Below are 43,326 nucleotides of genomic sequence, written 5' to 3' on the forward strand. Positions count from 1 at the left end.
GCATCTGCGATGTTTGCGGCGCACGCCACTTCCCGCGGGTGGACCCGGTCGTGATCATGCTCGTCATTGACGGTGAACGATGCTTACTTGGGCGCCAGCGCCATTTCGCCCCGGGGATGTATTCGGCGCTTGCCGGGTTCGTCGAACCGGGGGAAACCACGGAAGACGCCGTGCGGCGCGAAGTCATGGAGGAGGCTCGCGTGAGGTGCGCACAGGTTGTCTATTTCGCGTCACAGCCGTGGCCATTCCCTTCGTCGCTGATGATCGGCTGCTTTGCGCAGGCGAGCGATACCGAGATCGTGGTCGATACAGAGGAACTCGAAGACGCCCGCTGGTTTTCGCGCTCAGAGGTCGCGGCGATGCTCGCGGGTACGAGCGCGAGCGGGCTGTCGGCGCCGAAGCCGTTCGCTATTGCCCATCATCTGCTGCAGGCGTATGCGGATAAGGGTGCTGCGGTGTTGGGCGGTTGCGGGTAACCGTATCATCCGATGAGCTCAACACTCAGGAGGGGTAACAACGTGCCACTGTCCGAACTCCGGGTCAAACAGTCCGACCCCGTCACAAGTTGAGTTGTCGGCCACAACCATGATCGGGTCCCGAAACAGGCTGCCGTCGGTTTGCGCGGCGGCCATGACGTGATACGCCTGCCCTGGCTGCGCGAAGCGCGCGGCATCGTGAACGAGAACCCAAGCTGGCGGTGCAACGAAAAACGGCATCGCGTCCGGGTGCCGTGATTTTCTCTCAATCATTCGTTCACGCTTCGCGGGTTGGTCCGCCATCCTCGCGGGACATCACGATCCATGTGACCGGTCCTTCGATACGGTCGCGACCAATGCCTTCGGGGAACACGTCGCCCTCCTTGAACATGCGCTCCTGCACGAACGCGCCCGGCGATTCGAGCACGCCCCAGCGGCCTGCGTGCGGGCAGCGCTCGCCGGTTCGACGCGAGATGTGTGGTTTCGGCGTGTCGGCGCCCCGGGCTGCGGCCTGCTGCTGGCGCGCAAAATCCACAAGATCCTTTGGATACACTAGATTGTCGCGATAGCTGCTGTCGTCAATGTCCCACAGCACCGTCACCAGCGCGGCTTCCAGACACCAGTAACCGAAGTACAGGCCGTCCGTATGCGCGCCGTGCCAGTAGGTCGATGTCATGCCCTTGTACCAACTCTCGACAAATTCCTTGACGAAAGCGGCCCGCTCTTCGGGCGGCGAGACTGTCGCGCGAGCAAGCGGGCGATAGGGTTCTGGATGGAGCAACACGCGCGGTGTTTCGAGGCGCGTACCTGTAAGCATCATGACCACGTTCTCAAACAGGCCATCACGCCCCCGGTTGAACTCGCGGGTTTTGTCCACCCAGCGCATCACCGTCGGAACCAATTCCAAGTGGTCTAGTAGCCTGCAAAGTGCTAGCAGCCAGAGAACATAAACGTAAGCGTCAAACTGGGTAATTTCCAGCGTATCAGCAACGTTCTCGGGCGGGTTCTTGCTGCGAGGCGATACCTCATTGACAATATAGACATCGAAACGCCGGATGACTTCTGGGAACTGCAACTTCAGTTCTTCGATGGGACTACCTGCGGTGTAGTTGAGAAGAAGAAGTTGAAGGCTATCGGACGCGATCGACCAGCGATGACTTGACTCGGCTCCTGGAGCCTTGACCTTTTCGGACGAAAGCGATTCATACGAAAGCTCAATACCGTATTCAAATCCTCGCTTGGCTTGAAGAAATTCCTTTTCGCCGAGAAATTTTTGCCGCCGACTTTTATTGAAATCCACGTTCCGAACTCCTAGAAAGTATTCTCGGCAGGCTGTGACGGAGCCGGTTTCGACGCATTTTCCAGCTGCATTCCAGATGCCACTATGTCAATCAGTACAAACAGCTTGGAAGAGGACCCAGTTGCGCCGGGTAGGCAGATAAAAATCCAGCGGGCATAACGAGAAGTTTGAATAGCCTTTTGCTTTTTGACCTTTTCATCTACGGTCATACCGCCGGCCCGTACGCTTCGATCAAGTGCCTTGGGAATCCGTTCTTCAGTCCACGGTTCACTCATCTGCGTGCCATCGCACGTTTCCCCGAGACGACGCTTCGCCTCCTTGTTGATACTGTCGGTATCGTCAGGATCGAAACCTTTCGATATGTGCTTGGCCTCAAACACCACGAACAGCGGATACGCTACCGGACTTGTCGCCTCCGGGTTGAGCGCCTTGTACTTGAGTGTCGGCGGCTTCATCGTGTCGGGAATGAACACGAGCTTGCCCCCTGGCGGCGGCTCGCTCACGATCTGCGGCATAGGGTTGGGTGCGCTCATGTCCCATTGCTTCTCGAACAGACCGTCGAGACCTCGACCCCTTGGCGGATCAACAAGCCGCTTGTAGCCTAGCGACTTCTCCATCAGGGTATAGCCATCGTTCTCGCACTTCGCGCCGTTCTTTTGGTTGTTCTCGATCTGCAGCTTGCATTCGTTGGTCAAGGTATCGGCTTTGACTTCAGTCTTGACCTCCGGAGCGGGAATCGCAATTTGCTTCTTGCGCGCATATCCCGCCTGCCATTTCCGCAAATCCTCATCTTCGGTGTAGTGCTCAAAGGCATTGGATGGCATCACCACGATAGCAATCGTGAACAGCACCATCCCTCCGAGTCGAAGCAAGTACGGCGCGAGACGACTACCGACAGCCTCGCCAATGCTCTCGCCGACGGTGGGCGCCTCGACCGGCGGCACGACCCTCAGCGACGGCGGTGGTTTCGGAAAGAATGGATCATTCGCCGGGACGTCGGTGATCGGCGCATCGGGCGCGGGAAGTGCCTGTGCCAGCATGACCGTGCCCCCGAGCGCCGCTGCCTGCAGCTTCCGATCTTCCTCCTTCAGCACGCCCAGCCATGCCTTGGCTTCGGCCTGTGCTTTCTTCCCGCCTCCCGACCAGTCGAACGATTCGACGTAACGTTTCGCATTGCCGTATGCCTGGCTGTGCATGAACGCTCGCACATCCAGCCAGTTTCCACCGTCATTCACAATGCCAAGGAACGTGCGCGCGGTTCCGTAGCTCGGCATGAATCCCGAGAAGAAGAAAGCGAGCTGGTCAGAAGCCAACGAACGCTCGCCGCCACTGAGTATCCACGACAGGAAATCGCGCACCAGATACAGGAAGTCGTCATCGTCGTGAAATCCCTTCACACGTGAGAGCCACTGTCCGGCAATCGCCAGCGCGGACTGCTGCTGGCGAATCACGTCGATGGGATAAAACATGGCGAGAAACCGTTCGATTTCCGCCACGGACATACGTACTGCGTCCTTCAGGTCTGGCTCCACCTGGGTGATGGGCAATACCCTTGCGATCATGAAAGGAACTTCCTCACGAGGTTGATACCGGACTGCGCATCGGCGGCTACGCCGCAAACGGTGTTGGGGTGCGTCGGCTCGCCCGTCCACTGCCGTGCGTCCTCGCTCAACTCGACAGTCCCCTTACCGGGCGGTACGCCATCGAGGCGCGCAAAGCCCTTGTCATCGAGCGTGCCGGACAGTGTGGTGCCATTGCGCAGATGCAACTTGTAGGGCGCATTCCTGACCGGCTCAAGGTCCTCATAGTGATGACTGATTTCGAAGAAGTGCGGCAGATCGCCCACCTTGCCGGACGGCAAAACCGGGAGGTCCGGTCCCTGTGATGCCTTGCCCTGTTTCTGGATCGTAATGGTCTTGAAGAACAGGTCGAACGGACCGCCAAGCGTGATGCTGCCGTCCTTCATGTGGATGAAGGCGCCGCCGCATTCGAGGATGATTTCCTTGGCAGCTGCAAGATTGACCTTGCCGTTGACACTGGCCAGATTAACGTCCTTGTCGGAAATGAACGACATCGGGCCGCCTTGCGCCTGAATATCAACGGGGCCTTTCACGGCGAAAATCTTGATGCCAAGTTTCTGCGCGAATAGCGAAATCTTCTCGCCTGCCGCTACCGTCCAGCGTCTCAGCACACTCCAGTCAGCGTTCTTGCCGGCCACAGCGTTGATGTTTTCCCGCGCCGAGAACTGGACGCCGCCACCAGCGACGAGTGCCGCCGATGCAGGCGTGCTCATCAGCAGGCCCGGCTTCTTCAGGCCGTCCAGGTCGTTTTTCATCTGCTGCTGGGCGTCTGTGTCTGCGGGCTCGGCCTTCGCGCTCGCGGCGGAAACGGCCAGCGCCTTCGCGATCACCAGCGCACTTTCAAGCTGCGCGATGGTTTCCTGCATGTCCAGTTGCTGGCCGGTCGCGCCAGGACGGTCATAGGTCGTGACCATCATTCCCTTGCCCGCGCGGTTCACGCCGTAACCCGAAGTGCGAAGCTCATAGCCTTCGCCCCTGTATTCCAGCTTGTTATTGACCAGGTAGCCGAGATTCAGCTGCGACTTGCCCGAATGTTCCGTGCTCAGCTTGGCCCCTTCCTGGCCCGACCAGTCTTCGAAACGCAGCTTGTTATTCTTCTGCGTGCGGATCATGTTGCGCGAGAGCCAGCGCCGGTCGCTCGTCACCAGGTCGCGCGCCTGGCTATGGTGGTGGAACGCGCTGATTTCGGGCTTATCGGGATCGCCATCACGGCAGGTAATCACCGCTTCGGCATCGTCCAGCGCGGGGAAGTGCATGCCGGTTCGCCCCTTGCCCGCGAACGGTTTTGCCAGGCGTAGCGGTACGCTCTCGCCGCCATTGGGCCACGTCTCGAAGTCTGAATCGAAACGAACGATATAGCGCCCGTCTGCGTTGATGTACGAATAGGTGTAGCTGTCCGGACTGCAAATTCGCCCCGACAGGGTGCCGCTCACTTTGGCCCACGTCTGCGGCTTCAGTTCAAGCCTGAAGCGCCGGTCGGCAGGAATCGCCCTGAAGGTGTTGGAATAAGCCTTGTCACGCGCGCCGCTGTGCGTAATCTCGATGATGACCATGCCCTTTGGCGCATCGACCAGGACCGCATCGGTTTCCAGCACACGGCCGCACTGCAACGCAAGCACGTTGCTCTCGCCTTCGTAGACAACCTGGCGGGCGATGGCCGCTTCGTGGCGAAGTTGTGCCTCCCACTGCGCGCCCGCCTGGTCAAGATGGTGCGTGCCATAGACATAGGCCTGGCCATAGGTCGTGTCGTCCTGCGGCGCGATGTTGGCTTCGTCCCTGAAGCGCTCCCAAGCCGCATCCGGGTTGTAGTCCGCGACCATGAACGACCTCGGCACTGTCGAGGTATGCGTACTGATCGACGTGACCGCCTCGATGCCGCCCGCTTCAAGTCCGGCTGCCTCGCGGTACGGCACGATCAATTGTGGGTCGTAGATATAGTGGTCGATGTCGTCGCCATAGACCGTCTGGTCGCCGTATTCCGTTTCGACGATATAGCTGTAGATACCCGCCTTTTCCATCAGCATATGGGCGTAGGCCGCGTCCGACATTCCGTACTGCATGCGGAACGCGTGCTGGGGATACTGCCTGCGCAAGCGAAACGACATCTGCTCGGGCCGCATGCCGTGACCCTGCGCGATGGCCTTCAGGATGTCCGGCGCCGTGCCGTGCTGGAAAATCCTGTTGCGCGTGACGGCCTCAAGCCGCGCGATATGCGATCTGAGCACGATTTCGTACGCGACGAAATCCTTCGTGATTTGCAACCTCGAAAAGCGCGCGATGAACCCGGAGAACCTGCGTATGGTCCCGTCGTCTGCCTCGATTGAAAGCGACGCGTCGCGGTTCAGGTAGTCAGCACGCGCAAGCTGCAACGGATGGGTCAACATGACACGCACCTCATTGGGTGCGCCCATTTTTTCGGTCGCGGTGAACGACACGACCGACAGCACCACCGCGCTATCTGCGCCCGGCACGGTGAGGTGATACGCCTGTCTGCCTGGTATGGCTTGCAGCGCGTCTTGCAAGTCCGCCATAGGCTGCCCTCCTCGATGATTGTTTTTAGAGGCGCGGCCTGCGGTGCATCAGGACTGCTTAGATTGGTAGGCCGCGATGCGAGGCCAGTTCAACCCCTGAAGGTTTTTACCGCGCAATCCGTCCCGATTCTACGAGTCAGAGGCACGGAATTTGTCATTTGTTGTCAAGGCACAATCACTAAGCGCTGTCCAACAGCGGACGAGCCTGGATGGCCAATCTTGAGGAGGCTTTGGGCGGTCTCGCAAGAATCGTCTGCTCACCACCGCTTGCTCGTTTCGGCCTCCCTCGTCGCGCACCGGACATAGCCGGATTCTGGAGGAGAGTGACGAATGAGAGACGGGCGTCAAACGCCGAGTGGCATCATTGGCCAGCCGTGAAACACTGCCCGATGATGTGCCATTTGATGGGCCAGAAAAAACAAAAACCCTGTAAGCCATTGAACTTACAGGGTTTTGATGTTCCATTCTGGCGGAGAGACGGGGATTCGAACCCCGGATAGGTTATTAACCTATACACGCTTTCCAGGCGTGCGACTTAAACCGCTCATCCATCTCTCCGGCGGGAGCCGAATTATAGCAAAATCCGGAGCCCGCGCCACCCCTGTCCTGAAACGGACCTCGAACACCCCTCAAACGCCCGCCAGAGGCCGATCCAGCCGCCTTACGGATGCCGGATATAGTCCACCAGCGCCCGCGTATAAGCGTCCGGTTTCCGATCCACGAGACTCACCAGAATCGCCACCAGAAACCCCGCCGGCACGCCAAACACGCCCGAACTGATCGGCTCGATCCCAAACCACCGCGCCCCGACGAACCCCGTCATCTGCGTGAAAAACGGATATGTCGAAACGATGTAGTAAATGCACACCACCAGCCCCGCCACCATCCCCGCCACCGCCCCAAGCCGGGTCGTACGCTTCCAGAACACCCCAAGCACCAGCACCGGAAACAGGCTCGACGCCGCCAGCGAAAACGCCGCCCCCACCAGAAACAGAATATTCCCCGTATTCAGCGACGCCACGTACGACGCAAACAGCGCCACCCCCAGCAGCAAAATCTTCGAGATCGTCACGCGCCGTTGGCTCGATGCCGCCGGATCGACCATGTGATAGTAGACATCGTGCGAGAGCGCATTCGCAATCGTCAGCAGCAGTCCATCCGCCGTCGAAAGCGCGGCCGCCAGCGCCCCCGCCGCGATCAAGCCCGACATCACATACGGCAACCCCGCAATCTCCGGCGCCGCCAGCACCACCATATCCGGCTGCATCTGGATCTCGCTCCACTGCACGAGGCCATCGTGATTCGTATCGGCGACGCTGATCAGGTTCGGTTCGATCCTCAGCCACTGCGTCAACCACTGCGGCAAATCGGCAAACGGATGATTCACGAGATTCGCGAGGATCTCGTACTTGATCAGCACCGATAGCACCGGCACGGTCAGATAAAACAGCGCGACAAAGAACAGCGTCCAACCGACCGAGCGTCGCGCCGAGGCCACTGACGTGGTCGTGTTATAGCGCGTCAGGATATGCGGCAAGCTCGCCGTCCCCAGCGACAGACACAGCAGCAGCGACAAAAAATTGCGCTCATGCGTCTGCCGGTCTTCGGCGCTGATCGCCGGAAACGGCTCGGCCATCGGCACCGGCGACGACGCGCGCATCAGCAACGCCTCACGCTGTTGCGTCCACACGATCCTCGCCGCGTCAGCGTCGCGCGGGAACAGTTCAAGCGCCCGCTCGCCGGTGTTGATGTCGCGCAACGGACCGTTATGCCGGCGCAAGTCAGCCACCTGCTGCGTCAGTTGCTGCTTCGCGTCCGTGAACGATTGCGGTAGCCTGTCGATCCGCGTCTGCAACTGCGCCGCCTGCATCCGGTAGTTCTCGCGTACGTTCTGGTCCAGCGGCGAGTCGCGCACCTGGCGCTCCAGAATCTCGACACGCGACATGAGTCGTCCGTAGTTAAATTGCGGCACCCAGCCGAGGCCATCCTTATGCGCGATCATCGATACAGGAATCAGGATCGCAAAGATCAGGATGACGTACTGTGCCACCTGGGTCCACGTCACCGCGCGCATGCCGCCGAGGAACGAGCACACCAGAATGCCCGCCAGTCCGCAGAAAATCCCCACCGCAAAATCGACCCCGATAAAGCGCGTCGCAATCAGCCCCACGCCCTGTATCTGCGCCACCAGATAGACGAACGAGCACAGGATCGCGGATAGCGCAGCGAGTCCGCGCACTGCGTTGCTCGAGAAGCGCGTGCCGAGAAAGTCGGGAATCGTGTAGCGCGCCAGCTTGCGAACATACGGCGCGAGCAGGAACGCGGTCAGGCAATAGCCGCCGGTCCAGCCCATCAGATACGCGAGACCGTCGTAGCCAGTCGCGTAGATCGAACCCGCGAGACCGATGAACGACGCCGCCGACAACCAGTCCGCCGCCGTCGCCATACCGTTGAAAGCGGACGGCACGCGCCGTCCCGCGACGTAGTACTCCACCAGATCGGAGGTGCGCGACAGCAGACCGATGACTGCATACACAGCGATCGGCACGAACAGGAACACATAGCCGATCCACACGCCCGGCCCCGTCACGTTCTCGATGCGCCACATCACGTAGATGAAGGCCAGAAACCCTAGCGTGTAGAACGCGTACGAGCGGATGAGCCGATGCGTGAGCGTCATCGGCTCAGTTTCCTCGCGCTGTGGTGGGGCTGGCCGGCGTCGTGCCAGGGTCGACGTTTGCGTCCGCATCGAACGCGCGTTGCAGCGTACGATCGGCGCGCTGCATCAGCACGATATAGACGACGATCAACGCCACGTAGATCAGGATCGCCCCTTGAGCGCCGACATAAAACGGCAGGCTGAAACCGGCGAAACGGACCTTCGACAATGCAGGCGCGGCCAGCGGCACCACGAACGAAACGAGAAAGCCGAGGGCCATCAATACGCCGATCGACAGCAGGTTGAAACGCCAGTAGCGTCGATGCGCGCGCGCCATCGCCGCCGAGACCGGAGGCGGTTCGGGAGGCGGATGAAGCGCGGATTGAGAGGGGGGATGCGGCGCGGCCATGCGCCTATGTATCAAAAAGGAACCGCGCAGGCAATCGGGGTTGTCCGCGCGGTGTCCTCAGAAGCTCACACTACACTCACAGCGACTCGCCAAGCTGATCGAGAATTGCCGGGTTCTCCAGCGTCGATACGTCCTGCGTAATCTCCTCGCCCTTGGCCAGCGAGCGCAGCAGGCGGCGCATGATCTTGCCCGAGCGCGTCTTCGGCAGGTTGTCGCCGAAGCGGATGTCCTTCGGCTTGGCGATCGGTCCAATCTCCTTGCCGACCCACGCACGCAGGTCGTTGGCAATCTTCACCGCTTCCTCGCCTTCCGGACGCGAGCGCTTCAGCACCACGAAGGCACACACGGCTTCGCCGGTCGTATCGTCCGGACGCCCCACCACCGCCGCTTCCGCGACGATCGGATTGGACACCAGCGCCGACTCGATCTCCATCGTGCCGAGCCGGTGGCCCGACACGTTGAGGACGTCGTCGATACGGCCCATGATCGTGAAGTAGCCGGTTTCCTTGTCGCGCACTGCGCCGTCGCCGGCGAGGTACAGCTTGCCGCCGAGCTCTTCCGGGAAATAGCTCTTCTTGTAGCGCTCCGGGTCACCCCACACGTTACGCAGCATGGAAGGCCACGGACGTTTGACCACCAGAATCCCGCCCTGCCCGTTCGGCACATCCTGGCCGGTCTCGTCGACCACCGCCGCCATGATGCCTGGCAGCGGCAGCGTGCACGAACCCGGCACCAGCGGCGTCGCGCCCGGCAGCGGCGTGATCATGTGACCGCCTGTCTCCGTCTGCCACCATGTATCGACAATCGGGCAACGGCCGCCACCGACGTTCTCGTGGTACCACATCCACGCTTCCGGATTGATCGGCTCGCCGACCGTGCCGATCACGCGCAGCGACGACAGGTCGTAGCTCTTCGGATGCACCTTCGCATCGGCTTCAGCGTATTTGATCAGCGAACGGATCGCGGTAGGCGCCGTATAGAACAGCGAGACCTTGTGCTTCGCGATCATGTCCCAGAAGCGGCCCGCATTCGGATAAGTCGGCACGCCTTCGAGCACCACCTGGGTGCCGCCGAGCGCCAGCGGACCATATGCGATGTAGCTGTGGCCGGTGATCCAGCCGATGTCCGCGGTACACCAGAACACATCCGTGGGCTTCCAGTCGAAGGTCCACTTCAGCGTCTGCGTGGCCCACAGCAGATAGCCGCCGGTGCTGTGCTGCACGCCCTTCGGCTTGCCGGTCGAACCCGAGGTGTAGAGGATAAAGAGCGGATGCTCGGCGCTGACCCACTCCGGCGCGCATTGGTCGGACTCGGCCTCGGTCAGCTCATGCATCCACAGGTCGCGGCCTTCGTTCCACGCAATCTTGCCGCCGGTGCGCCTGTAGACGATCACGCTCTTGACCGCTTCGCAGCCGCCCATCGCAAGCGCTTCATCGGCGATGTTCTTCAGCGGCAATGCCTTGCCGCCGCGCATCTGTTCGTCAGACGTCACCAGCGCCACGGCGCCTACGTCGACGAGGCGCTCATTCAGCGACTTCGACGAGAAGCCACCGAACACCACCGAGTGCGTCGCGCCGATCCGCGCGCAAGCCTGCATGGCGACGATGCCTTCGACCGACATCGGCATATAGATCACCACGCGGTCGCCCTTCTTCACGCCGCGCTTTTTCAGCGCATTGGCGAAGCGGCTCACGCGCTGCAGCAGGTCCTGATAGGTGACGTTGGTGACGGTGCCGTCGTCGGCCTCGAAGACGATCGCGACGCGCCCGCCGTTACCGGCTTCGACGTGGCGGTCCAGGCTGTTGTACGACGCGTTCAGTTCGCCGTCCTCGAACCACGTATAGAACGGCGCTTTCGACTCGTCGAGCACCTTGGTGAAGGGCTTGTTCCAGCTCAACGTCTCTTTCGCGAGACGCCCCCAGAAGCCTTCGTAATCGCGTTCCGCTTCGGCGGCGAGCGCCCGGTACGCGTCCATGCCGGAGATCGTCGCGCCCGCCATGGCTTCGGCGGAGGGTGGAAAAACGCGGCGTTCCTGAAGAACCGATTCAATCGCAGACATCGACTACCCCTTGGTGAAGATAAAACGAAAATCCTGTGCTGACGCGCCGGTGACGCGTCATGTCATGGTGGCGCCGCATAGCCTTTGCCCGCGACACCTGTCTCCAACCCTCGCGCGGACCCTTCACTGTCCGCGCAGCCGAACGGCGAAACCGCGTGCGGCACTGCAATATGCCGCAGTCTGAAGATCGACCCGTTCATCGCTCAAGATAAACGTTGCAACTTACCGGCCACTTACGCAAGCCTCATACAGCGGGATGCTACCCGCTTAAGCCTTGATATGGTGCCGTTGTGGGCTCGCCACCTGACGCGGCCCAAACCCTGGGAGCAAACGCCAGACCTTGGCGCTTATGTTTCAAAGGCACTTCTTCGGCCACGCCACCCGGAGGCCCGCTGGACGAGCGCCGGGCGCCTCGTACGCGCCCCTTTTACAATGCTAACTGAACTCCCCGTTCCAGTTCCACCTTGAAGCCAGACCTGCGCGTTTGCAGGACTCCACCAGGTAAACCCGGGTGTCGCTGTACAATAGCGCGCCTGCCGTGAGCTTGTTCGCCTGCTTTTCCGCGAGCGTCTCCGTGGGTTTGTCCGCGGTTTTGTGCGAAATGCCACGCCATTTCGCGCCGCCCACATTCATCGCCCTGAGCCACGATCCTTGCCCATGTCCGCTCCGCGCCCCGACTCCGCTGGTAAAACGCGCCGCCCAATGCGCCCGCTGCCCGCCATCATCTTCATGAGCCGCTGGCTGCAGGTGCCGCTTTACCTCGGTCTGATCATTGCGCAAGGCGTCTACGTCGTCCTGTTCATCAAGGAAGTCTGGCATCTGGTCACGGCCTCGATGACGCTCGACGAAACCAACGTCATGCTGGTCGTCCTCAGCCTGATCGACGTGGTGATGATCTCGAACCTGCTGATCATGGTGATCATCGGCGGGTATGAAACCTTCGTGTCGCGCCTCGGCGTAGAGGGTCATCCGGATGAGCCCGAGTGGCTCGATCACGTGAACGCCGGCGTGCTGAAGGTGAAGCTCTCCATGGCACTGATCAGCATTTCGTCGATTCACCTTCTGAAGACCTTTATCAGCCCGGACCAGAATACGACGCACACCATCATGTGGCAGGTGATCATTCACCTGGCGTTCCTGTTGTCCGCGGTAGTGATGGCCTTCGTCGACCGTCTGACCACGCATACGCACCCGGCGCATTTTTACGAGCCGCAGCGCGAGCAACCAGTTTCCCCTCCCCTGAAGGCGCAAGACTGATCGCGCAGCCCTTGCGATCCGTATAACAAGCGCCATTGTCCCCACAGAGCTAGCCATGACCGTCATCAAACAGGAAGATCTGATTCAGAGCATTGCTGATTCGCTTCAGTACATCAGCTACTACCACCCGCTCGATTACATCCAGGCCCTCGGCCGCGCCTACGAGCTCGAAGAGAGCCCCGCCGCGAAGGATGCGATTGCGCAGATCCTCACCAACAGCCGCATGTGTGCCGAAGGCAAGCGTCCGATCTGCCAGGACACCGGCATCGTCACGGTGTTCGTGAAGGTGGGTATGGATGTGCGTTGGGACGATGCGACGATGGGCGTCACCGACATGATCAACGAAGGCGTGCGCCGCGGTTATCTGAATCCGGACAACGTGCTGCGCGCGTCGATCGTGAGCCCGCCGGAAGGTGCGCGCAAGAACACCAAGGACAACACACCGGCCGTGATCCACTACGAGATCGTGCCAGGCGACAAGGTCGATGTGCAGGTCGCGGCCAAGGGCGGCGGCTCGGAGAACAAGTCGAAGTTTGCGATGCTGAACCCGTCGGATTCGATCGTCGACTGGATCATCAAGACCGTGCCGACGATGGGCGCCGGCTGGTGTCCGCCGGGCATGCTCGGCATCGGCATCGGTGGCACGGCTGAAAAGGCGATGCTGATGGCGAAGGAATCGCTGATGGATCCGATCGACATCCAGGACGTCATCGCGCGTGGTCCGAAAGACTGGATCGAAGAACTGCGTGTTGAACTGCATGAGAAGGTCAATGCACTGGGGATCGGCGCACAAGGTCTCGGCGGTCTCGCCACCGTACTCGACGTCAAGATCATGGCTGCGCCCACGCACGCTGCGAGCAAGCCGATCGCGATCATCCCGAACTGCGCGGCCACCCGTCATGCACACTTCACACTGGATGGCTCGGGCGTCGCGAAGCTCGAAGCGCCGTCGCTCGACGCATGGCCCAAAGTGCAATGGGAACCGGACACGCAAAAGAGCAAGCGCGTCGATCTGAACACGCTCACGCCAGCCGAAGTCGCTTCGTGGACGCCGGGCCAGACGCTCTTGCTGTCGGGCAAGATGTTGACGGGTCGCGACGCTGCGCACAAGCGCATCGCCGACATGCTCGCCAAGGGTGAAAAGCTGCCGGTGGACTTCACCAATCGCGTGATCTATTACGTCGGCCCGGTCGATCCGGTGCGCGACGAAGCGGTCGGCCCGGCGGGTCCCACTACTTCCACGCGGATGGACAAGTTCACCGAGACGATGCTGTCGCAAACAGGTCTCATTTCGATGATCGGCAAGGCCGAACGCGGTCCGGTTGCAATCGAATCCATCAAGAAGCACAAGGCGGCGTATCTGATGGCGGTGGGTGGTGCTGCGTATCTCGTGTCGAAAGCGATCCGCAGCGCCAAGGTGCTCGCGTTCGAAGACCTCGGCATGGAAGCCATCTACGAATTCGACGTGCAGGATATGCCGGTCACGGTAGCGGTCGATTCGAATGGCACGTCGGTACATCAGACCGGCCCGAAGGAATGGCAAGCAAAGATCGGTAAGATTCCGGTCGCAACGGTTTAAAACCCACTTCAGTGCCTGCCAATCTGGCAATGCAAAGCCGGGGCTCACGGTCCCGGCTTTTTCATTGAGCAGACCACAGCAACATCACCAACCCGTGACTCGCAACGGGTAAGCATCAAAAAATGCTTCGCTCCTTGGCTTTTTTGGGTCGGGCGTTTATTGTTGTTGAAAAATCGTATTTCAGAGTCCCACAAGGAAAAAATCATGCAAGGCGACAAGAAGGTTATCGAATATCTGAACTCGCAGTTGAAGAACGAACTCACTGCGATCAACCAGTACTTCCTGCACGCCCGGATGTACAAGCATTGGGGCCTCGATAAGCTCGGCAAGCATGAATACGATGAATCGATCGGCGAAATGAAGCATGCCGACTGGCTGATCGAACGCATTTTCATGCTGGACGGTCTGCCGAATCTGCAAGACCTGCACAAGCTGCTGATCGGCGAGGAAACCAAAGAGATTCTCGAATGCGACCTGAAGCTCGAACAGATTTCGCAGAGCACCTGCAAGGAAGCGATTGTGTATTGCGAATCAGTACGCGATTTCATCTCGCGTGAAATCTTCGTGAAGATTCTCGACGACACTGAAGAACATATTGACTGGCTGGAAACGCAACTGGATCTGATCGACAAGGTCGGCATCCAGAATTACCAGCAAAGCGGCATGGGCTCGATCGAGTCCTAAGCCATGCAGCCCGCGTACTCTGCGATGGACGACGCGGGCTCGATTGTTTGCCTTTTCCTGTGCCCCTCTCTGTCCTCTCTGCTGCCGTGACCGCGCCCATGCACACTGCTTCGTCAGACGCAGGCCTTATTGCGCCCACCTCGTCTTCATCATCTTCCAGCGCTTCCCTGGAGCAGGCCGTCAGCGAGGCTCATGCCACAGGCAAGACGCAGGATCACGCATCTCATGCTCCGATAGGCGTGTTCGACTCGGGTCTGGGCGGTCTGTCCGTGTTGCGCGCGCTGCGCACGCAATTGCCTGACGAAGCGGTCATCTATGTGGCCGATTCGCTGTACGCGCCTTACGGTGAACGCGACGACGATTTCATCGCCGACCGCACACTCGCGATCGGGGAATGGCTCGTCAAGCAGGGCGCGAAAGTGCTGGTGGTGGCGTGCAACACCGCGACGGCTCAATCCATTGCGCTGGTGCGCGAGCGCTTGCCGATTCCTCTGATCGGCGTCGAACCGGGTATCAAACCGGCGGCCCTGCAGTCGAAATCCCGCGTGGCCGGCGTGCTCGCCACTCAGGTGACGCTGCGTAGCGCCCGCTTTCAGACACTGCTGGAACGCTATGCCGCGGACTGCCGGTTTCTCTGCCAGCCTGGCCATGGACTGGTACAGGCCATCGAACGCTGCGATATCGGCTCAGCTGAGTTGCGCGCGCTGCTCGACAGCTACCTGCAACCGATGCTCGACGCCGGCGCCGACACGCTGGTGCTCGGCTGCACGCACTATCCGTTTCTGGATGCGGCGATCCGCGATATCGTCGGTGAGCGCATGACGCTGATCGATACCAGCGTTGCTATTGCCCGGCAGGTGGAGCGCATTCTCGATCAGCACGGCTTGCGCGCCGCGCCGGGCTCGGCAGTCGATCTGCCCCGGTTTTGCTCGACCAGTGACGGTGCGCATCTGCAACAACTCGCCGCCACACTGTTGCACGTCGACGCCCCGGTAGAGCGCGTCGTAATTCCGTCGCGGCGCACACTCGCGGCTGACTCCGAGGCTGCTTAAGGGGCTGGGCTGGGCCGGCCCCGCCGGCCGCCGCCCGCCCCACCCCACACAGCCGACACCCCATCCGCCCCCAACTCTAAACCAGGTTATCCCTCCTAACAGGCTGGTTTTGTTACAAAAATTCCCGCAGGACGCTTGCCAAATGCATCAAACATAATGATAATAATTCGCATTAACGTTAGCTATTACGACCCACCATGATCGTTTGCGTGTGCAAGTCTGTTTCCGACCGGAAGATCCGTGCCTCGATCGCGGATGGCGTCGACTCGTTCGATGAGCTTCAGTTCGAGCTGGGCGTCGCTACCTGCTGCGGCAAGTGCGAAGAGTCCGTGCGCGATGTGATGGCGCAAAGCGGTGTCTGCGCGAGCCGCTGTGGGGTCGAGCATCATGCACATCCGGTGCCGCTCACGTTCTACGAACGCAAGGCCGCCTGATCCTGCCGGCACGGCGCTCCCGCCGTGCCTCAAGCGTCCCGGCCGCCTCGGCTTCACGCTTTAGTCCACTGCCGTCAGCAAGCCAGTATACGTACGAGCCAGCTACCCGCTCACCCCGTCAAGGAGTTCGAGATGGAATTGCTGATTGGTTTCGTGACCACCCTATGTATCTCGCTGCTGATATTCCGAAAATGACGCTGTCTTGTCGTAGACCCGGTATCGACGGCGCCTGGCCGCGCTGACATGCCCGCCTCGCACTCCCTCCCAGCCAGCCTCGGGCCGGCGCCTTCCAGCCGTATGAATTCCCGCGCGGTTACAGCCATCGCTGCCGTCGCCCTGATTCACGTCGCACTGCTTGCGGTGATCATGAGCGTACGTCACGACGAGCCGGTGCGCCCCATCGAGTCGCGCACTCTGACCGCCGAGTTGTTGAGTCCCGCGCCGGTGGCCGCGCCCGCCGCAGTGCAATCGATCGCCCCGCCGCCGCCCAAGCCGACGCCGCCCGTCCCGCACGCGAAGCCGAAGGCCCAGGCGCGGCCTACTCCGACGCCCAAGCCGACGCCGATGCCCTTGCCGCAAGCGGCAGCGCCTTCGCCGACGGCGCCCGCCGCCGCGCCGTCCGCACCGCCTGCTCCGGCCGCCCCAGCGGCGCCGGCCCCGACGGCCGCGGCTGCGCCGGCCATCGGTCGGCCGACGATGGAAATCAGCGCACCCAAGAACGTCACGCATCTCGACTGCAATATCGCGAAGCCCGATTACCCGATGCTGTCGAGGCGTCGCGGCGAAGCCGGCACCGCCTACGTCCGGTTTGTCGTGGGTCTGAACGGCAATCTCGAGGACATCGCCCTGAAAAAAAGCAGCGGCTTCGACCGCCTCGACGACGCAGCACTCGCCGCCGTGCGCGCAAGCACGTGCAAGCCGTATCTCGAGGACGGCGTGCCGATGCGGGCCGCCTACACCCAGCCGTACGAATTCGGTCTGAATGACTAGGCGCAGGTGGCTGAACTCAACTGAGCGCAACTGACCGACTCAAGCAGATTTTAAAAAAAGGAATCGCAATGCAGAACTACGGATTGGCCCACGTCTGGGCCCAAGGGGATTTCGTGACGCGCGGCATCGCGCTCGCGTTGCTGATCATGTCGGTGCTGTCCTGGAGCGTCATCGTCATCAAAGGCTGGAACGTGGTGCGCCTCAAACGTCTGACGAAGAATGCCGAACAGGCATTCTGGCATTCCGACGATCTCACGGACGGCGTGCAGAAACTGGGCGCACGCTCCTCGTCGCCGCAGGACAATCCGTTTCTCGCGCTCGCGCTGTCGGGTCAGGAAGCGGCCGATCACCATCACCAGACGCAACCGCATCTGCACGACCGTATGGACGTGTCGGACTGGATCACGCGCTGTCTGAAAGACACCATGGACGACAGCATCGCCCACATGCAGAGCGGCCTGGCGATCCTCGCGTCGATCGGCAGCACGGCACCCTTCGTCGGTCTGTTCGGCACGGTGTGGGGCATCTATCACGCGCTGCTGGCGATCGGCGCGAGCGGCCAGAGCTCGATCGATCAGGTAGCCGGGCCGGTCGGCGAGGCGCTGATCATGACCGCCTTCGGCCTGTTCGTGGCGATTCCGGCGGTGCTCGGCTATAACGCGCTGACCCGCGCGAACAAGGCGCTCGTCACCAAGCTGAACCGTTTCGCCCACGGCCTGCATGCGTTCTTCGTGACGGGCGCGCGCCTGTCGTCGTCCAAGCGTGGCGACGGGCTGCGACTCGCCACGCGCGCCAACTGATCAGCGAGGTACTCCGATGGGAATGAGCCCCTTCGCCAGCGACGATGACGATGGCCTGATGAACGAAATCAACATGACACCGCTCGTCGACGTCATGTTGGTTCTCCTGATCGTCTTCATGGTGACGATTCCGGTGATCCGCCACGCCGTGAAAGTCGATCTGCCGCATGCAAGCAGCCAGAAAGAAGAGACCAGGCCGGTGCAGGTGAACGTGTCGGTGCAAGCTGACGGCACCGTGCTGTGGGATGAACAGAAGGTCAGCGACGACGAATTGCGCGCCAAGATCGAACAGGCCGCAAAGGCAAGCCCGCAACCTGAACTGCATCTGAACGCAGATCGTAAGGTGGCCTATGAAAAGGTTGCACAGGTCATGTCAGCGGCGCAGGCCGGCGGTCTCACGAAAATCGGCTTCGTGACGCAGCCTGTCAGCCACTAACACTAACACTAGCGCCAGCACCGTCCGGATGCAAAATAGCCCTGATTTTCAGGGCTAAAAGTAAAAGGCCTTCATCGTCGGATGAAGGCCTTTTTTTGTGCGCACAAGGCGCCTTCGGGCGGCGAGATCACCTGCTATCGGATGAGTAGCGAGCGACTCCACATGCGACAGCCGTGTTCGACACGGACAGCGCGATCAGCCCTATCAGGCTCGCTATGATAGCGGCCATGAGTTTCCGCATAGGAGACTCCTTAGCGGAGGGATTTCACTATAAGCCCGCCAGCCCACGCATTCAAGCAAAGACCCATTGAAAGTACTCATCACAGGCGGCGCTTAAATGCCAAAACGATATGACGCAGTGCTTCAAACGGTCGTAGGCTGAGCAATGGATTGCTCGATCGTCGTCCGCACGGTCTTGCGCTTTTCTGCTGCAGCCTCCGGGCATTCGCCAATGGTGTGCTTGCCGGTATCCGGGTCCAGCATCTCGACCAGATAGTCGACGAACGCCCGCACCGCAGGCACCATGCCCTGCCGCGAAACGAACACCGCATAGAGCTGCGGCGCAGGTAGCGTCCATCCCGGCATCACCGGCGACAACTGCCCGGCGCGCAGCGCAGCGCCGTACATCATTTCGGGCAATGCGGCGATGCCGACACCTGCCAGCACCGCCTCGCGGATCGTCATCAGATCGGCGCTCACCAGACGTGGTTCGTGTTCAAGTATGTGTCGCGTGCCGTCCGGTGAGATCAGCTGAAACACGTGGCGGCCGTCGGTGGTGGGCGTATCGAGCGTCTCGAAGCGGTTCAGGTCGGATGGCAGGAGCGGCGGCGCGTTTTGCTGCAGCAGGCTCGGTGCGCCGACCAGCATCTGCTGCGTGCGCCACAACGGCCGAACGACGATATTGGCGTTTTCCGGCGGCTCCGAGCGGATCCGCAATGCAACATCAATCGAATCTTCAAACAGGTCGACGACGCGATTGGTCACGCGCATCACCACCCGAACCTCTGGATAGCGGTGCATGAATTCCGGCAGGATCTGCGAGAGCAATGTCTGCGAAATGGTGACCGGCACGCTCACGCGCACCGAGCCGCGCGGCGACGAGCGTAGCTGCTGCACCACGTTGACGGCCGCCTGCGCCTCCGACAGCATCGCCTGGCAATGCTGATAGAACAGCTGCCCCGCCTCGGTCAGCGCGAGCTTGCGCGTGGAGCGCTGCAGCAAACGCACCCCGAGCGACGCCTCCAGCTCGGTCAGACGCCGCGACAGACGTGACTTCGAGATGCCCAGCACCCGCTCGGCCGCGGAGAATCCGCCGTGCTCGACGACCTGCGAGAAGTACATCAGGTCGTTCAGATTGTGCGAATCGATCTTCATCTCATCGTTCCATGAATAGAACAATCCATTGCGTGAGGGTGGCTGGCACCGCTAAAAACGGTCCCTATAATAGCTCTATGTTTCAGAAATAGTGCTATTCCCCATTTTTTAAGGTGACTTTGGATGAGCTCGACACGCACGATCGAACGCACGTATCCCGCGGTTCGCACGACCGAAGGCGGCGGCTTTATCGTCCATCGCCCGTTTCCGACGCGCATGCTGATGGACTTCGACCCGTTTCTGCTGCTCGACGAAATGGGCCCGATCGACTACGCGCCCGGCGAAGCCAAGGGCGCGCCGGATCATCCGCACCGCGGCTTCGAAACGGTCACATACGCGCTTGAGGGCCAGTTCGGCCATAAGGACTCGGCGGGCCACTCGGGTACGCTGAACGCCGGCGATGTGCAATGGATGACCGCAGGCGCCGGGGTCGTCCACAGCGAAATGCCGGATCCGGAATTTGTGCGTACCGGCGGCCGGGTGCATGGCCTGCAGGTGTGGGTGAATCTGCCGCGCAGCGACAAGATGATCGCGCCGCGCTATCAGGAGATGCCATCGGCAAAGATTCCGGTGGCGACCTCTGCGGACGGCCAGGTGCGCGTGAAGGTGATTGCGGGCGAAGCGCTGGGCGTGGCGGCGGCCATCGAAACCCGCACGCCGATCCTGTACCAGCATTTCACGCTGCAACCGGGCGCGAAGATCGAGCATGCCGTGCCGGCGAATTACCGTGTGTTCGCCTATGGGTTGTCGGGCAACGGCTTCTACGGCGAGTCTCGCAGCGAAATCGGACCTCGCCAGATGGTTGTGTTCAACAATGACGGGGATACGGTCACGCTGGCCGCCGGCGAGGAACCGCTCGATGTGTTGCTGCTGGGCGGCGCGCCGCTGAAGGAACCGGTGGTGCGCTACGGGCCGTTTGTGATGAACACCGAGGACGAGATTCGCCAGGCCGTGATCGATTACCAGGCCGGGCGGATGGGGCAGATCACGCACTGAGCGTTGCCCCTGCGCGGCAGGCGGGCGCGACGGCCGTATGCGGCGCGCCCGCTAACGGCGCCGTGCTGCCGTGACCTCTGCGGCGCGAAGCCGGGCGATTTCGTTCACAATAGCGGCTCATGCCGCGCGCCCTTGACCTCTGTACCCTGCGCCGCGCGGCGCCCCCGTCCCTGTTCAGGAGCGCGCATGGCAGAGTCCACCGTCACCGCCCACATCGGCGCGACGAATTTCCAGGTTCTTCTCGACGACGGCACACACACCTGGATCGCCGATGAACCGGAATCGCTCGGCGGCGGCGATCGCGGGCCTGCCCCGGTGACGCTGCTGCTGGCGAGCCTTGGCGCCTGTACCTCGATCACGCTGAAGATGTATGCGCAGCGCAAGGGCTGGCCGCTGGCCGACGTGCGTGTGACGCTATCCATCGAGACCGGAGCCGAGGGCTCGACGATCGACCGGCGAGTCGTGCTCGAGGGCGAGCTGTCCGACGAGCAACGCGAACGCTTGCTGCAGATCGCCAACGCGTGTCCGGTCCACAAGATCCTGACGCATCCGATCACGATCCGTACGGGCCTTGCCGCTGCCTAACGCCGCGCGCGCTGACAACATGGGCATCGCTTAGCTTGAAGAGGAAGCCTCCGTTTTGAATTTCGAACACCTAATCCAGATCAACGACCCGTTGAATCCGTTCGTCGAAGCCATGACCCGCGAGCAGTTGTGGGAAGGACTGGTGCTGCGCGCCGAACAGCCGCAACTGTTCGTGCTGGGGCTCGACACATGCACGATCCTGTCGCGTACCGGGGACACGCTCGAGCGCGAACTGCACTACGGGCAGGCTACGGTGCGCGACCGCGTCACGCTGCTCGCCAACCAGAGCGTGCGCTACGACATCCTCGCCACCGAATCGCACGTAGGCGGTTCGCTCACGATGACCATCGAGCAGCCCGACGAGTTGCAGTTGTTCCTGCGCTTCGAATACACCACCACCCTGCCCGTTTCCGACGACGAGGATGCACGTCAAACGCAGGAGATCGTCAAATCGGCGTACCGCGAGTCGGACATCGATACGGTGCGGTTGATTCGCCAGTACGTGCAAGGCAACAAGGCGCCTGGCGCGCTGCATTGAGGCCTGGCGGGGCGGGTATTGCTAGAGTTGGTGAAGTATACGCGTTGCGCTCACCGCTCCTGCGGTGAACCTACCAGCCCCAGCTATCGAAACTGTAATCCGATGAATTTGTCGATCTTGTAAATGGGAACGATTATCATTTAGAATCACTCCATCGAATCGACAAACCGACGGAACGAATGAACGACCTCACACGCTCTTCTACGCTTAGCCTGCGCCGCCCAGCGGCGGCTGCGCTAACCAGCCGTCCGAAAGCCATCAGCACGACCGCTGCTCCGCGGCCGTCCGCCGAACGCAGTCCGTCGACGCCGGCCGCAAACACTTCCGCGCCGGCAGTCCGTAGCGAGACGCTGCTCCAGGGCCGCAGTCACGTCAGCATCGTGCATAACGGCGAGACCTACCAGCTTCGCGCCACGCGGCTCGGCAAACTGATTCTGACCAAGTAACGAGGTATCTACCGGGTATTGTGGGGACCACCTCCTCGAGAGGTGTTGGGCATTAGCCAGCAACGACGGCTTGCACGCGAGATCTAGACCCCTTCGTGCAAACACACCAAGCCAGCCGTCACAGCAAGCCACGCCGTTTTTTTGGGTTCCCACCCAACGCGGACATGCGCCAAAGCGCTTGTCGCAACTGCTGAACGAGTCGTATGAAGAAGCCGTGTGGATGGCGACATCCCACGGCTTTTGTGTTTGCGGCGCTGTCTGCGGAAGCGCGGGTGGAGTAGTTGGTGTTCAACGCGCCGCTAGCGCGTCCAGCCCCAGAACATCAGCCACCACGCACTATCGACAACGGCGAGTGCAGTGATAAACCACACCATCGCAAAGCCGCGCTGGAAAAGCCGCTCACTGTAGCGGCGTGTGACGAGCCATGCGAGCCAGGCGCTCCACAGGTTGGCCACAGCCAGAATGGCAATGCGCAGATCCGTCGCCCACCACAGCGAGACATGCTCGGCGCGTAATAGCGACAGTGTGGTCGCCGACAGCCCGAGAAACACGCCAGCACCCGCGAGCGGAATCAGCCCCTGCGCGAGATGATGCAGCCGCTCCGTCGTCGCAAACTTGCCCAGCGTGCGGGATGCGCCCATCAGCAACACCAGCAGGATCGTGCCGTAGACGAGCCCAGTCGCAACGATGTAGCCGATCACGAGCGAGCCGTCGAGCCACGAAAATACATCGTTCTGCTCAGGATAGTGCGTGAAGAGAAACCACGGCGGGTTGGTGTCGAGCGGCCAGGTGATATCGTGATCCACGAGCCAGGTGGCGAGAACCATCTTCAGATCGACGAACCACGTCGACACCGTCCAGTGAAACGCGCCAATCGCAATGCCTAGCAGTCCATACAGAATTAGCGCGGTGTCCCAGGCGCTTGCCTGCCGATCGCCAAGCTCCACGATTTCCGACGACGGTGCGCGCCATGTCAAGGCAATCGCATCACGATGTCCACTGCAGCGGCCGCACATATGGCACGACGCCGCACCCTTCATGCTGCGCAGCGGCACCAGCGGGGCGCAATTGATCGGAATCACGCGATGGCCGTGTTCGCCCTCTTTATACGAGCGGCGCCAGGCGTCTTCGTCGACCTTGTAGTGAAACGGTGCGAGTCGCGCCAGAAGCGCGAAAACCCCGTTGACGGGGCAGAGATACTTGCACCAGACGCGCTTCTCGCGCCCATACAGCAGGCCGATAATCATCGCGGCAAAAGTCGAGCCGCCGAGCACCAGCAACACCGCCTTCGGATACTGATAGACACTCACCATCTGACCGTAAATGGTGGTGAGACCGAAGGCGACAAACGGCCAGCCGCCCCAGCGCATCCAGCGAGGAATCGCCCAGCCGCGGCCGAATTTGCTGGCGAACTCGGCGAGCGTGCCCTCGGGGCACAGCACGCCGCACCATACGCGACCCAGCATCACCATGGAAAGCAACACGAACGGCCACCAGATACCCCAGAACACGAACTGCGCGGCAAGCGTCAGGTTATTCCAGAGATGCGCCGTTTCGTCCGGCAACGGCGAGAACGCCGGCACGAGAATCAGGAACGCGTATACCGCGACGACGACCCACTGGATGCCGCGAATCAGCGCGCCGTGACGCTGCATCCACTGGCCCGCCGCTGCGAGCCGGCCTGGGCCGCTCGCGGGGTTGGCGTGGTCGAGGTGTTTTGAGCGGCGCAACGCCCCTCTCATGCTGCGCGCCCCGCCGCCTGCTGCGCCGGCTGCCGGTTAGCGCGGCGCACCAGCAGATAGACGATACCCCAGTACAACGCATACGCGATCAGGTTCATCAGCGCGGGATGCGCGCGATAGCCAGTGAGCGTGGCAACGAGCGACCCGAACGTGCTCGAATCGTCTAGCAGCGCCGAGGTGTTCCACAATTGATCGACAAACGTGGGAAGAATTTCCTTGTCGATCAGCTTGTCGACGCCGGTCTGGAACAGGCCCGCACCGAGAAACAGCAACATGATCTCGGTGACGCGGAAAAAGAGCCGCCACGAGAAAAGCTTGCCACCCAGTTGCAACACGTAGAACGTCAGGAATGCGAGAGCGAGGCCAATCAGCACGGCCAGTATCTGGCCGCCGTCGACGTGGCCCGACTGGCCGAAGCCGAGGCCATACAGAAAGATGACCGTTTCGCTGCCTTCACGCGCGATTGCGAGTGCGACCAGCACGGCGATGCCCCACCAGTTCGAGTCGCGCGTGCTCTGTTGCAGCGACTGCTCCATGTCACGCTTGAGCGTGCGGCCATGCCGCTTCATCCACAGCACCATCTGCACGATCAGCACGCACGCAACCAGCACCATCGCAGTTTGAAAGTAGTCCTGCGCGTCGCCGGACAGGACTTCAGTGAATCCGATCAACGCAGCTCCGAGCGCGATCGCCGCAAGGATGCCCGCGCCGACGCCCGCCCACAAATACGGCAGACCGCGGCGCGCGTTGTCGTCGCCGTTCTTCAGCCACGCGTACAGAATACCGACGACCAGCAGCGCCTCGACGCTCTCCCGCCACACGATGAACAACACCTGACCCATCGAACTTCTCCTGCTACCTGAGCGGACGCCAGGCGCCCGCACTCAATACTGCCGGACCTACTTCGCGACGATCACACCCTGTGCCTGCTGATGAAAATCGTCGAAAAACTTATATTCACCCGGCGACAGCGGCGCGATCACCACGAACGAATCCGCGCCCGGCGCGAGCACCTTCTCCTTACGCAACTGGACGCTCTCAAATTCAGCCGCGCCCTTGCCCGTGTTGCGCACCTCGATCTTGATGCGCTGTCCGGCCGGCACCTCGATGCGCGCCGGATTGAGCGTGCCGTCCGCCATTTCAAGCTTGAACGTGGGCAGGTCGGCAGCGTGCGCGGCGCCCACGAGCGAACTCGTCATGGCGAGGATCGCGATGTTTCGGTTGATTCTCATGGGCCCTTCCAGACAAATGCCGCGCGTTGATCAGTACCCGCCCTTCTTGCCGATGCCCGCATACGTAAAGTCGTATTCGAGCGTGAACGGCTTGAACCAGGGACCCACGCCGGTTTCCTTGTCGACGTGACGGCCGAAGGCCATGTGGCCGGTTTGCATCGGCGGTGCGATAAAGAGCTTGAGGTGGTATTTGCCAGGGCCTTGCAGCTTGACGTTGTCGCCGTAGTGCGGACCGTCGTCGGCGACCATCGCCATCATGTCGCCCTTCTGCGTCTGGGTGGAGCCGGCCTTCGTGAGTTCATAGCTCACTTGCAGATAAGGCATCCAGTCGCCTTCCGCGAAACCAGTCGGGTTGTTCTTGACCGCGTGGATGTCGGCCTCGAGGTGGACGTCCGAATCGGATGCCTTGCGCATCATGCCTTCCGGTTCCATCGTGATCGGCTGCAGATAGACCGCGCCGATTTCCATGCCACCCTGAATCTGCTGCTTGCCGATCGGATACTCGGCGGCCGTTGCCGTGATGGCTGCCACCGCTGCGACGGCTACCATGCCGCCGCGCACGAATGAAGAAACCCGCATTGAAACTCCTTGTTTTTTAGACTGAAATGCTGAACGCCAGCGCCAAAACCGGTGCCCGCTCAGCATTCAATACACTTTCTCATAATTACTAACGCTAATGCGAACTATTCGTATTATTGAGCGAATCTTACCAGTTTTTGGAGTCGAAAACAAATGACGACGCCGGGAAACCCTTTCTCAGCAAGGATTTCATGAGACGTCAAAAACGGGGATTGTCCTGACACGACCGTCAGGCGAATCCTTACTAGAAGGCTTCGCCTGAGGTCAGAGTCGGGTAGGAAGGATGGAGCTTAGAGGTGACGTAACTAGCTGGTGCCGGTCAGGTGGTCGCCGACATTGGCGCCAAATACCCGTTGCCGCAGCAGCGCCAGTTGATCGCGCGTCTGAGCCGCCTTTTCGAATTCGAGGTTCTTGGCGTGCTCCATCATCTGCTTCTCGAGCCGCTTGAGTTCCTTCGACAACTGTTTCTCGGACATGTCCTCGAACTTCGCGCGCTGTTGCTGTTCCTGCAACTCCGCGCGCGCTTCGTCGACGTTATAGACGCCGTCGATGATGTCCTTGATGCGCTTGACCACACCACGCGGCGTGATGCCCATCTCGAGGTTAAAGGCGATCTGCTTGTTGCGGCGCCGTTCAGTTTCGTCGATGGCGCGGCGCATCGAATCGGTGATGCGGTCCGCGTACAGGATCGCCCGGCCGTTCACGTTCCGCGCGGCCCGGCCGATGGTCTGGATCAGCGAGCGTTCGGCGCGCAGGAAGCCTTCCTTGTCCGCATCGAGAATCGCCACCAGCGACACTTCCGGAATGTCGAGCCCCTCACGTAGCAGGTTGATCCCCACCAGCACGTCGAACGTGCCAAGCCGCAGATCACGGATGATTTCGACACGCTCGACCGTGTCGATGTCGCTGTGCAGGTAACGCACCTTGACGCCGTGGTCCGCGAGAAACTCGGTCAACTGTTCAGCCATGCGCTTGGTCAGCACCGTGACCAGCACGCGGTCGCCCGCCTTGACGCGCTCGTTGATTTCGGCGAGCACATCGTCAACCTGGGTACGCGCCGGACGCACCTCGATTTCGGGGTCGACGAGGCCGGTTGGCCGGACCAGTTGCTCGGCCACCTGCCCTGCCGTCTTCTGCTCGTAATCAGCGGGCGTGGCCGACACGAATACCACCTGGCGCATCTTGCGTTCGAACTCGTTGAACTTGAGCGGACGGTTATCGAGCGCGGATGGCAGACGGAAACCATAGTTGACCAGGTTCTCCTTGCGTGCCTTGTCACCGTTGTACATACCGTTCAACTGACCGATCAGCACGTGCGATTCGTCGAGCAGCATCAGGGCGTCGCTCGGCAGGTAGTCGACCAGCGTCGGCGGCGGTTCGCCCGGCGCCGCGCCCGAGAAGTGCCGCGAATAGTTTTCGATGCCTTTGCAGAAGCCCAGTTCCTGCAGCATTTCCAGGTCGAAACGGGTGCGCTGCTCGAGACGCTGCGCCTCCACCAGCTTGCCTTCGCTGTAGAAAAACTCGAGCCGGTCGCGCAGTTCGGCCTTGATCGTTTCCACGGCTCGCATCACGGTCTCGCGCGGCGTCACATAGTGCGACGACGGGTACACCGTGAAGCGTGGAATTTTCTGACGCACACGGCCCGTCAGCGGGTCGAACAGTTGCAGGGTTTCGATTTCGTCGTCGAACAATTCGACACGCACCGCCATTTCCGCGTGTTCCGCCGGGAAGATGTCGATCGTGTCGCCGCGCACGCGGAACGCGCCGCGCTGGAACTCGGTTTCGTTGCGGTTGTACTGCATGGCGATCAGCCGCGCGATGATGTCGCGTTGACCGATCTTGTCGCCGGTGCGCAGCGTCAGAATCATCTGATGATATTCGGACGGGTTACCGATACCGTAAATCGCCGACACCGTCGCCACGATCACCACGTCGCGCCGTTCCATCAGACTCTTCGTAGCCGAGAGCCGCATCTGCTCGATATGCTCGTTGATCGACGAGTCTTTCTCGATGAACAGGTCGCGCTGCGGAACGTACGCTTCCGGCTGGTAGTAGTCGTAGTACGAGACAAAGTACTCGACGGCGTTGCGCGGGAAAAACTCGCGGAATTCCGAGTAAAGCTGCGCCGCCAGCGTTTTATTCGGCGCAAAGACAATCGCCGGACGGCCGAGCCGCGCGATGGTGTTCGCCATCGTGAAGGTCTTGCCGGAGCCGGTCACGCCGAGCAGCGTCTGGAACGACAGGCCATCCTCGACACCTTCGACGAGCGTGTCGATAGCGGTGGGCTGGTCGCCAGCAGGCGCGTACGGCTGATAGAGCTGGAACGGCGAGCCTTCGAACGTCACGAATTTCGACTCGTCGAGAGCGTCGTTGACTTCAGTCAGATGATGTTCGGACATGTGTGCGGCACCGGGGCCTGGGCAAAGGACTATTCTAGCGGTTTGCGGGAGCGCGGGCTGAGCCGGCGACCGAGGGATGACTTGCTTGATTCGCTGGACGCGAGCCGCTTCCGATGCGGTAAAGAAGCGCCCGTATAGCCATGCAAGCTGTAACGTTGCCGCCCTTTTTCAGGGCCGCCGCCGCGGACATCAAGGCGCCGCCGGCTTGTCGAATCTGATGCCAAAGCGCTGTTTTTCAAGCAAATAATCCCGCCCCGTGGACAGGATGGGTCAAAAAACCCGTCAGGATTCGCTACAATGGCATGCTGCGCTCTTCGCTGCCGCCCCTCTTTTTTACTACTGCCGAACCATCATGTCTCTGTTCTCCGCCGTCGAACTTGCTCCCCGCGACCCGATCCTGGGCCTGAACGAAGCTTTCAACGCTGATACGCGTACCACCAAGGTCAACCTGGGTGTGGGCGTGTACTTCAATGAAGAAGGCAAGATTCCGCTGCTGCGCGCCGTGCGCGACGCGGAAAAGGCGCGTGTCGAAGCGGCGCTGCCGCGCGGCTACCTGCCGATCGAAGGCATTGCGGCTTACGACGCGGCCGTCCAGAAGCTGCTGCTCGGCAACGACTCGCCGTTGATCGCCGCGGGCCGCGTGGTCACCGCGCAGGCATTGGGCGGCACGGGCGCATTGAAGATCGGCGCCGACTTCCTGAAGCGCCTGAACCCGGCCGCCAAGGTCGCGATCAGCGATCCGAGCTGGGAAAATCACCGTGCGCTGTTCGAAAGCGCCGGCTTCGAAGTCGTGTCGTATCCGTACTTCGACGCGAAGACCAACGGCGTGAACTTCGAAGGCATGCTGAGCGCGCTGAACGGCTATGAGGCAGGCACGGTCGTCGTGCTGCACGCCTGCTGCCACAACCCGACCGGCGTCGACCTGAGCGCGGCCCAATGGCAACAGATCGTCGAAGTCGTCAAGGCGCGCGGCCTGGTGCCGTTCCTCGACATCGCCTATCAAGGCTTCGGCGACAACATCGAATCGGACGCGTCGGCTGTGCGTCTGTTCGCGCTGGCTGAACTGAATGTGTTCGTGTCGTCATCGTTCTCGAAGTCGTTCTCGCTGTATGGCGAGCGCATCGGCGCACTGTCGATCATCACGGCCAGCAAGGAAGAGGCTTCCCGCGTGCTCTCGCAACTGAAGCGAGTGATCCGCACGAACTACTCGAACCCGCCCACGCACGGCGGCTCGGTGGTCGCAGCCGTTCTCGCTTCGCCGGAACTGCGCGCCACGTGGGAAACGGAACTCGCCGAGATGCGCGACCGTATCCGTGCGATGCGTAACGGTCTGGTGGAACGTCTGAAGGCAAGTGGTGTGGACCGCGACTTCAGCTTCGTGAACGCGCAACGCGGCATGTTCTCGTACTCGGGGCTGACGTCGGCGCAAGTGGACCGTCTGCGTGAAGAATTCGGCATCTATGCGGTGAGCACGGGCCGCATCTGTGTGGCTGCCCTGAATACGCGTAACCTCGATGCTGTCGCCAACGCGATCGCTCACGTTCTGAAGTAATGCTTTGAGGGAGAGCGGCGCGGTTAAGCGCCGCTCTTTCTCTAGTCAGGTTGTATGAACAACGGCGCCCACCCCGGGCGCCGTTTTCATTTGGCCAGAGCGTTAGCGTTGTTGCCAGGAAACCTCAGCGTTGGCCTAGCGTTTGTCGCGGTGAATGTCGTGCGTGACGAAGCCAGCGTCGTTATCGGGCATTGCGAGCCAGTCGGGTTGTGCCAAAGAGGCCCGGATATCTTCCAGACCGCTTTCCCAATGTTCGCGCATGGTGGAGAGGCCGAACTGGAAATCCTTGAAATGCCCTTCGTACTCCTTCTGACGATAGATCAGATGGACAACGTTGTAGCGCTTCGAGCAGGAGAGTTCATCGGCGACCTTGCACCAGGCGTCCTCGCGATGTTCCGGTGCCACGCGGTCGAGCACTTCGCGCAGCACATGCCGGAAGCGCTGCGAGCGTTGCAGCATGTCGGTAACGAGACGCGTGCGGCTCGAATACTGGATGTCCTTCATGCGGCCCTGCACGTCCGTTATATTGTCCGGTACGGGCCCGATGGCACTCCACAGATCCACCTGAAACGCCAGTGTGTCGCGCCGCGGCGTGCTCTGCACGACTTCGTAGAGCGGCGTGTTCGACATCAGGCCACCGTCCCAATAGTATTCCCCGTCGATTTCCATCGCGCCGAAGCCAGGAGGCAGCGAGCCGGATGCCATGAAGTGCTCCGGCCGCAGCTTCATCCGCGTGTTGTCAAAGTACGCGAAATTGCCGGTACCGACGTTCACTGCTCCCACTGAGACGCGCGTTTCACCGGAGTTGATCCGGTCGAAATCACACAGTCTCTCGAGCGTCGCCTTCATGGGCGACGTGTCGTAGTAGCTGGCATTTTGCGGCGGCCCGGAGACGGTGGGCATGGGCGGCGGAAAGCGCGGCACAAAGAATCCCTGCTGCCCTTGAACGATCGCACCGGTTGCCTGCGCGGCGGTGAAAGCCTTGCGGACCGTGTCGCCGGAATTGAATAGCAGCTGCTCGAGGAACGGCGGCAATGGCGGCGCAAAAGCCGGTTGACAGATCGTCTCCCAGAATTCGAGCAGCCGCGTCACACGATGTTCCGGCGCATTACCGGCAATGATCGCCGTATTGAGCGCGCCGATCGAGATTCCGGCGATCCAGTTTGGGTGAATACCGGTCTCGTGGAGTCCCTGATAAACGCCTGCCTGATAGGCGCCCAGCGCGCCACCGCCTTGCAGCATCAGCGCGATGGTTTCGTACTGGGGTAACTGGATATGCCGGCTGGCGCGAACGCCAGCCGCTGCTCCGGCGTGCTCGCCATCCCCGTCGCCGAGGGTGCCGGCCCGCGCCCGCTTGACATTGCGTTGCGCCATAGCGGCCTCCTTATTGCATGAACCAGCCGTGGCTCACAATGAAGGACTGACCGGTCAAGGCCGCGCTCGGGAAAGTGGAGAGGAACAGCACGGTTTGCGCGACGTCTTCCACCGTGGTGAAGATGCCATCCACCGTGCCGCCGAGCATCACATTGCGAATCACATCTTCTTCGCTGATGCCCAGTTCTTTGGCCTGCTCAGGAATCTGTTTGTCGACCAGCGGCGTGCGCACAAAACCCGGGCAGACGACATGCGAGCGCACGTTGTGCTTTGCGCCTTCCTTGGCCAGCACGCGCGCAAGACCCAGCAAGGCATGCTTGGCTGCGACATACGCCGACTTCAGCGGCGAGGCTTCATGCGAGTGAACCGAGCCCATGTAGATCACGATGCCGCCGCGATCGTCTTTATACATGTGCTTAAGGGCTGCCTTGGTGGTGAGGAACGCACCATCGACGTGAATGGCCTGCATTTTCTTCCAGTCCGAAAATGCATAGTTCTCGATAGGATTGACGATCTGGATGCCTGCGTTCGAGATCAGGATGTCGATCGAGCCGAATTCAGCGGCGACCTTGTCGATGCCCTGATTGACGGCTTCTTCGTTGGTGACGTCCATGGCGACACCGATGGCCTTGCCGCCGGCCTGTTTGATCTCTTCAGCAACGGCGTTCGCGCCATCCTGATTCAGATCGGCAATTGCGATGGCAGCACCCGCGGCCGACAACGTCAGCGCGATCTGCTTGCCGATTCCGCTCGCCGCGCCCGTAACAACCGCGACCTTGCCATTCAGATTCGTATTCAGTGACGACATCCAGAACCTCCATTGGGTTGATGAGCAATGAAACCACGGCACGCAAGCGGCGTGAAGCTAGCCGGACGGCATAGGCCGTTCGGACGAATGCTGCACTGCGGCCAATTTTGCTATTGTGCATGAAGCCCGGCAAAGGCATCCGGAATTCACGCGCAAATGCATATCTCTTTAAACTGTGCGTTTCGCGTCCGAATCTGCGTCTGAAATCAGCGCCGGATTCCACTGGCAGACCTGGATGCCCGTTGCATCAACTCGCAAGGAGAAATGCATGAACTATCGACGACTCGGCCGTTCCGGCCTGCAAGTCAGTGAACTATCCATCGGTTCCTGGGTGACCTACGGCAACCAGGTGGACACGCACGCAGCGCGCGAATCGCTGGCGGCCGCCCGTGACGCCGGGGTCAACTTCTTCGACAACGCTGAGGTCTACGCCGCCGGCAAGTCCGAAGAAATCATGGGACAGGCGTTGAAGGAACTGGCATGGCCGCGCATCAGCTACGTAGTGTCGACAAAGTTTTTCTGGGGCCTGCAGGAAGCGCCGAATCAATATCACACGCTGAACCGCAAGTATCTGCTAAACGCGATCGACGCGTCTCTTAAGCGGCTGCAACTCGACTACGTGGATCTGGTGTTCTGCCACCGCCCGGACCCGAATACGCCGGTCGAAGAAACTGTCTGGGCGATGAGCGACATGATTGCGCGCGGCAAGGCGCTTTACTGGGGCACGTCCGAATGGAGCGCGGACGAGATCCGGGCGGCCTACGAGATCGCGGAACGGCATCATCTTCATAAACCTGTCATGGAACAGCCACAGTACAACCTGTTCCATCGCAAGCGCGTCGAGCAGGAATACGCGCGGCTCTACGAGGACATCGGTCTCGGACTTACGACGTGGAGCCCGCTTGCATCAGGCCTCCTGACCGGCAAGTATCGCGACGGCGTACCGGCCGACAGCCGGGCGCAATTGCAGGGCTACGACTGGCTGCGCAAGCAGGTGACGGATTCGGGCAAAAACGGCGTTGTCGGCAAGCTCGGCAACCTGGCGGACGAACTGGGCTGCACGGTCGGCCAACTCGCAATTGCATGGATTCTGAAGAACCCGCATGTCAGTACGGTGATCACCGGCGCGTCGCGGGTCGAGCAGATCGCCGAGAACATGAAGGCGCAGGAAGTGGCGGCGAAAATCACGCCGGAGGTCAAGCTGAAGATCGAAGAGATCGTTGGGGACTCGTACGACTGATCTGGAGGGCGATGTGAGCGGTGGCTGCTGCAGCGAGGGGAATCGGCCACGGGTGCCTTGAGCCCTTGATCACCCGGTCGCAGGGCCACTGCTGGCCCTTGGCTCGAGGCTCGGGCCGCCCACCGTTCGGACCGCCGCGCCGGCTCGCGTACAATACCCGACCGTACTGCCCGCGCATCTCCGGTCACAACGCGGCGCCCCCGCACTGGCGGACCCGAATGGGTCCGGCCAGAAACGCCAATCGACCGGCACGCTCTCTTTCGAGTCTCACCTCATCATGCTTAGTTACCGCCACGCCTTCCATGCAGGCAATCATGCCGACGTCCTGAAGCACGCCGTCGTCGTGCAACTGCTGCGCTATCTCGCCCAGAAGGACAAGGCGTACTGGTACATCGATACGCACGCGGGCGCCGGTGTCTACTCTTTGCAGGAAGGCTACGCTACCAAGACCGGCGAGTTCGAGACCGGCATCGCCAAGCTGTGGGGACGTAAGGACCTGCCGCCCATGCTGGCCGACTATGTGGATGAGGTGGCGGCCCTCAACGCGGATGGCAACCTGCGCTTTTATCCCGGCTCTCCGTATCTCGCATGGCGGCTGATGCGTGAACAGGACCGCATGCGTCTGTTCGAACTGCACACCACGGAAATCGACGTGTTGCAGCACAACTTTCGCGATGCCGGCCGGCGCGCCATGCTCTACGCAGGTGATGGCTTCGAAGGCGTGAAGGCCTTGCTGCCGCCACCGCCTCGCCGGGCGCTGGTGCTGATCGATCCTTCGTTCGAAGACAAGCGAGACTACTCGCGCACGCTGAATTGCGTCGAGGAAGGTCTCAAACGCTTTGCGACCGGTACTTACGCGATCTGGTATCCGCAGGTGACGCGCCTTGAATCGCAGCGCTTTCCGGATCAGCTAAAGCGCTTGCAGGAACGCAACTGGCTGCATGTGTCGCTGACCGTCAGCAATCCGCCGTCGGATGGTTTTGGACTGTTCGGCAGCGGCATGTTCATCGTGAACCCGCCCTACACGCTGGCAAAAACGCTGAAAGAAACCATGCCGTGGCTAGTGCAGACACTAGGCCAGGACAAGGCCGCACAATTCAAGCTGGAGCATCGCGGCGATTGAAAGATGCGCTGCCTCGCAGCGCATTCGCCCTGCCGCACATATCCGAATCGGCGGGCTTCCGAAGGCCGGTCCGGCATCTACTGAGATGACTGCGCCGGCCTCACCTGCGATTTCGAATGAGACGATGACGTGCTTCCCCCGGCAGGCAACTGAACATACGGGGCAACGATGATCGGTGTGGACGAGTTCGAGTTGAGCTCGGTGGGCGTCGCGATCGGCTTCGCCTGAACGATGCGCTCGTGCGAAAGCGGTGCAGTCTGCAGCACCGTGCCGCTGTGGCCATCGCTGATACCGCTTTGCGTATCGAGTATCAACGGCTTCCCACCGCTGGACGAATCCGCAAACGCGGCTGGCGCACCGAGCATAAGCAGCGACGTCGCGGTAAATAGCGCGGGGACAACGGCGCCCTGAAAGGCGCGAATCAATCGGACAGGAGCCATGAGCGGACCGGGTTGGTTGCGGGAATGCCGGATTGCGCAAAAAACGCTTTACCTTACCGCGGTGGCAACGTTCAAGCTAGTCGATATTGAACGACATGTGGACGTGAGCCGGTAGACGGACACTGAGCGGCTAATCAACTGGCTGGCTAACGGCTCTGGCTAACGCAGACTCCAGATATGACAAAGCCCCGTCTATACGGGGCCTTACGCTCTACTGCTGCGACTGCGCGAACTGTGCTGCCGCGGGTCAAACGGACTTCAGACTGCTTTACAGCGAATAGCCGTTCGTTTCGAGCGAGCGGATGCGCTGTTCGAGCTGGACGATATCCGACGACGATGCGAGGTAAGCCTCACGGCGGCTACGTTCAGCGGTCTCAAACCAGGTGCTCAGCTTTTCAAGAAGGTATGCAAACATGATGTTCTCCAAGGATCAGAAATGAATCCCCGGTGGATAGGACATCAGGGATTTCCCTTATGAAGGGTTAACCCGGATTATAGCCTTCTGGTGCAACCTGGCTAGTGAAATGCCCGAATGACGTGCATTCCGTTTTGGAATGGTGCACCCGAAATTAGGCGCCAAGTGACTGATTTTGATAGACTAAATGGCCTTTCAATGCAGATTTCATGCGATCGGACGCCCAAAACGCACCAATTAGGTGCGAATGTGTGGTCTGGTTGCAACGAGTTGACGTCGAGGTTGCACCTTTCATCGTCAGTCGGCATGACATGTATGGCTAACGGCCGTCGCGGGATCCGCCAGACCCTCGATGATCGGGCAATCGGGCCGCTCGTCACCATGGCAGTGATCGGCCAGGTGCGAAAGCGTGTCGCGCATCTCCGTCAGTTCGGCGATGCGGCGATCGAGATCGGCCACGTGTTCAAGCGCGATCGCCTTGACTTCGGCGCTGGCGCGCGAGCGGTCCTGCCACAAAGCCAGCAGACGGCGGATGTCTTCGACGAGGAAGCCCATACGCCGCGCCTGGCGAATGAAGCGCAGCGAGTGCACTTCCTGCGAACCGTAAACCCGATAGCCGGCCGTGGTGCGAGCCTTTGCCGCCAGCAAACCGACACTTTCGTAGTAGCGAATCATCTTCGCCGTGACGCCCGATGCGCGGGCCGCTTCACCGATGTTCATGACTGTTTCCCTTGTCGACCAGAGTTCGCGCTTCAACTGGCGAGCAGAGTTCACGCTTTGGCGCATGACTCCGCTTCCATGCAAAACACTTACTCTGGTCCGTGCAATTCGCTAGTGATGTCTGCCGATCGTACACCTTCCCACCGTGGGAAGGTCAGTCCTCCAGTTGCGGTCTGGCAGGCATAATTCAACCGTTACACCATTCACGTTTCTCGAGGCAAAGCAGATGACGATCGAATTTCAGGTAGAAGGTATGAGCTGCCAGCACTGTGTGGCGGCAGTCACCAACGCGATTCGCGAGCAAGACGCCACGGCGCAGGTCAAGGTCGATCTGGAGACGGGCAGGGTGGCGGTCGAATCGACCCAACCGGTCAATGCGCTCAAGGCGGCGATCGACGAGGCCGGCTACACAGTCGTCGATACTCACTAAGGTGAGCGCGCCTATGTTCAAAGTTGCCGTGATCGGCGCGTCGGGCTTGCTAGGCCGCGCACTCGCCGACGAGTTGGCACAGCAAGCGGACTGGCAGATCGTTTCGACGGCGTTCCGGCATGCCGGGCCGCATCACATCACGCTCGATATCCGTGATGCACAGGCGGTCGAGCAGTTTGTCGAGCGCGAGGCTCCCAATGCGATCGTGATTGCGGCGGCTGAACGCCGTCCCGATGTCTGCGAGCATGACCCGGCGCTGGCCCGTGCATTGAACGTCGATGCTGTGCGTACCTTGGCTGCAATGGCCAGGAAACGCGACGCCTGGGTACTGTCGATCTCCACGGACTATGTGTTCGACGGCACTCACCCGCCCTACCTCTACGATGCCCAACCGTCACCGATCAACGCCTATGGCCGCAGCAAGCTCGACGGTGAGCGAGCGCTCACTGAGACGACCGATCTTGGTTGCGTGCTGCGTCTGCCTCTGCTGTATGGGCCAATTGTCGATTGGGCGGAATCGGCAGTAACCAGTCTGGTACCGGCCATTGCCGCATCGGCGAGCTCTTCGCCGAACCCAAAGGCAGCCGTGATGGATGCATGGGCAATCCGTTATCCGACTTTTACGCCCGACGTTGCGTTCGTCATCCGTCAGATGCTCGAACGGCATACGCATGGGGAAACCATTCGCGGCATCGTGCAGTGGTCGGGCAATGAGCCGATGACGAAGTACGAAATTGCGCTACGTCTGGCCGAGGCGCTGCAACTCGAGGCTCAACTCACGCCGCAACGCACGCCGACGGATGCGACGCCGCGCCCGCACAATTGCCATCTGGATTCGAGCCGTCTCGAAGCGCTGCAGATCGGCCGCCGTACGCCGTTCGATACGGCGATCAGGCAGGTATTGGCGAAGTTTCCGTGGCAAGGAAGATGACGGAAGTGTACTCGGCGCAGGTCGGCATTGCGGCTCGTTATTACGAGCTGCAATAAGCCGCCATGGCCCGTTCGGACGGCGCGCCCTGCTCGCCGCCCAAGTCCGCCTGGTAGCGCAAGTTAAATCCGGTAAAACAGGCAATCAGCAAAAATCCCTGCTGGTGGACTGCAGCCCACCCAGCAGATGCGACATATCTACCAGGTGATGCGCAACGAGGTGCTGCACTTCCCCTTCACGCTGCCAGACGCCGTACACCGCGAGCAGCGATGCCCCCAATACTTCCTTGCGCTGTCTCTCGAGCAGAGCTGGCCACACGATCACATTGACATTGCCCGTCTCGTCTTCGATTGTTACGAAGATCACCCCTTTCGCCGTACCCGGCCGCTGCCGAACCGTAACGATCCCGCAGGCGCGCGCCAGTCGTCCGTTAGGATAACTGCGTAGTGTCGATGCCGGCATTAGCCGGTTGGCCAATAATTGAGGCCGCAGCAATTGAAGCGGATGACGGCCGAGCGTCAACCCCACCGAGCGGTAGTCCGCGACGATCTCATTGCTTTCCGATGGCGCGCCCAGTTCCGGCGTCTCATCCTGCACGGCGGCGATAGCCAGCATGTCCTTGCCGGGCACGGCGGCCACCGAATGCCATAACGCCTCGCGACGATTGCCTGCGAGCGCAGCCAGCGCATTCGCATCGGCCAGCACGTGCAGATCGTGGCGGTCGAGTTGCGCGCGGCGCGCCAGGTCATGCACGCTCCTGAACGGCCGCACCGCGCGAGAATTCTCAATGCGCTCTGCGGCGTTGTCTTTCATGCCGCGCAATAACGATAGCCCCAAACGAACCGCTGGGCGCTCTGCATCTTCGATCGTTTCGAGCGTCGAATCCCATCCGCTGACGGTCACATCGACCGGCAACACCTTGACGCCATGCCGTTGCGCATCCTGCACGAGTTGCGACGGTGAGTAGAAGCCCAGTGGCTGACTGTTGAGCAGGCCGGCGAGAAATGCCTCCGGCTCGTGACACTTCAACCAGCTACTCGTGTAGACAAGCAAGGCGAAACCCGCTGCGTGGCTTTCCGGAAATCCATATTCGCCGAAGCCCTTGATCTGTTCGAAGATTGCTTCGGCAAAGCTCCGCTCGTAGTTATTTTTCAGCATCCCGTTGATGATGCGATCGTAGTACTTCTCCAGGCCGCCCTTGCGCTTCCATGCGGCCATTGCACGGCGCAGTTCATCGGCTTCGCCTGCCGTGAAATCGGCCGCGATCATAGCGACCTGCATGACCTGTTCCTGGAAGATCGGCACGCCCTTAGTGCGTCCCAAGGCTTTCTTCAACTTGTCGCTTGGATAAATTTCAGGTTCCAATCCCTGCCGACGGCGCAAATAGGGATGTACTGCACCACCCTGAATCGGTCCTGGACGCACAATCGCCACCTCAATGACGAGGTCGTAGTATCCTCGTGGCTGCAAACGCGGCAGCATGCTCATCTGTGCACGCGATTCGATCTGGAACACTCCGATGGTGTCAGCGCGGCAAATCATGTCGTATGTCTTTTTATCGCCATCTTCTATGTCCTGCATCTCGAAGCGCTTGCCGCGGCGAGCCGATACAAGATCGAGCGTACGCCGGATCGCCGACAGCATGCCAAGCGCAAGCACGTCGATCTTGAGAAGTTTGAGCGATTCGAGATCATCCTTGTCCCATTCGATCACCCGGCGATCCGCCATTGCCGCATTTTCGACAGGCACAAGGCGCGTGAGCTTGCCACGGCTGATCACGAAACCACCGGAATGCTGCGATAGATGTCTCGGAAAGTTGAGCAGTTGCGACGCGAGTCTCGCCCAGGCCTGAATCAAAGGTTTCTCCGGATCGAGGCCCGTCTCTTCAAAGTGCTTCAACAGATCGTGACTATTGTCGAACCAGTGATGAGATTTCGCGACCGCGTCGACGATCTGCGGATCGATCCCCAGCGCCTTACCCGTCTCACGCAACGCGCCTCGCGGCCGGTAAGTGGAGACGGCCGCAGCAATCGCCGCGCGGTCATGCCCATACTTTTTATAGATGTACTGGATCACCTCCTCGCGTCGCTGATGCTCGAAGTCAACGTCGATATCCGGTGGCTCGCCACGCTCCTTGGAAATGAAACGCTCAAACAGCATGTTGCTGCGTGCCGGATCCACCTCGGTGATATACAAGCAATAACACACGACAGAGTTGGCCGCCGATCCTCGTCCCTGACATAGAATGTTCTGGCTTCGCGCATAGCGAACGATGTCGTAGACCGTCAGAAAATACGGCTCGTATTTCAGGTCCTCGATGAGTGCCAGTTCGCGTTCGATCTGTTGCTCGACCTCATCCGAGATACCGAAAGGAAAACGTCGCTTCGCGCCGACATACGTCTCCTGACGAAGGTACGCGGTAGGCGTGAAACCTTCAGGCACGAATTCATCGGGATATTCGTAATGCAACTCGTCAAGTGAGAATTTGCATCTACCGAGTATGGAGATCGTTTCGCGCAAAGTATGCTCGGGATAAAGATTCGCAATGCGCAGTCGCGAGCGCAAATGCTGCTCGGCGTTAGGCGCGAGATCGTAACCGCACTCATGAACAGGCTTGCCGACGCGGATTGCCGTCATCGTGTCCTGCAATGGTTTGCGCGAGCGTACGTGCATCACGACGTTGCCAAGTGCGACGACTGGTACGTTATGACGATCCGCGACATATTCGATTTCACCTCGATGAATATCGTCCATCGCGCGCTGATGCAGCACGAGACCTACCCACGCACGGCCGGGAAAGGTCTCGTCGAGCCATTCGATTTGAGCTTCCAATGCCTCTTCTTTGGCGGGAAATGCTGGCACCAAAATCGCAAGGCAGTCAGGCACGCCGCGCAAGTGGACGTTTTCGCGATCAGGCCGTGACAGATCGTGCGGCGTGAGCCTATATTCACCCTTCGGCGCACGGGTTCGACCAAGCGTAATCAGCTCCGACAGATTGCCGTAGCCCTCACGATTCTGCGCGAGCAGAATCAGCCCGAACGCAGGCGAACCATCGGCATTGCGCAATTGAAAATAAGAACCGATGACAAGCGGCAGCCCCACCTCTTTCGCCGCTACATGGGCGCGCACAACGCCTGCGAGCGAACATTCGTCGGTGACGGCCAGCCCCTCGTAACCCAGTTGCACTGCGCGCTTGACCAGCTCCTCCGCATGCGACGCGCCATGCAGGAACGTGAAGTTGGAGAAGCAGAACAACTCGGCATACGACGGTAGCGCAGTGAAGGTCGAGTCCATTGCGCGTCATCCGAATAAGCCGTGAAGGAACCAGCGTGGCGCTTCTTCGGCATCACGGCTGCTGATGCGCTCACGATAGATCCAGTAGCAGCTGCGATCCTCGGCTTGCGCAACGAAGTAGTCGCGCGTGACGAGTTCCCCGTCGAACCAGCCGGCTTCGATACGCTCAGCCGGCGACATTGTCCGCAGAGACGAGCCATAAAACGGCCGATGCTGGCGCATCAGCAGACGCATGGGCGTAGCCAGCATCCATGTTGGACGTGGCAGGCTATCGGGAAACGTGCTGCGATTCGCCGTCTGGCTAACCGGCACCCACCGATTCGCAACCTCCGGCCGGTAATCCGCAGTCGGCGCAGGACGCAGCACGTTCTCGTCGCCAAGCCGCGCGATCAGCAATTCAATCAGACGCGCGTGGTCCTCCCGCGAGCCCCCGGGTTCGGGAAACAGGCTGTCTGTATCAGGCGTGGCCGCGTCGACCTTCGATGCATCGAGGCGCAACGCAATGGCCGGCGCCGCGAGCTCCACACGATGCAACCGCTCCTTCACGAGACGCAGCAGGTGGTCTTCATGCCACGTCGGTTCGCCGAGCGCAATTTCGATCAGCGTCGGCGCAAGCGCCTGCCTGCCTCGTTCGTGTTCGATAGACAGCGTAATCGCTGTGACCGCCAGTTGCTTCGCGCACAACCATCCGCACAACTGCACGATCATCCTGTGTGCGGCGAATATTGCGCCGTCCGCATGTTCGAGCCGATCGGGCAATTCGATGCGCGCGGAGAATGTGGGCGGCAACTCGAGCCAGTCGAACAACTCTGGCGCTGTACCGAAGGCACGATCCAGCGAATCCAGCAAATGTTCGCCGCAGCGACGCTGCAAACCCGCACGCGGCAAGCGGCGCACGTCGCCAATCGTCTCGCTGCCAAGGCCCGAGAACCAGTCGGCGAACGGGCGAATCTCGGGCACCGCGAGCATAGGCAAGGGGTGCAGCACGCGCTCGAGTGAGGGCAGCTGCACTACTCTGCACGCACCACCACGTCCCTGTCCGTACTTCGCCAGTAGCCATGCGCCCTGCCCCGTCGGCGCAACACTGATGCGTGCGGTCAAACCAAACATGTCGAGCATCGACTTAGCCTGCCGGCACAACGACAGCAGGCCGCCGAAAAGCCGTAGACTCGCGCCGACTTCGACGATTACCGTCGCCTCATCTAGCAACGCGACATCAGGCGAAAACCTCAGCAGCGCCATACCGACGTCCCACTGTGCAGCGGCCTCACGTGCAATGTCGCGCTCGTACATTGCGGTTTCCGGCGATAACGTCAGGACTCCACCGCGCTTCATGCCAAGCAGGACACCCGCTTCACGCGCCGCCCTGTCCGCGATCACCACCTTGTCTTTCTCGAGCACGGCACTGCCGTGCGCCGGTTCAGGCGACCACCTCGGCCGGAAGACTTCGAGGGACAACTTCGGCAAGTGAACGGCGAGAAAGACGCGCATGACGGGAAAACAAAACTGGAGTGGGTTGAAGAGAAATCGACAGAGGCTCCGCGCGTATTGGACCTCGTCGTTTCACGATATCGACGATCAGGCCTTCTGCGGCCGGTCGTAAAGCCAGCCGCAGTAACGCCGGCGATGAGTCCTGGGCCGCCGTGAGTGGCCGGACCATGATGAATAGCGTCTCAGATGATTGCGCAGCCAGATGCAGACGCCGCAGCGATGACGACTGCGCGTGTTGTGCCCACAAAATCAGCGCGCCACAGCTGCCGGCACGCAAAATCTGTTCGGCCGACCAAAGGGCATCCGTTGCCTTGGGCGGCTTGATTTGCAGGAGACGATCGAGCGATAACCCGATATACCGGAGTCCCAATCCGTCAGGAATGTGCGGCGGCTGGACCAGCGCAATCGACCGCTCTCCGAGCGAGCTAAGCGCAGGCTGCAAAAGCCGCATTTCACCGACACCGGGCTGCTGAACCAGCAGATCAATTAGCGCGCCAACTGGCCAGCCACCGCCGGGTAACTCCGTCGAAAGTGCTGGATAGCCGGTGTCCACCATGTGGCCACGCCCACGCGCAAGCTGTGAGGCTCGCCAGAGCGACGGGTGAATCTCTTCGGCAGTGATGGCGGAGACTGACATGGCGTGTGGGAGAAACCTGTATATATACAGTATCCTACACGGAAATTTCCTGCTGTGAATTGGCACTTTTAAGGGAATGGCGAGAGTTGCCAAGTGCGAGAATGCTGTTTATTTGGACAGCATTTTGAGGAAATTAGACTGCATCGTTGGCAACTGGCGAGGAACTTTGTCAGAACGGCCTTTGGTAGGTTCGCGGCCTTATGCGGGGAGCCTCAAGACGGTTGCGGCAATGCTAGGCGATTGCGTGGTTTTGCACGCGTAAACGCAGAAACCCCACCTTTGCGGGGTGGGGTTTCTGGTTCTGCTAGGGAGCCTGACGATTACCTACTTTCACACGGGTAATCCGCACTATCATCGGCGTGGAGTCGTTTCACGGTCCTGTTCGGGATGGGAAGGGGTGGTACCGACACGCTATGGTCATCAGGCATGACTTGTTGCTGCACTGCTCATGGAGCAGTACGGCCAATCGGGAAGAAGTAGTTTCTGGTGATGCTCACCAGCGGGAGCGTTCTGGGGTTGTGTTGTTTCTGGCACAACATCGATCACTCAACCGTGCGTTCTGCTACCCCCGTCTGGGGGTTCACACGCATCCCCTTCGGGGATCGGACCCGGGTAGGCGCTAAAGCGCCAACCCGGGTCGAGACACACCTGTTATAGGATCAAGCCTTACGGGCAATTAGTATCAGTTAGCTTAACGCATTACTGCGCTTCCACACCTGACCTATCAACGTCCTGGT

38 protein-coding genes, 1 tRNA gene and 2 rRNA genes (1 of these 41 only partly in view) are annotated in these 43,326 nt (G+C 60.6%); 18 read left to right on the forward strand and 23 right to left on the reverse strand.

The window, feature by feature from the left end; genetic code table 11:
- On the forward strand, nucleotides 1-476 hold the 3' portion of the coding sequence (gene nudC / locus P3T17_RS16200) for an NAD(+) diphosphatase (protein ID WP_429407852.1). It extends 475 nt beyond the left edge of the window; 476 of the gene's 951 nt are visible here — the last part of the coding sequence; the start codon falls outside the window, past its left edge; the stop codon is at nucleotides 474-476.
- A 277-nt stretch (nucleotides 477-753) separates the two neighbouring features.
- Here nudC and P3T17_RS16205 read toward each other — a convergent pair whose 3' ends face one another.
- From P3T17_RS16205 to acs, 7 genes are all read right to left on the reverse strand, one after another.
- The gene (locus tag P3T17_RS16205) at nucleotides 754-1,776 is read right to left on the reverse strand and encodes a PoNe immunity protein domain-containing protein (RefSeq protein WP_429407853.1); all 1,023 of its coding nucleotides are present in this window, start codon (nucleotides 1,774-1,776) and stop codon (nucleotides 754-756) included.
- Between the two features lie 11 nt (nucleotides 1,777-1,787).
- The gene (locus tag P3T17_RS16210) at nucleotides 1,788-3,338 is read right to left on the reverse strand and encodes a hypothetical protein (RefSeq protein WP_429407855.1); all 1,551 of its coding nucleotides are present in this window, start codon (nucleotides 3,336-3,338) and stop codon (nucleotides 1,788-1,790) included.
- On the reverse strand, nucleotides 3,335-5,887 hold the full coding sequence (locus P3T17_RS16215) for a type VI secretion system Vgr family protein (protein WP_429407856.1): 2,553 nt from the start codon (nucleotides 5,885-5,887) through the stop codon (nucleotides 3,335-3,337). Before P3T17_RS16215 ends, P3T17_RS16210 begins: the two co-directional genes overlap by 4 nt.
- Nucleotides 5,888-6,354: 467 nt before the next feature.
- Nucleotides 6,355-6,445: transfer RNA gene (locus P3T17_RS16220), tRNA-Ser, on the reverse strand.
- Nucleotides 6,446-6,548: 103 nt separating this feature from the next.
- On the reverse strand, nucleotides 6,549-8,567 hold the full coding sequence (locus P3T17_RS16225; RefSeq protein WP_429407857.1) for a sodium:solute symporter family protein: 2,019 nt from the start codon (nucleotides 8,565-8,567) through the stop codon (nucleotides 6,549-6,551).
- A 4-nt stretch (nucleotides 8,568-8,571) separates the two neighbouring features.
- Nucleotides 8,572-8,955 carry a DUF4212 domain-containing protein gene (locus tag P3T17_RS16230; protein WP_429407859.1) on the reverse strand — a complete coding sequence of 128 codons (384 nt, stop codon included), beginning with the start codon at nucleotides 8,953-8,955 and terminating at the stop codon, nucleotides 8,572-8,574.
- Between the two features lie 76 nt (nucleotides 8,956-9,031).
- Nucleotides 9,032-11,014, reverse strand: coding sequence for an acetate--CoA ligase (gene acs, locus P3T17_RS16235; RefSeq protein WP_429407861.1), 1,983 nt, complete (start codon nucleotides 11,012-11,014; stop codon nucleotides 9,032-9,034).
- 702 nt (nucleotides 11,015-11,716) lie between these two features.
- On the opposite strand from acs, the gene P3T17_RS16240 reads away from it, so the two are divergent.
- The 8 genes from P3T17_RS16240 (at nucleotide 11,717) to P3T17_RS16275 (ending at nucleotide 18,246) form a co-directional block, all read left to right on the forward strand.
- On the forward strand, nucleotides 11,717-12,271 hold the full coding sequence (locus P3T17_RS16240) for a TIGR00645 family protein (protein WP_429287465.1): 555 nt from the start codon (nucleotides 11,717-11,719) through the stop codon (nucleotides 12,269-12,271).
- Nucleotides 12,272-12,326: 55 nt separating this feature from the next.
- Nucleotides 12,327-13,850 carry a fumarate hydratase gene (locus tag P3T17_RS16245; RefSeq protein WP_429407863.1) on the forward strand — a complete coding sequence of 508 codons (1,524 nt, stop codon included), beginning with the start codon at nucleotides 12,327-12,329 and terminating at the stop codon, nucleotides 13,848-13,850.
- Nucleotides 13,851-14,054: 204 nt separating this feature from the next.
- A complete protein-coding gene (gene bfr / locus P3T17_RS16250; protein ID WP_074265254.1) occupies nucleotides 14,055-14,534 on the forward strand; it encodes a bacterioferritin in 480 nt (159 codons plus the stop codon).
- A 98-nt stretch (nucleotides 14,535-14,632) separates the two neighbouring features.
- Entirely contained in the window at nucleotides 14,633-15,586 is a 954-nt protein-coding gene (murI, locus tag P3T17_RS16255) for a glutamate racemase (RefSeq protein WP_429407865.1), read from the forward strand.
- Between the two features lie 197 nt (nucleotides 15,587-15,783).
- The gene (locus tag P3T17_RS16260; protein WP_074265255.1) at nucleotides 15,784-16,020 is read left to right on the forward strand and encodes a (2Fe-2S)-binding protein; all 237 of its coding nucleotides are present in this window, start codon (nucleotides 15,784-15,786) and stop codon (nucleotides 16,018-16,020) included.
- A 243-nt stretch (nucleotides 16,021-16,263) separates the two neighbouring features.
- Complete coding sequence (locus tag P3T17_RS16265; protein ID WP_429407867.1) at nucleotides 16,264-17,010, forward strand: energy transducer TonB; 747 nt, start codon at nucleotides 16,264-16,266, stop codon at nucleotides 17,008-17,010.
- A 68-nt stretch (nucleotides 17,011-17,078) separates the two neighbouring features.
- Nucleotides 17,079-17,810, forward strand: coding sequence for a MotA/TolQ/ExbB proton channel family protein (locus P3T17_RS16270; RefSeq protein ID WP_074265257.1), 732 nt, complete (start codon nucleotides 17,079-17,081; stop codon nucleotides 17,808-17,810).
- Between the two features lie 16 nt (nucleotides 17,811-17,826).
- Entirely contained in the window at nucleotides 17,827-18,246 is a 420-nt protein-coding gene (locus P3T17_RS16275) for an ExbD/TolR family protein (RefSeq protein WP_429407869.1), read from the forward strand.
- A gap of 363 nt (nucleotides 18,247-18,609) precedes the next feature.
- Here P3T17_RS16275 and P3T17_RS16280 read toward each other — a convergent pair whose 3' ends face one another.
- Nucleotides 18,610-19,620, reverse strand: a complete 1,011-nt coding sequence (locus P3T17_RS16280; protein ID WP_429407870.1) for a LysR family transcriptional regulator — start codon at nucleotides 19,618-19,620, stop codon at nucleotides 18,610-18,612.
- Nucleotides 19,621-19,743: 123 nt separating this feature from the next.
- On the opposite strand from P3T17_RS16280, the gene P3T17_RS16285 reads away from it, so the two are divergent.
- The 4 genes from P3T17_RS16285 to hemP all read left to right on the forward strand — a co-directional run bounded on the left by P3T17_RS16285 (nucleotide 19,744) and on the right by hemP (nucleotide 22,185).
- Complete coding sequence (locus P3T17_RS16285) at nucleotides 19,744-20,616, forward strand: pirin family protein (protein ID WP_429407871.1); 873 nt, start codon at nucleotides 19,744-19,746, stop codon at nucleotides 20,614-20,616.
- 186 nt (nucleotides 20,617-20,802) lie between these two features.
- On the forward strand, nucleotides 20,803-21,201 hold the full coding sequence (locus P3T17_RS16290) for an OsmC family protein (RefSeq protein WP_074265261.1): 399 nt from the start codon (nucleotides 20,803-20,805) through the stop codon (nucleotides 21,199-21,201).
- Between the two features lie 55 nt (nucleotides 21,202-21,256).
- The gene (locus P3T17_RS16295) at nucleotides 21,257-21,739 is read left to right on the forward strand and encodes an SRPBCC family protein (RefSeq protein WP_074265262.1); all 483 of its coding nucleotides are present in this window, start codon (nucleotides 21,257-21,259) and stop codon (nucleotides 21,737-21,739) included.
- A 179-nt stretch (nucleotides 21,740-21,918) separates the two neighbouring features.
- Complete coding sequence (gene hemP, locus P3T17_RS16300) at nucleotides 21,919-22,185, forward strand: hemin uptake protein HemP (protein WP_074265263.1); 267 nt, start codon at nucleotides 21,919-21,921, stop codon at nucleotides 22,183-22,185.
- A 299-nt stretch (nucleotides 22,186-22,484) separates the two neighbouring features.
- Here hemP and P3T17_RS16305 read toward each other — a convergent pair whose 3' ends face one another.
- From P3T17_RS16305 to uvrB, 5 genes are all read right to left on the reverse strand, one after another.
- A complete protein-coding gene (locus tag P3T17_RS16305; RefSeq protein WP_429407915.1) occupies nucleotides 22,485-23,840 on the reverse strand; it encodes a 4Fe-4S binding protein in 1,356 nt (451 codons plus the stop codon).
- Nucleotides 23,841-23,923: 83 nt separating this feature from the next.
- Complete coding sequence (locus P3T17_RS16310; RefSeq protein WP_429407873.1) at nucleotides 23,924-24,769, reverse strand: FTR1 family iron permease; 846 nt, start codon at nucleotides 24,767-24,769, stop codon at nucleotides 23,924-23,926.
- Between the two features lie 57 nt (nucleotides 24,770-24,826).
- Nucleotides 24,827-25,159, reverse strand: a complete 333-nt coding sequence (locus tag P3T17_RS16315; RefSeq protein WP_429407875.1) for a cupredoxin domain-containing protein — start codon at nucleotides 25,157-25,159, stop codon at nucleotides 24,827-24,829.
- Between the two features lie 30 nt (nucleotides 25,160-25,189).
- Complete coding sequence (locus tag P3T17_RS16320) at nucleotides 25,190-25,738, reverse strand: iron transporter (protein ID WP_429407877.1); 549 nt, start codon at nucleotides 25,736-25,738, stop codon at nucleotides 25,190-25,192.
- A gap of 305 nt (nucleotides 25,739-26,043) precedes the next feature.
- The gene (gene uvrB / locus P3T17_RS16325; protein ID WP_074265268.1) at nucleotides 26,044-28,137 is read right to left on the reverse strand and encodes an excinuclease ABC subunit UvrB; all 2,094 of its coding nucleotides are present in this window, start codon (nucleotides 28,135-28,137) and stop codon (nucleotides 26,044-26,046) included.
- Nucleotides 28,138-28,489: 352 nt separating this feature from the next.
- Between uvrB and P3T17_RS16330 the strand changes: the two genes are divergently transcribed.
- Nucleotides 28,490-29,689, forward strand: coding sequence for an amino acid aminotransferase (locus tag P3T17_RS16330; protein WP_074265269.1), 1,200 nt, complete (start codon nucleotides 28,490-28,492; stop codon nucleotides 29,687-29,689).
- Between the two features lie 135 nt (nucleotides 29,690-29,824).
- Here the strand turns inward: P3T17_RS16330 and P3T17_RS16335 are convergent, their stop codons facing one another.
- Together P3T17_RS16335 and P3T17_RS16340 are read right to left on the reverse strand one after the other, a co-directional pair.
- Nucleotides 29,825-31,063, reverse strand: coding sequence for a patatin-like phospholipase family protein (locus P3T17_RS16335; protein ID WP_429407879.1), 1,239 nt, complete (start codon nucleotides 31,061-31,063; stop codon nucleotides 29,825-29,827).
- A gap of 10 nt (nucleotides 31,064-31,073) precedes the next feature.
- Complete coding sequence (locus P3T17_RS16340) at nucleotides 31,074-31,871, reverse strand: 3-hydroxybutyrate dehydrogenase (RefSeq protein WP_074265271.1); 798 nt, start codon at nucleotides 31,869-31,871, stop codon at nucleotides 31,074-31,076.
- Between the two features lie 268 nt (nucleotides 31,872-32,139).
- Between P3T17_RS16340 and P3T17_RS16345 the strand changes: the two genes are divergently transcribed.
- Both P3T17_RS16345 and P3T17_RS16350 read left to right on the forward strand, forming a co-directional pair.
- Nucleotides 32,140-33,111, forward strand: coding sequence for a potassium channel beta subunit family protein (locus P3T17_RS16345; RefSeq protein ID WP_429407881.1), 972 nt, complete (start codon nucleotides 32,140-32,142; stop codon nucleotides 33,109-33,111).
- A 277-nt stretch (nucleotides 33,112-33,388) separates the two neighbouring features.
- The gene (locus P3T17_RS16350; protein WP_074265273.1) at nucleotides 33,389-34,234 is read left to right on the forward strand and encodes a 23S rRNA (adenine(2030)-N(6))-methyltransferase RlmJ; all 846 of its coding nucleotides are present in this window, start codon (nucleotides 33,389-33,391) and stop codon (nucleotides 34,232-34,234) included.
- A 77-nt stretch (nucleotides 34,235-34,311) separates the two neighbouring features.
- Here P3T17_RS16350 and P3T17_RS16355 read toward each other — a convergent pair whose 3' ends face one another.
- From P3T17_RS16355 to cueR, 3 genes are all read right to left on the reverse strand, one after another.
- A complete protein-coding gene (locus P3T17_RS16355; protein WP_074265274.1) occupies nucleotides 34,312-34,674 on the reverse strand; it encodes a hypothetical protein in 363 nt (120 codons plus the stop codon).
- Nucleotides 34,675-34,942: 268 nt separating this feature from the next.
- Entirely contained in the window at nucleotides 34,943-35,089 is a 147-nt protein-coding gene (locus P3T17_RS16360) for a DUF3563 family protein (RefSeq protein ID WP_074265275.1), read from the reverse strand.
- A 297-nt stretch (nucleotides 35,090-35,386) separates the two neighbouring features.
- The gene (gene cueR / locus P3T17_RS16365) at nucleotides 35,387-35,809 is read right to left on the reverse strand and encodes a Cu(I)-responsive transcriptional regulator (RefSeq protein WP_074266142.1); all 423 of its coding nucleotides are present in this window, start codon (nucleotides 35,807-35,809) and stop codon (nucleotides 35,387-35,389) included.
- Nucleotides 35,810-36,035: 226 nt separating this feature from the next.
- Here cueR and P3T17_RS16370 point away from each other — a divergent pair, with 226 nt between their 5' ends.
- Both P3T17_RS16370 and P3T17_RS16375 read left to right on the forward strand, forming a co-directional pair.
- Nucleotides 36,036-36,239 (forward strand): heavy-metal-associated domain-containing protein, encoded by a 204-nt coding sequence (locus P3T17_RS16370; RefSeq protein ID WP_074265276.1) that lies wholly within the window; start codon nucleotides 36,036-36,038, stop codon nucleotides 36,237-36,239.
- A 13-nt stretch (nucleotides 36,240-36,252) separates the two neighbouring features.
- Complete coding sequence (locus P3T17_RS16375) at nucleotides 36,253-37,170, forward strand: dTDP-4-dehydrorhamnose reductase family protein (protein WP_429407883.1); 918 nt, start codon at nucleotides 36,253-36,255, stop codon at nucleotides 37,168-37,170.
- Between the two features lie 141 nt (nucleotides 37,171-37,311).
- On the opposite strand, the gene P3T17_RS16380 is transcribed toward P3T17_RS16375, so the two are convergent.
- From P3T17_RS16380 to P3T17_RS16400, 5 genes are all read right to left on the reverse strand, one after another.
- Complete coding sequence (locus P3T17_RS16380; protein ID WP_429407885.1) at nucleotides 37,312-40,461, reverse strand: error-prone DNA polymerase; 3,150 nt, start codon at nucleotides 40,459-40,461, stop codon at nucleotides 37,312-37,314.
- Between the two features lie 6 nt (nucleotides 40,462-40,467).
- Nucleotides 40,468-41,952 carry a Y-family DNA polymerase gene (locus tag P3T17_RS16385; protein WP_429407887.1) on the reverse strand — a complete coding sequence of 495 codons (1,485 nt, stop codon included), beginning with the start codon at nucleotides 41,950-41,952 and terminating at the stop codon, nucleotides 40,468-40,470.
- The gene (gene imuA / locus P3T17_RS16390; protein ID WP_429407917.1) at nucleotides 41,882-42,589 is read right to left on the reverse strand and encodes a translesion DNA synthesis-associated protein ImuA; all 708 of its coding nucleotides are present in this window, start codon (nucleotides 42,587-42,589) and stop codon (nucleotides 41,882-41,884) included. Before imuA ends, P3T17_RS16385 begins: the two co-directional genes overlap by 71 nt.
- Before the next feature lie 311 nt (nucleotides 42,590-42,900).
- Nucleotides 42,901-43,014 (reverse strand): 5S ribosomal RNA (rrf, locus tag P3T17_RS16395).
- Nucleotides 43,015-43,244: 230 nt separating this feature from the next.
- Nucleotides 43,245-43,326 (reverse strand): 23S ribosomal RNA (locus P3T17_RS16400); the annotation flags it as partial.

The organism is Paraburkholderia sp. GAS82 (assembly GCF_050436285.1).
Taxonomy (GTDB): domain Bacteria; phylum Pseudomonadota; class Gammaproteobacteria; order Burkholderiales; family Burkholderiaceae; genus Paraburkholderia; species Paraburkholderia phenazinium_B.

Coding starts and splice junctions, on each gene's coding strand:
- P3T17_RS16280 (WP_429407870.1), bottom strand. CDS start 19,620: ATGAAGATCGATTCGCACAATCTGAACGACCTGATGTACTTCTCGCAG.
- P3T17_RS16355 (WP_074265274.1), bottom strand. CDS start 34,674: ATGGCTCCTGTCCGATTGATTCGCGCCTTTCAGGGCGCCGTTGTCCCC.
- acs (WP_429407861.1), bottom strand. CDS start 11,014: ATGTCTGCGATTGAATCGGTTCTTCAGGAACGCCGCGTTTTTCCACCC.
- murI (WP_429407865.1), top strand. CDS start 14,633: ATGCACACTGCTTCGTCAGACGCAGGCCTTATTGCGCCCACCTCGTCT.
- P3T17_RS16260 (WP_074265255.1), top strand. CDS start 15,784: ATGATCGTTTGCGTGTGCAAGTCTGTTTCCGACCGGAAGATCCGTGCC.
- imuA (WP_429407917.1), bottom strand. CDS start 42,589: ATGTCAGTCTCCGCCATCACTGCCGAAGAGATTCACCCGTCGCTCTGG.
- P3T17_RS16290 (WP_074265261.1), top strand. CDS start 20,803: ATGGCAGAGTCCACCGTCACCGCCCACATCGGCGCGACGAATTTCCAG.
- P3T17_RS16310 (WP_429407873.1), bottom strand. CDS start 24,769: ATGGGTCAGGTGTTGTTCATCGTGTGGCGGGAGAGCGTCGAGGCGCTG.
- P3T17_RS16245 (WP_429407863.1), top strand. CDS start 12,327: ATGACCGTCATCAAACAGGAAGATCTGATTCAGAGCATTGCTGATTCG.
- uvrB (WP_074265268.1), bottom strand. CDS start 28,137: ATGTCCGAACATCATCTGACTGAAGTCAACGACGCTCTCGACGAGTCG.
- P3T17_RS16385 (WP_429407887.1), bottom strand. CDS start 41,952: ATGCGCGTCTTTCTCGCCGTTCACTTGCCGAAGTTGTCCCTCGAAGTC.
- P3T17_RS16230 (WP_429407859.1), bottom strand. CDS start 8,955: ATGGCCGCGCCGCATCCCCCCTCTCAATCCGCGCTTCATCCGCCTCCC.
- P3T17_RS16360 (WP_074265275.1), bottom strand. CDS start 35,089: ATGTTTGCATACCTTCTTGAAAAGCTGAGCACCTGGTTTGAGACCGCT.
- P3T17_RS16270 (WP_074265257.1), top strand. CDS start 17,079: ATGCAGAACTACGGATTGGCCCACGTCTGGGCCCAAGGGGATTTCGTG.
- P3T17_RS16350 (WP_074265273.1), top strand. CDS start 33,389: ATGCTTAGTTACCGCCACGCCTTCCATGCAGGCAATCATGCCGACGTC.
- P3T17_RS16275 (WP_429407869.1), top strand. CDS start 17,827: ATGGGAATGAGCCCCTTCGCCAGCGACGATGACGATGGCCTGATGAAC.
- P3T17_RS16210 (WP_429407855.1), bottom strand. CDS start 3,338: ATGATCGCAAGGGTATTGCCCATCACCCAGGTGGAGCCAGACCTGAAG.
- P3T17_RS16285 (WP_429407871.1), top strand. CDS start 19,744: ATGAGCTCGACACGCACGATCGAACGCACGTATCCCGCGGTTCGCACG.
- P3T17_RS16225 (WP_429407857.1), bottom strand. CDS start 8,567: ATGACGCTCACGCATCGGCTCATCCGCTCGTACGCGTTCTACACGCTA.
- P3T17_RS16215 (WP_429407856.1), bottom strand. CDS start 5,887: ATGGCGGACTTGCAAGACGCGCTGCAAGCCATACCAGGCAGACAGGCG.
- hemP (WP_074265263.1), top strand. CDS start 21,919: ATGAACGACCTCACACGCTCTTCTACGCTTAGCCTGCGCCGCCCAGCG.
- P3T17_RS16265 (WP_429407867.1), top strand. CDS start 16,264: ATGCCCGCCTCGCACTCCCTCCCAGCCAGCCTCGGGCCGGCGCCTTCC.
- P3T17_RS16315 (WP_429407875.1), bottom strand. CDS start 25,159: ATGAGAATCAACCGAAACATCGCGATCCTCGCCATGACGAGTTCGCTC.
- bfr (WP_074265254.1), top strand. CDS start 14,055: ATGCAAGGCGACAAGAAGGTTATCGAATATCTGAACTCGCAGTTGAAG.
- P3T17_RS16340 (WP_074265271.1), bottom strand. CDS start 31,871: ATGTCGTCACTGAATACGAATCTGAATGGCAAGGTCGCGGTTGTTACG.
- cueR (WP_074266142.1), bottom strand. CDS start 35,809: ATGAACATCGGTGAAGCGGCCCGCGCATCGGGCGTCACGGCGAAGATG.
- P3T17_RS16330 (WP_074265269.1), top strand. CDS start 28,490: ATGTCTCTGTTCTCCGCCGTCGAACTTGCTCCCCGCGACCCGATCCTG.
- P3T17_RS16380 (WP_429407885.1), bottom strand. CDS start 40,461: ATGGACTCGACCTTCACTGCGCTACCGTCGTATGCCGAGTTGTTCTGC.
- P3T17_RS16335 (WP_429407879.1), bottom strand. CDS start 31,063: ATGGCGCAACGCAATGTCAAGCGGGCGCGGGCCGGCACCCTCGGCGAC.
- P3T17_RS16345 (WP_429407881.1), top strand. CDS start 32,140: ATGAACTATCGACGACTCGGCCGTTCCGGCCTGCAAGTCAGTGAACTA.
- P3T17_RS16370 (WP_074265276.1), top strand. CDS start 36,036: ATGACGATCGAATTTCAGGTAGAAGGTATGAGCTGCCAGCACTGTGTG.
- P3T17_RS16375 (WP_429407883.1), top strand. CDS start 36,253: ATGTTCAAAGTTGCCGTGATCGGCGCGTCGGGCTTGCTAGGCCGCGCA.
- P3T17_RS16320 (WP_429407877.1), bottom strand. CDS start 25,738: ATGCGGGTTTCTTCATTCGTGCGCGGCGGCATGGTAGCCGTCGCAGCG.
- P3T17_RS16240 (WP_429287465.1), top strand. CDS start 11,717: ATGCGCCCGCTGCCCGCCATCATCTTCATGAGCCGCTGGCTGCAGGTG.
- P3T17_RS16305 (WP_429407915.1), bottom strand. CDS start 23,840: ATGCAGCGTCACGGCGCGCTGATTCGCGGCATCCAGTGGGTCGTCGTC.